Below are 46,573 nucleotides of genomic sequence, written 5' to 3' on the forward strand. Positions count from 1 at the left end.
TGGTGCCGGTGGTCGGCTCCAGGAATTTGGTAAGCAGGTTGAAGCAGGTCGTCTTGCCTGCGCCGTTGGGGCCGATCAATGCGTGGATCGAGCCGCGCCGCACCTGCAGGTTGACGTCGCTAACCGCCGTGAACCCCTTGAATTCCTTCGTGAGGTTCTTCGTTTCCAGGATGATTTCCTGATTCATAGTCTCCTGCCCGCCCTCTTGCTGCGATACCGGGTTGTGCCCGGCACTGACAATGGTTCGAACTCCGGCGCTTTGTCGCCATGTTTGCCGCGTTATAGGTGTCTGGAAGCGGCGCGGCTGCCGCAATATCCGGGTGGCTCAACCGCCCTGAAGTGCAGGCGGGAGCACCGTATATCGGCGACTATTGTGTGCGTCTGCTGCGTCGCAAAACATCGGGGTTTGCACTAAGCATAAGACATGCAGGAATCGTCACGTTTGGCCATGTCTGGCCCACGCTGACACGGGTTGGCGGCGGGTGGCGGCGGGTTGGAGGCAGGGGGGCGGCAGCTTGCCGCCCCCCCGCACATCACGCCACGGGAATACCCGAAGGTGTGTCCGCCAACGCCTGCACCACAGCGCCGCCGCTGGCGCGCAGCTTGCGATCCTCGCGGATCATGTCGCTGGCGCGCTCGGCGATCATGATCGTCGGCGAGTTGGTGTTGCCCGACGTGATCAGCGGCATGACGGACGCGTCCACCACGCGCAGCCCGGCGATGCCGCGCACGCGCAGGCGGTTGTCCACCACGGCGTCCGGATCGTCGGCGCTGCCCATGCGGCAGGTGCCCACCGGATGGAAGATGGTCGTGCCGATGGCGCCGGCGGCCTCGGCCAGCTGCTCGTCCGTCTCGAACGCGGCGCCGGGCAGCCATTCCTGGGGCTTGTACGGCGCCAGCGCCGGGGAGGCGACGATGCGCCGCGTCAGGCGCAGCGAGTCGGCGGCCACCTTGCGGTCCTCCTCGGTGGAGAGGTAGTTGGGGGCGATGGCCGGTGCGCGCCGGAAATCGGCGTCTTCTATATGTACGCTGCCGCGCGAGGTGGGCCGCAGGTTGCACACGCTGGCCGTGAAGGCGTTAAACGCGTGGAGCGGATCGCCGAACTTGTCGAGCGACAGCGGCTGCACGTGGTATTCAAGGTTCGGCCGCGTGTAGCTGGGGTCGCTGCGCGCGAACGCGCCGAGCTGCGACGGCGCCATGCTCATCGGCCCGCTCTGGTTGAACGCGTACTGGAGGCCGATGCCAACCTTGCCCCACCAGCGCGCCACGCGCGTGTTCAGCGTGCGCACGCCGTCCACCTTCATCACCGCGCGCAGTTGCAGGTGATCTTGCAGGTTCTCGCCCACGCCCGGCAGCGCCTGCCGCACGCGGATGCCGAGCGATTGCAGCCGCTCCGGCTGGCCGATGCCGGACAGCTCCAGCAGCTGGGGCGAATTGATCGCGCCCGAGGCCAGGATCACCTCCTCGGTGACGCGCGCCTCGCGGTTCTGCCCGCCGCCGACGAACTGCACGCCAGTGCAGCGGCGCCCGTCGGGGCCGTCGAAGGTCAGCGCGCTGACCTGCGCCCCGGTGACGATGGTCAGGTTGGGCCGGTCCGAGGCGCGCCGCAGGAAGGCCTTGGCCGTGTTCCAGCGAATGCCGCGCCGCTGGTTGACCTCGAAATAGCCCACGCCGAAGTTGTCGCCACGGTTGAAATCGTCGGTACGGGGGATGCCGGCCTGCTCGGCCGCGTCGATAAATCGTTCGAGGATGTCCCAGCGCAGCCGCTGGGCCTCCACCCGCCATTCGCCGCCGGCGCCGTGGAAGGCGTTGGCGCCGCGATAGTGGTCTTCGCTGCGCCGGAACAGCGGCAGCACGTTGTCCCAGCGCCAGCCGTCGTCCCCGGCAATGCGCGCCCAGTCGTCATAGTCCTCGCACTGGCCGCGCATATAGATCATGCCGTTGATGGACGAACTGCCGCCCAGCACGCGCCCACGCGGGTAGCCCAGCGAGCGGCCGTTGAGCCCCGGCTCCGCCACGGTGCGGTACATCCAGTCCGTGCGCGGGTTGCCGATGCAGTACAGGTAGCCCACCGGAATATGAATCCAGTGATAGTCGTCCTTGCCGCCCGCCTCCAGCAGCAGCACGTTGACGTCGGCGTCCTGCGTCAAGCGGTTGGCCAGCACGCAGCCGGCTGAACCGGCGCCCACGATGATGTAGTCGTACGTCTCCATAGTCCCTGGCTAGTCCTTCAATGCGCCCCGGCATATCGGTTTTATTATCGGAATGCCACGGATCATCGCACGACTCGGACCCTGCCGGCGTCAGGGCTTTGCCTGAGTCGCCGCGCCCGCCCCCGCCACGGCAGCTTCCTCCAGATGCCGCCGCAGCCAGCCGGACAGCCCCGCGAACACCTCGCTGCGCAACGGCTCGGCCTCGTTGAAGATCTCGTGATAGCCGTTGTCGAACCAGACCATTTCGCGCAGGTCCTCGGGCGCGTTGTCGTGAAAGGTGCGGCTGCCGGCGGGATCGACGATCCGGTCCGCGCCGCCCACCAGCATCAGCGTGGGCGCCTCCAGCCGGGGCGCGTCGGCCTGCGCCTGGGCAATGCCGTGGAGCATCGTCTCCAGCACGCCAGCGCTGATGGTGCCCTGCACCAATGGATCGGTGCGATAGGCACGCACCACCTCCGGGTCGTGCGACAGTAGCCGCGCGTCGATCGGATTCGGCACGCGCAGCCGGGGCGCCAGCGCCAGCAGCAGCCGGTGCGCGGTCATCATGCCGCTGGAGATGCGCAGCGCCAGCGCCGGCGAGGACAGGATCAGCGCGCGGATCGGCCGCACGCGCGCCGTGGCCAGCCGCGCCGCCACCAGCCCGCCCATGCTGTGGCCGAGCACGATCGGCAATTCGTTCCATTGGCGCACGGCGGCGTCGTGGATCTCGGCGAGGTCATCCACATAGATGTCGGCGTGCGGCACGACCATGCGCGGACCGCCGCTGGCGCCATGGCCGCGATGATCATAGGCGCGCACCCGCAGGCCGAGCCCGCACAGCAGCGCCACCACGTGCGGGTAGCGCCCGCTGTGCTCGGCCAGGCCGTGTACCAGCAGCAGCGTGCCGAGCGGCTCGGGGTAGCGGTTCGGGTCGGGCAGCCAGGTGCGCACCAGCAGCTCGGTGCCGTCGCGCATGCGCTGGCGGGTCTCGGCCGGGGCGATGCCGGGGCGCTGCGCAGCTTCGGTGCCGGGCCGCTCGTCCACGCCGTCCATATCGTCCGTGCTCATGAGAGGTTCGTCCATCGCTTGTCTCCTGATTGGTACGCCTGCTTCTTCTTGTGGGAATGCTTGCGGCGCGCGGTCAGCGGTGACAGCTCGCACAATCCTTGAAATCATCGCCGGCGGCGCTCGCCATGTCCGCCAGGATGGGGCAGTCGGGGCGATCATCGCCACTGCAGGATTCGGCCAGCGCACGCAGCGTGTCTCGCATGGCAGCCAGTTCGGCAATCCGCACTTCGAGATCCGCCACGTGCTTCAGGGTCAGCGCCTTGACGTCCGCGCTGGCCCGCGCGCGGTCGTGCCAGAGCGACAGCAGCCCGCGAATCTCGTCGAGCGAGAATCCCAGATTACGGGCCCGCCGCACGAAGCGCAAGGTGTGCACCGCGCGGTCGTCGTAGCGCCGGTAGCCGCCCTCGGAACGCGGCGGCGCCTCCACCAGGCCGATCGATTCATAGTGGCGGATCATCTTGGCCGTCACGCCAGAGGCCGCCGCCGCTTCTCCGATATTCATCGCGAACCCTCATCAGTGGATCGGCCAGCCGCCACACGCGCCACCCCTGCCCCCGCCGGATGCCAGCGGCGCAGCAGCAGCGCGTTGCCGACCACGCTTACGCTCGAGAACGCCATGGCGGCGCCCGCCACCACCGGGTTCAGCAACCCGGCGGCGGCCAGCGGAATGCCGATCACGTTGTAGATAAACGCCCAGAACAGATTCTGCCGAATCTTGCGCACGGTGCGATGCGACACGGCGAGCGCATCGGCCACCAGGGCGGGGTCGCCGCGCATCAGCGTGATGCCGGCGGCGTGCATCGCCACGTCGGTGCCGGTAGACATGGCAATGCCCACGTCGGCGGCGGCCAGCGCGGGGGCATCGTTGATGCCGTCGCCCACCATCGCCACCACGGCGGCGCCATCGCGCTTGAGCGCGGTCACGCGCGCGGCCTTGGCCTCGGGCAGCACCTCGGCCTGGAACGCGTCGAGACCGAGCGCGCGGGCGACCTGCGCGGCGGCGCCGGGGTTGTCGCCGGTCAGCATCACGGTGCGGATGCCCGCCGCGCGGAGCCGCGCGATGGCCTGCGCGGCACCCGGCTTCAGGGCATCGCCGAACGCGACGAGGCCGGCCACGCGCCCGTCCGCCATCAGCCAGGACACCGTGCGGCCCTCGCCACGCAGGCGCTCGGCTTCAGCCTGGAGCGGGCCGGCGTCGGCGTGCAGCTCTGCGCGCAACACGTCGCTGCCCAGTTGCAGCGGCTGGCCATCCACTACCCCGGCGATACCGCGCCCCGGCAGCGCACGGACCTCGCTCGCCGGCAGGGGCGCGATACCACGCGCGGCGGCTGCGGCCAGCACGGCGCGGGCCAGCGGATGCTCGCTGCCGGATTGCAGCGCCGCCAGACGCGCCAGCAGCGCGGCTTCGTCCCCATCGGCGGCGATCAGCGCCACCACATCGGGCTTGCCGACGGTGAGCGTGCCAGTCTTGTCGAAGGCAACCACCGACACGCGATGCGCCACCTCCAGCGCCTCCGCGTCCTTGATCAGGATGCCCGCGCGCGCGCCGGCGCCCGTGCCGGCCATGATCGCGGTGGGCGTGGCCAGCCCCAGCGCGCACGGGCAGGCGATGATGAGCACGGCCACCGCGTTGAGCATCGCGGCGGTCCAGTCGCCGCCCACCAGCCCCCAGCCAAGCAGCGTGGCCGCCGCCAGCGCCAGCACCACCGGCACGAACACCGCGCTGACCTGATCCACCAGCCGCTGGATCGGTGCCTTGGCGGCCTGCGCGTGCTCCACCATGCGGATGATGCGCGCCAGCACGGTCTCCGCGCCCACCGCCACGGTACGCGCCACCAGCAGCCCTTCGGCATTGATCGCCCCGCCGGTGAGGCGGTCTCCGGCGCGCTTCGGCACCGGCACGGATTCGCCGGTCAGCATCGATTCATCGACATGGCTGCTGCCTTCGATCACCTCGGCATCCACCGGGATGCGTTCGCCGGGACGCACGATGACCTCGTCGCCCACGCGCACGGCGGCCAGCGGCACGGTGGCTTCCACGCCGTGGCGACGCACCTGCGCGGTGTCCGGCCGCAGCGCGGCCAGCGCGCGGATGGCGGCGGTGGTCTGGCGCTTGGCGCGCGTCTCCAGCCACTTGCCGAGCCGCACCAGCGTGATGACCACGGCGGCGCTCTCGAAATAGAAGTGCGGCATGGCGTCGTGCCCCGTCGACATCGCCATCTGCCACGTCTGCCACATCTGCCACAGCGACAGCCCGTACGCCGCAGACGTGCCGAGCGCCACCAGCAGGTCCATATTGCCGGCCCCGGCGCGCACGGCCTTCCAGCCGGCCTTGTAGAAACGCCAGCCGAACACGAACTGCACCGGCGTGGCCAGCAGCCACTGCACCCAGCCGGGCAGCATCGTGTGGATGCCGAACCACCCGAGCACCATCGGCGCCACCAGCGGCACGGACAGCGCGGCGGAGATCGCCACGGGCCACGGGCCGGACCAGAAATCGGCACGCTCCTCCCCCGCCGGGGCCGCCGCCTCGTCCGCCGGGACCAGCGTGGCCGCATAGCCGGCGCGCGAAACGGCATCGGCCAGCGCGGCTGCATCCACGGCGCCACGCTGCACCGTCACGGCAGCGCGCTCGGTGGCGAGATTGACCTGGGCATCCTCGACGCCGGGCACCGCGCGCAGCGCACGCTCCACCCGGCCCACGCATGACGCGCAGGTCATGTCGGCGATGTTCAGGTCGATGGTGTCGCGCGGCCCTTCGGCGGCGATCAGGGCGGGTGTACTGGACATGACAGGAAAACTCCACGGGAGCCATCGATAGCGATGACTGCACTGTGAACCCTACCATCATTGGAAGGTCAAGGTCTTTGCGCGCCGTGAAAAGCGCTTGCGCTTCCCATGGTGGGAAGGTTCACACTCAAGCTATCCGTCATGGATGTCATTGATCCCGGAGTTCCAAAATGATCCAGTTCCAAGTCGAAGGCATGTCCTGCAACCATTGCGTCCGCGCCATCACCCAGGCCGTCCAGTCCGTAGACCCCGCCGCCCGCGTCACGGCCGATGTGCCGACGCAGGCGGTCCAGGTGGAATCGGGAGCGGATCGCCAGGCGCTGCGGCAGGCGATCGAAGGGGCGGGGTATCCGGTGAAGGCGGAGTGAATCGGGCGCCATTTTGTGTTGCGCCTAAATCATCGCAATTTCAGCGTATGGGCATAGCCGGATCGCAACCCGTCATATAGATTCCGTGGTCGGTGTCATGGACCGGCCGACGCGGCGCGAGATACTGCGGCCCAAGTGGAAGGCCGTCGAGATCATTCAGGCAAGGCACCCCAGCCCCGCCGTGGCGCCCCCTGTCCCGGCCTATCTGCTGGCAACGAAGGTGCGCATGCAGCTCTTCACCTTGTCCGGCGAGCCCGTCGATGTCCCGCCGTTTGACAGGATCGAGGTCCTGCACGACTTCTTCGTTTCCCTGCGCCCCGGTCTGATGCTGTGGAAAACAACGGATCTGCAGGCCAAAACCTGCATGCTCTACAGCATGGGTTTCCGGCCGCTGCTCCGCACTCCCATGCCGCTCGACGTTTTCGGCAAATGTCCGGCTGAGTATTTCAAGAAATACTCCAGCTTCGCATTCACCGACACGGCGGAAAAGAGTCGGATATACCGCAAGGACCTTGCCGGTCCCGAAGGTCTGCTGCTTCCGACCGCCGCGAATATCGACGGCACCATCGTTTTCCGTTATGAAGACGGCTCTCTGGTCTTGAGGCGGCGTCGCGGTGGACCGCTGGAATATCGCCTGGTCAATGCCGCCGCACAGGATGTCCAGGGCGCAAGTTTCAGTAGATTCCGACGGTTTGGCCGTCGCCCTCTGGTCCTGCATGAGGGGAGATGGCGGACCCTCAATCCTGACGGCACCCTCAGTTCACGGCTCTTGTTCAGGTTCAGTTCCTGACTGCATCGCGCGAACCCACCATGAAAAAAGGGCACCCTAGGGTGCCCTTCTTGTCACATCAAGTCCGGATCAAACCAATTAGAACCCATACCCCACATTCAGGAAGGTAACGATCGGGCGCCAAGTCTCAAGGGCGGCGAATCGCAGCCTTTGGACAGTCATCCGGCCCACTCATCATACGGGCTGAACTGAGGGCGTTGACGAGTGCGTTTCTCGCCCTCACGACTTCGCGGTGGTATTTGGTCCGATTCTTCTTTCCAATATTTTCACCAAGCAAAGTATTGATCGAGACAGTGTATTTTCCATTGGATGCAACAGCAACATAGCATTGTCCGCCGTATTGGGATTCTGCTCCCCTGCCGTCCATCCACAGATAGGAAAGCTCTCCAGTAGCGTGCGTCCTCGATATTTCGTCTTCGAGATTGTCTCGGTGAAGTGAGAAATCACGAGGTGCCCATCCGCATCGTGCCAGTAGGGAACGCCCTCCTCCTTCGTCGCGGCGCACCGATCGAGGTTGGCATTGCACACGGTGAATGTATCAACGATATGTGGAGCGCTACGGCGAGGAAGATGACGTGCTGCAAGAAGCGTCTTGATAGTGACCAGCATCGCTGGCGCGCGCCAAGGTAACGGCAGGGCTCATCGCCGAGGCTAGAACGATCACGGCGGCTGCCAACCTTGCATGGATGTTCCATCGATATGCCACCAAGCCTATTCTCTCCACAACATCAACGCTTTTCCTCTCGTCAAGGCTGCTTCTAACGCACTAAGTGTCGCAAGAAAACGCGTTTTTTCTTCGTAAGCAAAGCATTCGGCCACCGCGACATATGCGCCCTTTACCTTGTTGCGCAGCACACCTGTCGCGCAAAGCATCGGGTAGCCCACAGCCTGCTGTTGCGATTCGTATTGAATGGCCTCAAGATAGATTGCCCAGTCATCGCTATGGATGCGCGTGGGCAGAACGCTTCTGCTTGCAATTTGACTTGCCAACAGCGGCGCCCCCAGCGTCGTGCGCATCAGCACGAGCCGCTCGCCTACGACGCGGAGCCCAGCCTCGCTATTCAACGACTCCCTGCTACCAGAGAAACCGAGGAACAAATGACGTTCGTCGAACGCCGACGCATAAGGGCCGTCATGGCCCTTCCAGTAGGTCACTATGCCGACGCCTTCCCTTTGGTTGCACCCGATGATTTCTAGATCGGTGAGACGTGGCGCGTCTGCGCATTGAACGGTGTTTGCGTAAGCCGGATGCGAAAATAACACGAGCATCCCTACGATGCGTGCGAGTTTATTGATCATTTACACGGCCCCATATCACACGAAATTTTTGTAGCCTGTCCTCCAGATGCTTCGGCCTTTTGTGTGGCGCACCCCGATTCACTAGGCCACCAATGCGTTGAACCTGCTCGCGCCCTGCGCCTTTATCCGCCTCACGATTTGCGACTTCCCGTACCCAGAAATAGCCTGACGTGTCGCAAGCGGCGGAATCATCCAGCGCAATAATCGTAGGATTTGAATCAGACAAAAAATCCCGAGCCTTATACTTTCCGTAGGCCCTGTAGTTTCTTCTACCGGTAATTTGTAAAAACCCGCGGCCTTTGAATTTGGCTCCATCACCAGCTGTTCCTCCTGAAGCTCTATTTGCCGCGCCATTGTCCATCCCCTGTGCCTTCAGAAGAATCTCTGCCGGGCGGCGGCCGGCATATGAAAGCTCCGTGTCATCACGCCGAACCACCCCAAGCCTATGCGCCAGCCCGCTTCGAAAATCAGCCGCCGCTGCCTCAGAAGAGATGATTTCGTACATCGTTCTGAAGTAGCGTTCGTTACCAATTTCCTCTCGATGTTGCCACCATCCAGTTTCATGGCCAACTTGTGAAAGGAAATGCGCGAGTCGCAGTCTCGATGTGATCAGGTATTTGTTCGCCATTGAACCTAGTTGCCGTCGCAAGGTTATCGCCCGTCTTTGACCTGCCGACGGTGCGGAATGCAGAATTCCCGTCAAATCAGACTCACTGAGCCACCCACATTTCCTGAAATGCCGAATAAACGCCAGCGGATGGAAGAACCATAGCTTCTCCGTGGTGGTGGGCGGCAACCCAGTCTTGTCCCAGAACTGGGCCTTGCCGACGAACGCCATGAACCGGCCATATCCCGCCGGGTCGCCTCCGTAGAACTCTCCGGGCTCCTTCAGCTTCCGGTATCGCGCTTCATTGTTTGACCCATCCCACTCCGACGGCATCTCGCACACCAGCCCTCGCAGCCTTTCTCTGACCCCCTTCCCCATCTGCACGTAGTAGCGCAATGCCTTGTTCGCGGAGCTTCCAACATACGGGTTATGGCCGGGATTCCTGTCTTTCATCAGCGTCTTGAGTGCATCGATATCGCAAAGCCCCTCCTGCGTGAAAGGCCCGGTGCCTTCGCTCACCTTTTCCCTTTTCCCAGCCCATGAAGCTAGGGAAGTCCGCATCGGATAGTTTCTGGATGCCAGCGTTGTGAATATCGATGTACCCCTGCTTGTCCGAATCGAACGCCACGCGGAACCATGTCGCCCGATTTCCGGCCGGCAACGTTTCAGGCCGGCTAAGAATGCGGCCGAAGCGCAAAAGCTCATAGCCGTCGCTGGGACAGCCCGGGTACAGAGCACACGCGCGCGCGTACATGTCGTACTCGTAGCCTTTTTCGAGAATTGGTTGCACTGTCAGCAGCGTGCGTTGCCCCTCCGCTTCATCGCGCCATACACGTGTCAGTTTCTGCCCACCCCGGAACTTCACCTCGATATAGAGCTTCCGGTCGGTCGCTGCAGTACCCTGCAGGGGCGGAAACTCAATGCCATTCAGCTTGTTTTCAATCGTGCCGGGTGGCTGTGCCAGGACTGGCAGCCCAGCCGGAATCACGTAATAGCTATCGCCCCAATAATCCGTCGAGGCAGGGGTCGAAGGAGTGGCCCGCCCCAGTTGAGTCTCATTGAAGTACGCCTCGAAATCCGCCCGGGTCATGAATATCTCAAAGTGCAGGTGCATCCGCCCATTGCACTGCCCGATCCATCCCAGAATATCTTTACGGCAGACCTTCTTGCCTTCGCCGCTCGCTATGCCGGTCGGCATGCGTAGCCACTCCGGCAAGTCCTTCGGGTTGCAGTTGCCGCCGTAGCCCCCCAGATGGCGCAGGTGCATGTACAGCGAGTAGAACCGTAGTCTGCGGTTCACACCGGTCTCCGTCTCGTGCCCTAGAGCACGAAGCCGAGATCGCTGTCTTTGCCCGCCCCGTCGGGTCCATCCAGATGCTGGCAGACGCGATAGGCCACCACTTCACCATCGGCAACCGCGCGAACGGCCTCATTCTGGCTCCGGGACGCGATGTGGCATCCGCCGTGCCAGCGACGATCGACGCCGATGGGATAAGTAGGATCGAACTGCTCCCCCTCGTCCGCGAGATCCATGACGTCCGCGCGTGCGTCGGTCGGGTTAGGGCCAATGGGGCTAGGGAGAAACGGAGGACTGATGAGCATGAGCCGCAGAGCAGTAAGCCGATAGGAACCGGCATACTAGAAGCGGCGAGTCGGACACTACAATCGCAGAACTCCGAAATTTGCAGCGGAGTTTGCGGCCGCGAGGGTTGCGGCAACTGCGGGAGTGGGAAAGGTCTGAGCAGTGGCGCCGACCAGGGCGCCCCATGACGCAACCGCAGACACCCGAAGGTGCCCGCGTACTGCCTGATCAACCAGTCAGAACCGATACCCCACGTTCAGGAACGTGACGATCGGGTCGATCTTGATCTTGGTGTGCGACTGCACCTGCGCGCCGTTGGCCAGCGTGGTGGTGAAGTTGGCGGTGGTCGAGATCGGCACGTAGGACACCGACAGGCCGACGAACCAGTTGTCGGTCACGGCGTAGTTGGCGCCGACATTGAACACCGGGTTCCACGACGGCTTGGCCGAGGCGGTCATGGTCGAGCCCGGGCCGAATTCGCTCTGCACGAAGGTCTGGTTGGTGACCGTTTCGCCCGTGAACCACGTGTAGTTCACGCCAATGCCCACGTACGGGCGGAATTTCGTCTTGGCGTCGAAGAAGTGCCACTTGGCGACGATAGCCGGGCTCCACTGGCGCACCTTGCCAAGCTTGCCGTACTTTTCGTAGCCACGGTCACCGCTCACGTCGTGCTCCGGCGGAATGCCGGCCACGAATTCCGTGGAGATGTTGTCCGTGAAGAAGTGGCTGAACGCCAGGCCGACCGTGTCGGCCGAGTCGATCGTTGCGCCCGTGTTCTGGCGCTGCAGACCACCGGTGGGACGGCCCGCGACCGAGTCGATCGTCAGGAATTCCGAGTGGCCCTGCGGCATCACCCGGAACCAGCCCAGGCTGACGATATTGCTGCCCGCGGATTGTGCCTGTGCCACGCCAGCCAGCGTCATTGCGGCGGCGGCCACGAGCATCTTCTTATAGGTGTTCTTCATGATTCCTCTTACTCCTCATCCTCGTTCAGTCTCAACTCACTGCAGGCACGCATTATCCGTCTCACGGACGGCATGCTGTTTCAAACGTGATACCGGGAGGTAGAAGATTTGCCCTAAAGGCAGGGTTAACCCAAAAACCTTGCACAAATCGAGGTCGAATTCGCCCCAAAACGCGGCTTTCGCGCAACGGTTATGTACACAAAACGATAATCCATTCGAGCAGTATGGTTTTTCTGCTGAGGACGAAGGTCAGCCGGCGTCACCCCGGCTGGCCAGCACGCAGGCGGCGAGGTCCCAGAGCGCGTACCCCACGCTCTTGAAGACCAGCGGGCTGCCGGTACGGTCGCGCAGGGCGTCGGCGTCAAGAATGGCGGTCTGGAACGGCTGGACCGTGGCCCAGTCGATGCCGGCCTGGAGCAGGTCGCCCGCCTCATCCTCGATGCCGAACAGGGTGTCGGCCAGTAGCCGGCCCTGGGCGGAAGCGGTCCGGCAAAGCACGGGCGGCAGCTCGCACATATCGGGGCGGAACGCGCCGACGCCAGCGACAAAGTGTCGATCTGTCCACAAGCCACTGTCGAGGTCGGGCAGTACCGCCGTGCGGCTCGACGTCACCGTGACGACCATCGATACGTGCGGCAGCGCCTCGGCCACATCCTCGATCACCCTCGCCTCCACGCCGAGGGCGAGCGCCTGGGCGGCCAGCGCCTCGGCCTTGTCCCGCGTGCGCGATTGCAGCCAGACCCGCCGTACCGGCAGCCCGGCCACGAAGGCTTCGAGGTGGGTCTGCGCCTGCACGCCGGCGCCGACGATCAGCAGTTCACCATCCGGCTCGGGCGCAAACGACTGCGCGGCCAGCAGCGTGACCGCCGCCGTGCGCCGCCCGGTAACCGTCGGACCATCGAGCATGGCGATCCGCTCGCCCGTGTGCGCGTTGGCGACCAGCACTTCGCCGAGGATGGTCGGCAGGCCGCGCCGGGGATTGTCGGGATGGACGGTGATGTTCTTGGTCATCACCAGGTCGCGGTTGCGCGCGGGCATGACCAGCAGCGTCCCGGCCCCGTTCATGGCGTCGCCCACGGGCAGGGCGATGCGTGGCGGCGCCATCGCGCTGCCGTCTCGCAGTTCAGCGAGCATGGCGGCGATGGCCTGGGCCAGTTCGGGATACGGCAGGCGGGCCGCCGTGGCGGCGGCGTCGAGCGGGACGAAGGCGTTGGGCATCGGGCGACGGATGGGTGACAGGTAGGCCGGAGGAATCCGCCATTGTCCCCCATGCCGCGCCCCCGGGATCAGCGCGACAGCATGCCCATCACCGCCGCCGCATAGCGCGTACCCGCCGCTGCGCCGGCCGGGAACACGGCCTCGATGTCCGCAAGGTCCTGCGCACCAAGCTGCACATCGAGCGCGCCGAGGTTGTCATCGAGATTGGCGATCCGGCGCGTGCCCGGAATCGGCACCACATGCTCGCCGCGCGCCAGCACCCAGGCCAGCGCCAGTTGCGCCGGCGTGCAGCCCCGGGCATCGGCCAGCTCCCGCACCTTGTCCACCAGCGTCAGGTTCCGGGCGAAGTTCTCGCCGATAAAGCGCGGATTGGTCTTGCGATAGTCGTCCGCATCGAAATCATCCGGCGTGCGGATGGCCCCGGTCAGGAAGCCGCGCCCGAGTGGGCTGTACGGCACAAAGCCGATACCAAGCCGCTCGCACGTGGCGAAAATGCCGTTCTCGTCCACGTCGCGCGTCCACAGCGAGTACTCGGTCTGCAACGCGGTCAGCGGATGCACCGCGTGGGCACGTTCGATGGTGTCCACGCCTGCCTCCGACAGCCCGATCCAGCGCACCTTGCCCGCCTGGACCAGCCCGGCCATCGCGCCGACGGTCTCCTCGATCGGCACCGTCGGGTCCACGCGATGCAGGTAATAAAGGTCGATGACATCGAGGCCCAGCCGCTTCAGGCTGGCATCGCAGGCGGCACGCACGTACTCGGGCCGCCCGTTCACGCCACGCGCAGCCGGATTGGCCGGATCGCGCACCATGCCGAACTTGGTGGCCAGCACCACTTTGTCGCGCCGCCCGCCGGCCAGCCCACGGCCCAGCAGTTCCTCATTGGTGTGCGGGCCGTAGATGTCGGCCGTGTCGAGCAGGTTCACGCCGCGCTCGATGGCATGGTGGATCGTGCGGATCGACTCGGCGTCGTCGTGCGCGCCGTAGAAATCGCTCATGCCCATGCAGCCCAGGCCCAGCGGAAAGACGTCGGGGCCAATCCGGCCCAGTTTGCGCAGTGCGGTCATGTGAGACTCCTTGTGTGGGGGTTGGAAACTGGCACCCAGTATCGCCATCCCCCGCTATCGGAAACAGCGTGCTACGCTGCAAGCATCATGAAGCCTGACTTCACAATCGATCCTGATTCCCTGCCCTCGCTGGCCGCCTTCGCCTGCGTGGCGCGGCTTGGCAGCTTTACGGCTGCCGCCGGCGCGCTGGCCGTGAGCCCCTCGGCGGTCTCCCAGACCATTCGGCACCTGGAAGACCGACTGGGCGTGCGGCTGCTGCAACGGACCACGCGCCATGTCGGCCTGACCGAGGCCGGCGCGGGGCTGCTGGCGCGCGTGGCGCCGGCGCTCGCGGAGATCCAGGCGGCCACCGAGGACGCCCGCGCCCAGCGCGACACCCCGGTCGGCACGCTGCGGCTGACCAGTTCGCATTCGGCGGTGGTCATTGCGCTGCGGCCGATCCTGACCGACTTCATGCGCGCCTATCCGTCGATCTGCGTCGATCTGGTCACCGACGACCGCTTCGTCGACCTGATCGCCGAAGGTTTCGACGCCGGCCTGCGGCTTGGCGAGGCACTCCACCAGGACATGGTGGCGATTCCCGTGACCGGCCCGCTGCGGATGTTCGTGGCGGCCTCGCCCGATTACCTCGCCCGCCACGGCACGCCGCAGACGCCGCACGACCTGCATCAGCACGCCTGCCTGCAATACCGCTTCGGGCCGATGGGATCGGTGTACCGCTGGGAGTTCGCGCGCGGCGGGCGGCCGTTCACGGTCGATACCCGCGCCGCGCTGATCGCCAATGACAAGACCATGCTGCACCAGGCTGCGCTGGCCGGGCTCGGCCTGATCTACGAGTTCCCGCACCACATCCAGGCGCCGCTGGCGGCGGGCCAGCTCGTCACGGTGCTGGAAGACTGGACGCCGCCGTTCTCGGGTTTCTATCTCTACTACCCGAGCCGCGCACTGATGCCGCCCAAGCTGCGCGTGTTCGTGGATTTCCTCAAGGCGCGCGCCCTGCCGGCCACGGCCTAGCGTCGCATCGACGTGCGCTGCGGCCCGGCCTCGCGCACGCTGGCGCCGCGCACCTCGATGCCGATGTCATCGACGACCTTGCCCGCCGCATCGACCAGTTCCACGCGATGCCGGCCCGGCCACGGCAGCCACGCCACCTGCCCGCCCTTGCCAAGCGGTTTGCCATCGATGCGCCAGCTCACCGCGCGCGCCGTCTGCCCGGTCAGCCCGTCGGCATGGAACCAGACGCGTTGTGCATCGGGCGGGATGTCGGGATCGAGCGCGAAGATCGTGCCGTCCGCAGGGCTGGCGATGGCTGGCGCGCCATTCGATGACGACGCCGCGCCCACGCGGATGCGGGTCATGGCGGTACCCGTCAGGAACACTTCCTCGCGCGCCGGTTCGAGGTTGTCGGCGAAGGTCAGCGGCACGCGCTCCACGCCAGCCGGCATCGCGGGGGCGCGGCTGGACGTCTGGCGATGGAGTGCCGCCATCACGTCATGCCACACCGGCGCCGCGCCGGAAACCCCGGACACATCGTGCATGCTCGCGCCACTGGCATTGCCGATCCACACGCCCACCGTATAGCGCTGCGACCAGCCAATGCACCAGTTGTCGCGCATGTCCTTGCTGGTGCCGGTCTTCACGGCGGTCCAGAAGCGCGTGGTCAGCGGGCTGTCTAGGCCGAAGGTCCGCGCGCGGGCGTGACGGTCGGCCAGCACATCGCCAATCACATAGCTCGCCGCCGGGCTCATCACGGGCTGGCGGGTCACGGGTGCGCCGTCCACGGTCATCCGCACCGGGCCATAGGCGCCCTGGTTCGCAAAACTGCGATACGCATTGGTCAGCGAGAGCAGCGACACATCGGCGCTGCCCAGCGCGAGGCTGTAGCCGTAGTAGTCGCCCGATTCGGTCAGCGGCAGGCCCAGCGCCACCAGCCGCCGGTGAAAGCGGTGCGGCGTGACCATCACCAGCGTGCGCACGGCCGGCACGTTCAGTGACGAACCGAGCGCGGCGCGCAGGCTGACCCAGCCGGCGTAGCGATGATCGTAATTCTGCGGAATATAGAGCCCGCCGCCGGTGGGCAGGTTGACCGGACGGTCATCGAGCAGCGACGCGGCGGTCAGCCGCCGTTCCTCGATGGCCTGCGCGTACAGGAACGGCTTCAGCGTCGAGCCGGCCTGACGCGGCGCGCCGGCGTGATCGACCTGCGCCGCCGACGACAGCGCGCCCGAGGAGCCCACATAGGCCAGCACATCGCCGCTGGCATTGTCGATGACCACCACGGCGCCGTCTTCGGCATTGCGCCCGGCCAGCTCCCGCAGATGGCGCGACAGGCTGTCTACGGCCACGCGCTGCACCTCGGCATCGAGCGTGGAGGCGATGCGCGCTGGCACCGGCCGCCCCGCTGGCAGCGCCTCGCGCGTGCGGGCGATGACCGCGCGCGCGAGGTGCGGCGCCAGGTTGGCGCGGAAACTCGCGTCCGGCACGCTGGCCGACTTCGCCAGGGCCAGCGCCGTGAAGCCGTCCAGCCCGTCACATTCGCGCGGCTGCTTCATCTCGCGCAGGATGCGGCACGCCCGCGCCGACACCTGCACCGGCGCGGCGTTGGGGCTGCGCACCAGTGCCACGGCCAGCGCCGCCTCGCGCGCGTTCAGGCCGCTCGGCACCTTGCCGAACAGCGTCTGGGACATCGCCGAAAGCCCCACCAGCTCGCCCCGGAACGGCACGAGGTTCAGGTACGCCTCAAGGATCTGGTCCTTGCTCCAGCCATGTTCGAGCGAGGCGGCGCTGACCGCCTGCCCCACCTTCTGGCCGAAGCTGCGTCCGCGCGCGGCACGCAGGTCTTCATCGAGCAGGCCAGCCAGCTGCATGGTCAGCGTGGAGGCGCCGCGCGTGCGCGTGTTCCACATATTGGCCCACGCGGCAGCGGCCACGCCCTGCCAGTCCACGCCGCTGTGCGCGTAGAAGCGCCGGTCCTCGGACAGCACGATGGCCGTGCGCAGGGCCGGCGAGGTGTCGGCCAGCGTCACCCAGTCGCCACGCCGCGCGCGGAAGTCGTCGCGCACGCGCGCCACCGGATCGCCATGGCGATCCACCACGACGATGTCGGCGCTGCGCCAGTTGTCGCGCACGTCGCGGAAGGCGGGCACCGCCGCCGCCGAGGAGGTGGCTACGGCCAGCACGAGCAGGGCAAACAAGCGGCGCGGCATCGTCATCGCCCCCCAGCCTCGCCGCGCGCCGACACCACGCCCGCCACCAGCAGCACCTGCGCCAGCGCGTAGGTCCACCAGATGCCGAGCTGGTAGGTGTCGAACGGCGACAGGAACCTGGCCATGCCGATCATCGCGTCCGAGGCAACGAAACACAGCGCGCCCAGCGCGGCCAGCGGCGTTGGCAGCTGCGCCAGCAGCGCCGCGCAGGCCATGGCCGCGAGTGCGCCGATGTAGACCGTAACCGGGATCGCCATCTCGCCAAGATTGGGCCAGAAGCGGCCGAGCAGCGCGCCCGCTGCCCCGATCACGAGCCCGCAGCCCAGCAACCGCTGCGGGCGGAGATCGCTGGCCATGGGCACGAACAGGCGCAGGTAGGCCAGGTGCGCCAGCAGGAAGGCCCCTAGCCCGCCGAGGAACGAGATCTTCAAGCCCGGCAGCGCGAGCAGGAAATCGCCGATCGCCGAGAAGACGAGCGCCACCACCAGCCAGCGGCGCTCGCCAAGTGGACGATGGAACCATGCGCCGCGTGCCAGCATGATCGCCATCGCGGTCTTCCAGGCCGGCTGGTAGGCGATCTGGCCGGTCAGCGGCGTGCCGGCCGGCAACTCCATCGACGCCTGCATCAGCAGCACGCCATAGACCACGCCAGCCAGCGTGCCCGCGATCCACCACTCGCGCACACGCGGCGGCATGCGCATCGCGATCCAGCTCATGGGCGGGCTCCCACAGTCACCTTGGCGTTGGGCGCGGCGCCGAACACGTCGGGTGCGTAGAGCGCCTCCACGCGCGTGGGCGGCAGCGCGAACTCGCCAGCGTTGTTGAGGCGCACCGTGTACTCCACCGCCACGTTGCCCTTGGGCAGGTAGCCGAAGTACTCGCGGTACGACTCGGGCGTGCGCTCGGCGAAAGTGGCCCACGACTTCTTTTCACCGCTCGTGGCGATCTGCGAATCACGCCCCAGCCCGCTGCCGAGGATGGTGGCGCCAGTGGGCACCGGATCATTCACCACCACCCAGGTCATGTCCGCCTGCGCGTCGATCTCAAGCCGCACGCGATAGCTGTCGCCGCGCGACCACTTGCCCGCCACGGCCTGCTCCACCGGTGTGACGGTACGCTTGATGCGATAGCCCGCCGCCACCGGCTCGCGCAGCGGCACGGCGGCCATTGCGCGCACCGTGGCCCAGGGACGGCCCGCGCCCTGCTGCTCGACCTGCAGGGTGCCGGTCGTGCCGGCAGCGGGCCACGGCAGGTCCACCGCGCCGCTCGCCACGCCATCCTTCTTCGTCGCCCCAGACCAGTCGAACGTGCGCGAGGCATCGCCCAGCGTCACGCGCGCGCCGCCCGCTACCGGTGTCTTCTCGAACACCTGCGCGTAGCGCTGCACTGCCAGCACGCCCCAGGCGTTGGCCGTGGTCGTGCCCCACGCGCCGCGCGTCTGGCGGCCCAGCAGGCCGGTCACCAGTTGTGGCACGTCGTCCTTCCAGCCCGGCAGTTGCGTGGCCAATGCCAGCAGCTTCGCGGCGTTGACGTCGCCGTTGGCCATCAGCCACCACCAGTCATCGCTGCGCTCGGTCGAGAACACCAGCCGCGTGCCCTGCACCGTGAGGCGGCTGCGCAGCAGTTGCTGGGCTTCAGCGAGGCGCTTGTCGTGCTCGGGGATGTCAGTCACGCGCGAGAGCAGCGCCAGCCAGTCGATCAACGCCGAGGTGGGCCACTGCGCGGGCAGGATCTGGATGCTGCCGAGCATGCGCGCCTGGGCGTGGCCGGTACGGGAGAGTGCTTCGAGCGCGGCCAGCTTGCGTACGTCGAGGTCCATCGACGCGGATGACGGCGCCCAGCGCGGCGGCGTGATACGCCCTTCGACGAAAGAGGTCAGCCCACGCTCCATCTGCGCGCGCTGCGCCTCGGGGAGCCGCATCGGCAGGCCCGCCCGCGCGGCTTCATCGGCCACGGACAGCAGGTAGGCCGTCAGCACCTCGCTGCCCGCGCTCGCGTCGCTCTGCAAGGGGAAATAGGCCGCCAGGCCGTTGCTGTCGAGGTAGGACGGCAGCTGCGCCATCAGCGCATCCCACGCCGCCGTGTCGCCCAGGCCGAGCGACTTCGACGTGCGCTGCTCCAGGCAGCTATAGGGATAGTGGCGGAACCACTCGCGCACCCCGGGCATGCCACCCGCCAGCGACGACTGCATGGTCACCTGCATGCCGCCGCGCAGCTTGCCGGATGGATCGGTCAGCGCGCCAGCCGGGGCCTGTACCGGCACCGAGACCGTCGGCGCCATCTGCGCCAGCATCGCCTGCTGCGCGGTGACGGGCACGGCCGGCACGATCTGCTGTGAGAGCTTGAGGCGGTCGGCGGCCGCCTGGGCCGGATTCGTACCGCCCTTCTCGGTCGCCGCCACCTCCCACATCACCGTGCCGCTGCGGCTGTAGGCCAGCAGCGCCGGCGCAGTCACGTCCCAGCCAATCTCGCGCGAGGCGCCGGCCGGCAATTCCACGGTCTGCGCCGGCAGCGTCTGCGCATCGACCAGCGTGGCGCGCGCCGTGGTCTCCACGGTCATCGCCCGTTGCGTGGTGTTGCGCAGCGTGAACATGGCGCGATACTTGTCGTCCTCGCGCACCAGCAGCGGCAGGCCCGAGATCATCTGCAGGTCCTGCGTGGCGGCAACGGTGGCGCTGCCGGTGCCGAAGCGGCCCACGCCGAGGTCGGCCACGGCGACGATGCGGAAGCTCGTCAGCGAGTCATTGAGCGGCACGTCGAGCGTGGCCCGCCCTTCGGCGTCGAGCTGCACGCGCGGGTTCCACAGCAGCAGGGTGTCGAACAGTTCGCGCGTTGGGCTCTTGCCCCCGCCCCCGCCGGCCGGCACCGCCTTGCGGCCATAGTGGCGCCTGCCGATGATTTCCATCTGCGCGGTCGAGGTCTCCACGCCATAGCTGCGCCGTTGCAGCATCGCGTCGAGGAGGTTCCAGCTCGTGTTCGGCATCAGTTCAAGCAGCGCCTGGTCCACGGCGGCCAGCGCCACCTCGCCGTTGGCGGCCGGCTTGCCGTCCGGCAGCTTCACCTGCACCGTCACGCGCGCCTTGCCGCGCACCGGGTAGGTGGCTTTGTCCGGCGTCACGCTCACGTCGAGCCGGTGCGCTTCATTGCCGACGCGGATCTCGGCCAGTCCGAGCCGGAACGCCGGCTTGGACAGGTCCACCAGCGGCGACGGCGCCACGTAGTCACGCCCCTCGCTGCGGAAGGCGCGCCACCAGTCCACCGGCTGGCGCCAGCCCCAGGTGAAGAACGAGTACCAGGGCACGTCACGCAGCCGCCCGCGCACGCTCAGCACGGACACATAGACGTTCGGCCCCCACTCCGGCTTCACCTTGAGCCGCACCGTGGGATCGGTGCCGTTCAGCTCCACCACCTGCGTTTCGAGAATGCCTTCCCGTTCGATGGCGACCAGCGCCGTGGCATGGCGGAACGGCATGCGCACCTGAAACACGGCGGTATCGCCGGGCGCGTAGGCGCGCTTCTCCGGCAGCACGTCCATGCGGTCGTGGTTCTCGCCGCCGAACCAGAGTTCGCCCTGGCGCGTGACCCAGACCGTGGTGGAAGCCTGCGAGACGCGGCCGTCCGCATCGCGCGCATTGGCGATCAGCTCCACCTGCCCTGCCTGCGCCAGCGACACATCGCAGCGCATGCGGCCCTGCGCGTCGGTGCGCGACTCGCACACCACGCCCAGGTCCTTGCTCTCGGTACGGTTGTCATAGCGATAGAAGCCGCCCACCACGCGCTGGCGGGCGGACGTGGTGATGCGCGCACGCGCCTTCACCTGCACCGGCGTATCGGCCACCGGCTTGCCCTGGGTGTCGAGCACCACGCCCTGCACCGACAGCTTCTGGCTCACCGACACCCAGTTGGCCGCGCGGATGCCCGCCACCACGGCAGACGGCCACACCGGCACGGTCTGGCGCAGCGTCTGGATCTCGCCATTCGGGTCGGCAAAGCCGGCCTCCAGCACGAGGTCGCCCGGCGTGGTGATCTTCGGCATGTCCTTGACCGTGACCTTGCCGTTGCCGTCCTTGTCCAGCGTGACGGGCAGCTTGTCGGCGACGAGCTTCTCGCGGCTTTCGCCCGATGTGTCCTCGCTGTCTTCGTCATCGACGGTGGCACGCTCGTCCTGCGCGCGCGGCGGCTGGAACGAGAATTCGTCGAAGTCAGCGAAGTTGACCGGCTTCTCGCGCAGCAGCGCCGACAGGCGGACCGGCAGGCCGGCCGCGCCGCCACCGTTCAGGTAATGGATCTCCACGCCGACCGGCACCTCGGCCGGCGCGACCAGCGCGCTGCCCTTGGCCTTCGGGTCCTTGGCCGTGCTCAGCGTGCCGGCCAGCACCGGCAAGCGGAACGCCTCCACGCGGAAGGTGCCGCCGTCGAGCGTGCGGCCATCGGCATAGACCAGCCCCACGCTGTAGACGCCCAGCTTGGCCGCCTGCGGGATCTGGAAGGTGCTCTCGGCGCTGCGCCCGCCCGTGGCCGTGGTGCGCCAGGCCAGCGGCAGTTCGTAGGTCTGGCCGCTGCCGTCATGCGTGACGACGGCCTTCTCCGGCATCGACGCCGGCAGCGCAAAGCCCTGCGCGGTCTCGCTGCGCAGCAGGTGCTTCATCGACACCGTCTCGCCCAGGCGCAGCAGCGTGCGGTCGAAGATGGTGTGTGCGCGCACGGTCTGCTTCGGGCTCATGTCGGTGGGCACGTTGAAGCGCCACGTCTCGATGCCACGATTCCAGTTCGACATCACGAAGGCCATGTCGGCCTTGCCGCGCGCCTTCGGGTGGTCGGCGGCAATCCGGGCGGAGACGAAATAGCCGTCCATGCCGTTGCCGCAGTCCTGGTAGCGCTGGTCCGGCAGCTTGGCGAAGCGGGCGACGCCGGTGGCGTCGGTGGTGCCTTCGCCCAGCAAGGCGCCGTCGCAGCTGCGCACTGCGATGCGGGCGTTGGCAACGGGCTTGCCGTCGTCGAGGCCGGTGACCCAGGCCAGCCCGCTCATCTCGCGGTCGGCGGTGCCGCGCGCCAGCTTGAAATGGACGCCGAGGTTGGTCACCAGCGCCGCCGTGCGCACGTACATCGGCTCGGACTTGCCGAGCAGCGCGGCGCCCAGCATCGGCGAGGCGATTTCCACCACATGGAAGCCCGGCTCGGGCAGCGGAATGCCGACAACCTCGAAAGGCCGGGGGGAGGTGTCGGACGACTTCGGGATCGCCAGCGTCTGCGCGCCCGCCACGCCGCGCAACAACGGCACCGCGCGCGTCTCGATGGCCGGGGCGTTGCGCGGGCTGCGCACCGCATAGGGCGGCTTGCCGGCGCGGATCGCGTCGATCTGTTCCTTGGTCCAGGTGTTCTCGTGCATGCGCTTGACCATGCCGAACCAGCGCAGGATGGCCGTGTCGTCATCCACCTTGAGCCGCGCCACGGTGCCGGCTTCGGCGCGCACGGACGTGGCGGGCAGGTCGGCCTCCACGTTGCGCAGCGTCACGGGCAGCAGCGGCGGATAGTCGGCCGGCGACTTGCCGCGCGGCACATCGGCGAAACGCTCCACCACGCCAAACGGCGCGGCGGCGAACTTGGCCAGCGGCGGCAGCGCGCCGGTGGTCAGCTTGATCGGGAACAGGTCCGCATTGGTCAGCGGGCGGCCGCTGTCGTCCTTGATGTCATGCGGGGCCTCGATGGTCAGGCTGGCGCGCTCGGGGAACGGCGCGGTAAAACGGACCGACTCCACCGGGGCATCGGGCGGCTGGTCCGGGTCGAAGGTCGGCGCACGCGGGCCGGAGGGGGTCTTCAGGACGATGTGTTCGGCCACCTTGCGCGGAATCGGCGCGGTGAAGGTCACGGTCATCGGGCGCAGCGGCGTGCAGGGCGCCTCGGCCCGTTCGCGCTCGCAGGTGAAGCCGGCGGCGAAGGCTTCGCGCACGGTGTAGTCGAAGCGGCGCGGCGCCGTGGTGGCGATGCCGGAGGGCGTGGCGATGCCCGCATCGAGCACGAGCTGCATGCGCGCGCCGGCCGGCAGCTTCTGCTGGCAGGCCAGCAGGTGCACCGCCTCGCCTTCCCGTTTGGCGATCTCGTTCCAGCCGACCGCCGCGATCACGTCCGTGCGCTCCTTGCCGGCCAGCAGCCGCACCGGAATGCGCTCGCCCAGGCCCTCGGCCTGGCACCACGCGTGTTCGCGGATCGACCCGGCCGTGGCCGCGCCGTTGAAACGCAGCACGAAGACCTGGTCTTCCTCCACCTGTCCGCCGGATGGCCGGGCCGAGACCACTGTGGGCCCGCCGGTCTCGAACCGGTATTCCGGCTTGCCGGTGTAGGCCTTGCCGGCCACGCTCTTGAGCCCGCTGGAAATGCGCACCGTGCAGCGCATGCCGGGCGGCAGGTCACGTTCGAAGTCGAACACCCAGTTGGTGGCGTTGACCCAGCGCCCGCTGCCGGCGGCCGCGCCGCCGGTGCAGGACACCGCCGCGGGCGGCGCGGCGTTGAGGTCGCCCATCGGCACCATCGGCTCGTCGAACCGGATTGCCACCTGCCGCACCTGGGGCACCACCCCTTCGGGCGAGAAACGCGCGATCTGCGCGGCCTGCGCTTCCCCGGCGCCCAGGCCGACCAGCCCGCCCAGCCCCGCCAACGCGGCCAGTCCGGCCAGTCCCGCGCCCAGCGCGACCCGCCTGCCAAACGTGGTGGCGTACCCGCCGCTGCGACCCGAGGTGACAATCGTCCCCATCATCCTTTCCTTGTTGGATTTGGCTCGGGGCGAGGGTGACATGCGCGGATGGCAAGCGCAAGCCTCTGCACATTTTGGATTTTGGATAGGGCTGATTCAGCGCAAATGTGACAGCGGCAACGGTCCTTCGCGCTTCAGCGCGGTCAGCACGATGTTGGACCGCACGCTCTCCACGCCGGGCACGCGCATCAGGCGCTTCATGGTGAACTCGGCCAGCGTGGGCAGGTCCGGCACCACCACGCGGACGAGGTAATCGGCCTCGCCAGCCACCGAGTAGCACTCCTGCACTTCTTCGAGCAGCAGGATTTCCTCGCGGAAGCGTTCGATGATGGTATCGCCGTGGTGGGCCAGCTTCACACTAATAAAGACCAGCACGCCCAGCCCCAGCGCTTGTGGCGAAAGATTCACACGGTAGCCGGTGATCACGCCATCGGCTTCGAGCTTGGCCAGCCGGCGGCCGACCTGGCTGGGCGAAAGGTGCACCCGTTCCGCCAGTTGCTGGTGGGTGGAGCGTCCGTCCGCCTGCAAGGCAGTCAGGAGGGCAAGGTCGTAGGGGTCGAGGCTGGCAGTGTTCATGGTGCGCAGGAAATCCGCATTCTGGATCAGAAATATGCAGGTTACCTGCATGCGCTGACGAAACCAAGCCGTTTATGCGGCCTGAATGCACGCCCACACGCCTACACTGTGCATAAATTCCGCATCGCTGGAGACGCACAGATGAACGCCACCCCGGACACCACCGCCGATTTTGCCGGCACGATGACCGCCAAGCTCAGGGAACAATTCGAGGCCGGCCTGCTGTCCGGCGACGAACTGCGTCCCGACTTCACCATCGCCCAGCCAGTGCACCGCTACACCAGCACCGACCACGCCATCTGGCGCAAGCTCTACGACCGCCAGGCCTCGATGCTGCAGGGCCGGGTCTGCGACGAGTTTCTGCAAGGGCTGGCCACGCTGGGCATGGAGCGCGACCGCGTGCCCGAATTCGACCAGCTCAACGAGACGCTGATGCGCGCCACGGGCTGGCAGGTGGTGGCCGTGCCGGGCCTGGTGCCGGACGAGGTGTTCTTCGAGCACCTGGCCAACCGGCGCTTCCCGGCCAGCTGGTGGATGCGCAAGCCCGAGCAGCTGGACTACCTCCAGGAGCCGGACTGCTTCCACGATGTGTTCGGCCACGTGCCGCTGCTGATCAACCCGATCTTCGCCGACTATATGGAGGCGTACGGCAAGGGGGGCCTGAAGGCGGCCAAGCTTGGCGCGCTGGACATGCTCGCGCGCCTGTACTGGTACACCGTGGAATTCGGCCTGATCCAGACCCCGGGCGGGCTGCGCATCTTTGGCGCGGGCATCCTGTCCAGCCAGGGCGAATCGATCTACAGTCTGGATTCGGACAGCCCGAACCGGATCGGCTTCGACCTGCACCGCATCATGCGCACGCGGTACCGGATCGACACCTTCCAGAAGACCTACTTCGTGATCGACAGCTTCGAACAGCTGTTCGACGCCACGCGGCCGGACTTCACGGACCTGTACCCGCAACTGCGCGCGCTGCCGACGCTGGGCGCCGGCGATGTCGCCGAGGGCGACCGCGTGCTGAACATCGGCACCCGCGAGGGCTGGGCCGATAGTGACGACATCTGACGACCACATCCGCGCCGCAGAACATTCAAAACACGAGGCCATCATGACCCCTCTTTCGCAAGACGCCCGCGCCAGCCTGCTGGCCGGGCTGCCCGGCTGGACCCCGGTCCAGGACCGCGACGCCATTCACAAATCCTTCAAGTTCGCCGATTTCAACGCGGCGTTCGGCTTCATGACGCGCGTGGCGCTGCATGCCGACAAGGTCGATCACCATCCCGAATGGTTCAACGTCTACAACCGGGTGGACATCACCCTGTCCACCCACGACGCCAACGGCCTGACCCAGCGCGATATCGATCTGGCGCGCTTCATCGAGCAGGCCTTCAGCGCCCCGCCGGCGCGTTGAAGTCACGCTATAGATAACTGCTGCCCGCTGAAGGGCAACTGAAAGGCAGCGCGTGGGGCTGCCCTGTACAATCGGCGGCATTGCCCCACAACGCCGCCGAGCCCCCTGCCATGCGTATCCTGCTGATCGAGGACGACCGTCAAATCGCCAGTGGCGTGGAGGCGGGCCTGACCCGCGCCGGCCACCAGGTACGCGTGGTCCATGACGGCGTGTATGCCACGGATCACCTGCTGCGCGAGCAGCACGACCTCGTCATCCTCGACCTGGGCCTGCCCGGCATCGACGGCATGACGCTGCTGGCCCGCTACCGCGCCCGCAACCGCACCACGCCGGTCATCATCCTTACCGCCCGCGACGAACTCGAAGACAAGCTGTCCGGCCTCAACGCCGGCGCCGACGACTACCTCGTCAAGCCCTTCGCGCTGCCCGAGCTGGAAGCGCGCGTGCGCGTGCTGCTGCGCCGCAGCCAGCATGGCGAGGCCGCGCCCGAGCGCGACGTGCGCCTGGGCCGCCTGCGGCTGTCCGGCAACGACCGCCGCATGTTCGTCGATGGCAAGCCGCTGGAGCTGTCGCCGCGCGAGTTCGCGGTGCTGGAGTTGCTGCTCCAGCGCCAGGGCCGCGTGGTGAGCAAGGCGCAGATGCAGGACCACCTGGCCACCTTTGCCCACCCGGCTGGCGAGGGCGGCGATACCGTCGGCGACACCGCCATCGAGGTCTATGTGCACCGCGTGCGCAAGAAGCTCGAGGAAGCGGATGTCGAAATCGTCACCGTGCGGGGCTTCGGCTACCTGCTCCAGATTCGTGGCGGACACTGACTCTCCCTCCCCCGCGCGTTCGCGGCAGGTCCGCGCCTCGAACCCGAGCCTGCGTGTCCACCTGCTGCGCGCGCTGGCCACGCCGCTGTTCGCGCTGGTGCTGGTCAGTGGCTCGCTCTCCTACTGGCTCGCGGCGCACTACACCACCCAGGTCTTCGACCGCGCGCTCTACGGCGTGGCGAACAATATCGCCCAGCAGATCCGCATCGCCGGGCCGCGCCTGGATCAAGATATTCCGACGATCGCCCAGACGCTGGTCGAGGCCGAAGGCTCCGACCGCATCTACTGGCGCATCCACGGCCCGGACGGGCTGATCGGCGGCATGGACACCTGGCTCGGCTACGGCACGGGCCAGACCACGCTCCACGACGCGCGCCTGTTCTACGCGTGGTTCAGCGGCCGCCAGGTACGCGCCGTGCGGCTGCCGGTAACGCTGCCGAGCCCCGCCTCGGACGAGTTCGGCACAAGTAGCGAGGGCGCGCTGTCGCGCGGGCCCATCGTGGTGGAAGTCGCCGAATTGCTAGACCGCCGGGAGACGGCGGCGAACGAGATCCTGCTGTCGGTGTCGGTGCCGCTGATCCTGCTGCTGCTGGTAGGCAGCCTGATCCTGTCGCACGTGCTCAAGGAGGAACTGGTGCCGCTCCAGATCCTGACCGACAAGCTCAACCGCCAGACCGCGCGCTCGCTGGCCGCGCTGGACGAGACCCAGGTGCCGGCCGAGGTCGAACCGCTGATCCGCGGCCTGAATGCACTGCTGGCGCGCCTGCGCGATGCGCTGGACGCCCAGCGCAAGTTCATCGCCGATGCCGCGCACCAGCTGCGCACGCCGCTGACCGCCGTGAAGCTCCATGCGGACCGCGCGCTCGATGCCGATTCCCCCGACGTGGCCCGCCACGCGCTGCGCGAGGTGCAGACCGCCGCCGACCGCGCGGTGCGGCTGTCGAACCAGTTGCTGTCGCTGGCCCGGGCGGAGCCGGGGCTGTCGCTGGAGCGGCTGGGCCCGGTCGAACATTTCGATCTGGCCGAACTGGCCTTCGAGATTGGCGCGGAATGGGTGCCGCAGGCGCTGGCCCGGCGCGTGGACCTGGGCTTCGAGATCCTGCCCGGCCCCACCTTCACCGGCAGCGCGCCGGCCACGGTGCGCGGCAACCGGCTGCTGATGCGCGAGGCGCTCTCCAACCTGATCGACAATGCGGTGAAATACGTGCCGGCTGGCGGACGCATCACGGTGCGCGCGGGCGGCGAGACCATGGGCCATCGCGGCATGGCCGTGGTGATGGTGGAAGACAACGGCCCCGGCATTGCGCCGGCGCGGCGCGAGGAGGTCTTCAAGCGCTTCTTCCGGGGCGATCACACGCCTGGCGCCCAGGCGGTGCAGCAGGCTGTGCCGAGCGGCGCGGGCCTGGGGCTGGCCATCGTGCATGAGATTGTCTCGCTGCACCAGGGCACCATCCGCATCGAGGATGTGCCCGCGCCCTCCCCGACGCCGGCGCCGTCGTCCGCCCTGTCAGCCGTGGCGGCTGGCCACGGGGATCACGAGGAACGGCGCGACGCGCCGGGCGCCGAGCCGGCCCCCCGGCGCGCGTCGATGCGGTTTGTGATCCGCATCCCCTGCGAAGCGCCCGGCACGCCTGCCGGCTGATTTTCCCGACTGCTTACTTGCGTTCCTTGGGTGCCAGCATGGTGCCCCGGCACTTCGGGCTGCCGCAGCGGCACTCGTATTCCTTCTTCAGCTTCTTGGTATAGCGCGCGTCTATCACCAGACCATAGTCATAGAACAGTTCTTCGCCCTGGGCGATATCGCGCAGCGCGTGGATGAACACACGGCCCTTCTTCTCGCGCGCCTCGCAGTTCGGCTCGCAGGCGTGGTTGATCCAGCGCGCGCGGTTGCCGCCGAACTTGGCGTCGATCACGTCGCCATCGTCCAGGCTGAAGTAGAAGGTGTGATTCGGGTCGGCCGGATCGTGCGGATGGCGCTTGAGCGCCTCTTTCCACGAGATGTGCTCGCCCTTGTACTCGATCACGCGCTCGCCCTCGGCGATGTTGCCGATCGCGTATACGCCCTTGCCGTGCACGCCTGACTGGCGCACCTCGATGCGGTCACTGGCGCTCTTCTTCTTGCCCGCCTTCTTTGCCTTGCCTTGTTCCGACATGTCGCTGTTTCCCCGTCAAACCGATGACTGCCGGCCCACCCGGCGCGCCCCGGATGATACCTGCCAACCATGTCGGCGCGACACCCCTTTTCGCCCCCGGTATACCGCCGCCCATGTGGATAAACCGGCCAAAATCTGTGGATAAGCGCGCGGGTTTGGTGTGGGCGGCAAGGGGGTGACATGGGGATGGCGCAGGAACAAGTCGACGAGGTATACGTCCCGCCCTCCTCCGGATGGTTGAGTCATCCACGCCGGCCAACACCCGCTCCCTGTGCTTTCGGTATACGTAAACATCTGATCCGATTGATGTATACGCGGTTATCCACAGAAACGGGCGCCCTCTATTGACTACTACTATTCGTATACATAAAAGAAAGATGTAAACCGAAAGCACGAGAGCTGGCAGCGCAGCGAGGTATACGTCCGACACCCTCCGACTTTTGGAGGAAGGCCGTTTTGGACGTCGATGAAAATTTGAGCAGCGCTCATTTTTCCCCGTATACCGGCAGACAGCGCGGCAGGCAGCGGCACGCGGACGCCCTGGAAGCCCCTCAGGCGCTTTTGGCCGCGTATACATCCCCGGCCCCCTGCGCGACGCGTATACGCCTCTGAGGGGCTCTCAGCGCTTCCAGACCCCTACGGCGTGATGCGTATACCGCTTCCAGACCGCCCTGGCGCGCCCTCTTGCCAAGGCCTGGCATTGGCTGACGTAACAATCTGTTCCCGGTGCGCCTTCCCCGACACGGTATGATGTGGCCCGCGGCGTCTTTGCCGGTGCGGGTTCCAGCGGAGCCGGCGCGGCCAGGACGTCAGTGTTTTTTCAACTCGAGACGGAGTGAAGCATGACGAAAACCGAACTGATCGACGCGATTGCAGCTGGCGTGGACGGTCTGACCAAGGCCAAGGCGGAACAGGCACTCAACGTGACGCTCACCGCGATCATGGATGCCGTGGCCAAGGGCGATACCCTGAGCCTGATCGGCTTTGGCACCTTCAGCCAGGGCGAGCGTGGCGAGCGCATGGCGCGCAACCCGCGTACTGGCGAAGAAATCAAGGTGGAAGCTGCCAAGACCGTGAAGTTCAAGGCGGGCCAGAAGTTCAAGGACGCCGTCAACCAGTGATGCTTGCGGGCCGATGAATCAGCCCGGTTTGCAAGACCCCGCCGTGCCGCCACCGGACGCCGTCTCCGGCGCAGGTGCGCGCCAGGCGGGGGACGTTATCCACAACCGTATTCCCGCCTCCGTGCGCGGCAAACCGCACAGCCGCAACGCGCCGTCTGACGGCGGCCGCAATGCTCCTCGAAATGGCGTCCGGACGTGGCCAGCACTAGGATCCTCGGGCGCCGCCCTCCGTGGCCCCGCCATGCCGTCCAGCCCGCTCGCACCCAGATTTCCACAGCGTTATACACAGCGCTTTCCACACAAGGCTCCACAGCTTTCTCCACAGGCACTGACTCGGCGTTTTCTGCGTGCGGTGACACTTGCCGCGGTGGCCGTGCTATGGGGTTGCAGCGCCGCGCCGCCGCGCACGGCGCGTCCGCAGGCCGTGCCGTTGCCCGACCTCGAGCGCGTGATCACCACGCCCGGCGCCACGCCGCGCGAGCGCATTGTCGAGATCGCCATGCAGGAGTGGCGCAAGTGGGGCAGCCAGACCATGCGCATTGGCCGTGACGATGCCGCCTGCGTGACGCACAGTCCCCTGCCCGCACCGGTGGCCGCCCAGCCGTTTACGCCCATCGCCCCGGAAGGCGCCCAGTCGGCGGACGATGAAACGGACGAGAACGGGCATGCAACCGATTGCATACGCTTTCCCGATGGCACCGGCCTGGAAGCCACCGCGCAAGGCTGCCGGATGGCCCAACGCTACTGGGCCATCGTGGGCGAGGCGCCCGATTGCCGCCAGGTGACGCAAGGCGCGTGGGCGTGGTCGGCCGTGTTCATTTCCTGGGTGATGCGCAAGGCCGGGCTCAACAACGACCAGTTCCTGACCGGTCAGTCCCATGCGATGTATGTGGTGGATGCGCGGGACGGCAAGCTGCCGCGCCCAGCCTTCCATATCGAGCCGATGCCGGCGCTGCCGCGCCCCGGCGATGTCATCTGCGCGCCGCGCGGGCGTGACAAGTACCTCGAGAATCTGTCCGAGATCGGCTTCGGCACCACGCCGATGCATTGCGATATCGTCGTGGCCGTGGACCCCGCCGCGCGCGTGGTGCGGGCTATCGGCGGCAATGTGCAGCAGTCGGTGACCATGAGCGAGATCGACCTCAACGATGCCGGCCAGCTCGACGCCTTCACCAACTCCCACATGCCGTGGCTGCTGGTGATGCGGAACGATTTGCAGTGATGGGACGAATCACGCGGATAAAATTCCACGTAGATTCATCTGTCCTATGAATGATTAGGCCATCGGCCCCCATTCCAAACCCACGGTTCATTCACACCATCGCTGCCACGCGTTGATCGGCAGGCGCCGACGCGGAACACTGCGCGGTCCCTCTTTATCCCGCCTGCCGCGATGCGCCGCCTGCCTCCCAGCCCTCTGCCGTCCCTGCCCACCCTCGCCCGCCGGCTGGTGGCCGAAGGGATCGGCACGGCCTTGCTGGTCGCCATCGTGGTCGGCTCCGGCATCCGCGCGGAACGGCTGGCCGATGGCGATACCGCGTTGGCGCTGCTCTGCAACGCGCTGGCCACCGGCGCGGGTCTGCTGGCGCTGCTGGTTTCGTTTGGATCGATCTCTGGCGGGCACCTGAACCCGGTGGCCAGCCTGTCCGCCTGGCTGCAAGGCCGCCTGACGGCGCGCGAGGCGCTGCCCTATGGCATGGCGCAAAGCACCGGCGCCGTGGCCGGCGCGATGGCGGCCCATGCGATGTTCGGCTTGCCCGTGCTGGAGATGTCCACGCAGGTGCGTACCGGCGGAGGAATGTGGTGGAGCGAGTGCCTGGCCACTTTCGGCCTGGTCGGACTGGCAATGGCCACCGCGCGTACCCGGCCCGCCAGCGTGCCGTTTGTCGTGGCCGGCTATATCACGGCGGGATACTGGTTCACGTCCTCGACGTCATTCGCCAATCCGGCGCTGACGCTGGCGTGTGCGCTGACCGATACGTTCACAGGAATTCGTCCGGGCGATGTGCCGGCTTTCGTGCTGGCGCAAATCGGCGGCGCGCTGGTCGCCACCCGGCTGTTCCAGTGGCTGTGCCCGGCTGAGTATCCGGCAGAGTGTCCGGTCGAGGGCCTGTTACCAGCGGCGGTTGAGCTGCACGCCGAAGATCGAGCCGCTGGTCTGCGTGGCCCAGGCTTCGGCGGGCGTGGCGAACGTGATGCCATCGACGTCGCTGGCGCGGCTGTAGGTGTAGAACGCGCGTAGGTTGGCGTTGCCGGTGGACTTGCCGAGCGTGAAGGTCGGCGCCACGGTCAGCGCGGTGCGCTGGCCACCCACGCCAAACCCGGACGAGATCTGGTCGTGCGCGACCTCGAAGTTGAGCCGGAACTGGTCGTTGGCCACATAGGCCGGACGGAAGCGCGTGGCCGCCCATTGCAGCGTGCCAACCGGCGAGCGGTCCAGCTGCAGGCTCGATTCCACCGAGCCGCCGATGCCCGAGCGGCCCTTCCACTCCATCGATTCCGCCACGCGCACGCGCGAGAGCGATGCGCCCATGCCCGTGTAGCCGGTCATGGCCATCCGCGCCCCCTGTCCATACTGCACGCCCAGCCGGTTGGTGCCCATCAGCACGCCCTTCTGCTCGTGCATGGCCGAGGCCCACCAGGCGCTGCCGGTGTCCTCCATGGCCGAGAGCGGCTCCACGCGCGTGAAGCCCAACTGGATATTGCCCTTGTCATTGGTGTCGATCGGGGCGCTGCGCAGGCTGTGATAGCTGGGCAGATGGGCGCCGTTCAGATCGTTACGTGCGGTGTATTGATAACTGAGTCCGAAATCGCCCAGCTTGGCGTTATCCACCCCAAACCGCATCGAGGGCGAGTTGGGCGGCAGCAGGCCGGACGACATCAGGAACGGGTTGCTCTCGCGCCGGCCGGCCCAGACGCTGGCGCCATCGAGCACGGACACGCCCGAGAGGCCGGTGACGGCGGTATAGAACTGCGGCACCAGCGCGTAAGGGTCCACGGCGGCGGCGTTGCCGTTGACCGAGGTGGCGTTGGTGCCCTTGGCCTGCGCCACGAGCTGGACCTGGGTGCCGCCGCCGATGTCGGCCAGCGATTCGCGGATCTTCACCTCGCCGGTGCTGGTGCAGGCCAGCCCGCCCCCCAGCCCGACCGACGGCGTGCCGCCGCCGGGGCAGGCGCGCTGCGTACTGGCGCGGTCCTCGACCGCCGCGCGGCCGCTGTAGCCCATGCGCCATACCGTGTCGCCAGCGAGATCCTCGGCCGGCAACTGGGAGCGGAGCACCGGAGGCGCATCGGAAACCGTACCCGCTTCAGCGGTATCGACTTGATCGCCGGCGTTCGTCCCATCGGCGGCAGTCGCGCGTGCCGGCTGGACCGCCTGCGCCGGGAATTCACCCAGCCGATGCGGGAACAGGACCAGCGGCGGTGGCGGGGGCGGCGGGGCGGCGGCGGATTCGGGCGGGCCGACGAAGTCGGGGTCCACGGTGTTCTCTGCCGTGACGGTTGCCGGGGCGTCGGCGGGTGCCGAATTCGCCTCATTCGCCCCATTCGTCGGATCCGTCGCATTCGTCACATCGGCAGGCTTGCTCGCGCCCGGGGCGATGGTGGGCTGGATCAGGTCGTACAGCGGGTCAGTCGCCGGCGCGGCAGCAGCCACGGGCGCAGCGGTAGGACCGCTCGCCGGGGCCGAATTCGACGCCGTGGCCGTCGACGGCACCGTGCTGGCCGATATTTGTGGCGGTGCCGCCACTTGATTGCCGGTCTGCGCGCAGGCAACCATGCCCCAGGCTGCCATGACGGCAAACGTGAGACGGCGGGAACGCAGGCGAGCGAATCGGGGTACAGGCAGCAGCATGGAGGCGGTGACGGCGCGCGGAGCGCCCGATGGGGGCTCCGTTTTTTAACAGGCGAACTTTTTGACCGCAAGACGGGTTACAAAATCCATCAAACCGTGCGGCATCTCACATTGCGAAAAGATCACCTCGCGCCACCGCGAGGCAGCGCGCCAGTCTCTCCGTAAACCGTTGCAGAAGTGCGAATCCCTAGCGAAAACCCGCAGTCTGGAGTGTGGTCGTGCGCAAAACGCCACCGCTATAATCGACCGGCTGTTTTGGACTTGTCCTATGGGTGGGGCAGTCAACGCACATATATCTATAAGAGGAGATGTCATGGAACGTCGTTCCTTCCTGTTGAAAGCATCGGCTGTGGCCGCTACGGGGGCCCTGGCCGCGTGCGGCAAGGAAGACAAACCCGCCGCGCCCGCGGCGTCGGCCAGCGCACCGGCTGCGCCGGCCGTGGTCGGCAGCAACCCGGCGGTGGAATGGCGCCTGGCATCGAGCTTCCCGAAGTCGCTGGACACCATCTACGGCGCTGCCGAACTGCTGTCCCAGCGTGTGAAGGAGCTGACCGACGGCAAGTTCAACATCAAGGTGTTCGCCGCCGGTGAAATCGTGCCGGGCCTGCAGGTGCTGGACGCCGTGCAGAACCAGACCGTGCAGATCGGCCACACGGCCGGCTACTACTACTTCGGCAAGAACCCGACGCTGTGCTTCGACACCACCGTCCCGTTCGGCCTGACCGCGCGCCAGCAGACCGCCTGGATGATGCAGGGCAACGGCATGAAGCTGATGCGCGAGTTCTTCAAGGAATACAACGTCGTCAACTTCATGGGCGGCAACACCAATGCCCAGATGGGCGGCTGGTTCCGCAAGGAAATCAAGACCGTGGCGGATCTGCAGGGCCTGAAGTACCGCATCGCCGGGTTTGCCGGCGTGGTGCTGCAGCGCCTGGGCGTGGTGCCGCAGCAGATTGCCGGGGGCGACATCTACCCGGCACTGGAAAAGGGCACCATCGACGCGGCCGAGTGGGTGGGCCCGTATGACGACGAGAAGCTCGGCTTCTACAAGGTGGCGCCGTACTACTACTATCCGGGCTGGTGGGAAGGCAGCGCCCAGCTGTCGTTCTACGCCTCCGCACCGGAGTTCGAGAAGCTGCCGGCGCTGTACAAGCGCGCGTTGGAGACGGCCACCATCGAGGCTCACACCAACATGATGGCCAAGTACGACACCGTGAATCCGCAGGCGCTGGCCCGTCTGCTGGAGAACGGCGTGAAACTGCGCCCGTTCTCGAAGGAGATCATGGAGGCGTGCTTCAAGGCCACGCAGGACGCGTACGCCGAGGAAACCGCCAAGAACCCGTCGTTCAAGAAGATCTATGACGACTGGCGCGTGTTCCGCAACAACGAGGCCGCCTGGTTCAACGTGGCCGAGCAGGGCTTCGCGCAGTTCAGCTTCTCCCGCAAGCTGTAAGGCATTGCGGTGATCTGATGTGATGCCATCGCCTCTCCCACCCGGGGGAGGCGAGTCTCAACGCCAATTGCGGCGTCCCGGTAGAATCCGCGCACCTACCGGACACTCCCATGCAACTCGGCATCTTCTACGCGCTGCTCGCGTACGTCATCTGGGGCCTGCTGCCCCTCTATATCAAATCCCTCCACGGCGTGGCGCCGCTCGAGATCCTGCTGCACCGGATGGTGTGGTCGCTGGTCTTCCTGGGCGCAATCCTGCTCTGGCGGCGGCATTTTGGCTGGCTGCGCGAGGTCGCGGGCAATCCGCGCCTGATCCTCGGCTTCGCGGCGAGCGCCGCCCTGCTCTGCGCCAACTGGTTCCTCTATATCTGGGCGGTGTCGGCCGACCGCGTGGTCGATGCGAGCCTGGGCTACTTCATCAATCCGCTGTTCAGCGTGCTGCTGGGCGTGCTGTTCCTGCACGAGCGGCTGCGGCCGGGGCAGTGGCTGTCCATCGCCATCGCGGCGGGGGGCGTGGTGTGGCTGACCGTGAGCGCCGGGCAACTGCCGTGGATCGCGCTGGCGCTGGCGGCGTCGTTCGGCGGCTACGGGCTGCTGCGCAAGACCGGGGCGCTGGGCGCCCTGGAGGGCTTGTCGCTGGAGACGCTGCTGCTGTTCCCGATCGCGGCCACCGCGCTGGGCGTGATTGTCTTCACCGGCCAGGACACCTTCCGCAGCGCAGCACCGGGTACGCAGGTCCTGCTGCTGCTGGCCGGCCCGATCACGGCGGTGCCGCTGCTGTTCTTTGCCGCCGGCGCGCGCCGGATTCCGCTCTCGCTGCTCGGCCTGCTCCAGTACACCGGCCCGACGCTCCAGCTGCTGCTCGGCATCTGGCTGTGGCACGAGCCGTTCCCGGCCCAGAAGCAGCTCGGCTATGCGCTGATCTGGGTGTCGCTGCTGATCTACGCGCTCGAAGGGGTGTGGGTTTCCCGCCGCAATTCCCTCAAATCCATCAGGGCGACAAATGAAGCGTAGGTGTAAATCGATGGATCGATTCGTCTGGGGAATATCGGGCTAACCCCCTCTCGGCACGCGAGGGCCGACGCACTATACTGTACGTTTATACAGTATCGACGACACGCACGCCCCCATTCGCCATGTCCAGCCCCGTCCGGCGCATCGCCCACCTCGACATGGACGCCTTCTATGCGTCCGTCGAATTGCTCCGTTATCCCGACCTGCGCGGCCAGGCGGTGGTCATCGGCGGCGGCCGCAATGCCGTGCCGGAGACGCTGCCCGATGGCTCGCGCCGCTATGCCCGCCTGCGCGACTACGTGGGGCGTGGCGTCGTCACCACGTCCACCTACGAAGCCCGCGCGCTGGGCGTGTTCTCGGCCATGGGCATGATGAAGGCCGCCAAGCTGGCGCCAGACGCCATCCTGCTGCCGACCGATTTCGATGCCTACCGCCGCTACTCGGGCCTGTTCAAGGCCGCCGTGCGCACTTTCACCGAGCAGGTGGAAGACCGCGGCATCGACGAGATCTATATCGATCTGACCGAGGTGCCCGGCGAGCCGGCCGAGGTGGCCGCGCGCATCAAGGCGGCCGTCAGCGAGGCCACCGGCCTGACCTGCTCCATCTGCGTGGCACCCAACAAGCTGCTGGCGAAGATCGGGTCCGAACTCGACAAGCCGGACGGCCTGACCCTGCTCACCCCGGCCGACATCCCCCGCCGCATCTGGCCACTCGCGGCGCGCAAGGTCAACGGGATTGGGCCGAAGGCGGCCGAGAAGCTGGCCGGTATCGGCATCGAAACCGTGGGCGACCTGGCCGAGGCCGACCAGGGCGTGCTCCAGACCCACTTCGGCCGCAACTACGCGGGCTGGCTGATCGAGGTGGCCCATGGGCGCGACGACCGCCCGGTGGTGGTCAGTTCCGAGCCGAAGTCGATGAGCCGCGAAACCACCTTCGAGCGCGACCTGCACCCGCGCGTGGACCGTCCGCTGCTGTCCGAATCGTTCACCAGGCTCTGCATGCGCGTGGGCGAGGACCTGCGCCGCAAGGGCTATGTGGGCCGCACGGTGGGCATCAAGCTGCGCTTTGACGATTTCCGCACCGTCACGCGCGACCTGACCATGCCGGCCCATACCGCCGATGGCGCGGCGATCCGGCGCGGCGCCACGGAATGCCTGAAGCGGATTCCGCTCGAACGGCGCATCCGGCTGCTCGGCGTGCGCGTGAGCGCCCTGATCCCGGCGGACGAACAGGGCGATGACCCGGCGCCGGTGCAGGAGGAGTTCCGCTTCGAGGACGAGCGGCCGGATGCACGGGAATGACCCTTCCAGCGCATCTATCTATCTCCCCGTAGAATCGGCGGCTTCGAGCAAGAAGGCGTCCCCATGACCACCTCCGCCACCGAGCGCGCCGCCGCGCCCGCCACCTGGATCACGCCGCTGCTGGCCACGGCTTGCGGCATGATCGTCGCCAATCTCTACTACGCCCAGCCGCTGATCGGCCCGATCGCCCGGTCGCTCCACCTCTCGCCCGAGATTGCCGGGCTGATCGTCACGCTGACCCAGATGGGCTACTGCGTGGGACTGGTGCTACTGGTGCCGCTGGGGGACCTGGTCGAGAACCGCAAGCTGATCCTGTCGCTGATCGGCGGCTGTGCCGTGGCGCTGACGGCGGCGGCGCTGGCCACCCACGCCAGCGTGTTCCTGGTGGCAGGCTGCGCCATCGGCCTGTGCTCGGTGGCGGTGCAGGTGCTGGTGCCGTTTGCGGCGCACCTCGCTCCGGACCATATCCGGGGTCGCGTGGTCGGCAACGTCACCAGCGGGCTGCTGATGGGGATCATGTTGGCGCGGCCGGTGTCGAGCCTGATGGCCGGCCTGACGGGCGGCTGGCACACCATCTTCGCGGTCTCGGCGGTGGCCATGGTGCTGCTGGCACTGGTGCTCGCGCGCAAGCTGCCGCGCCGCCAGCCAGCGCGGGGCGTGAGTTACGGCCAGATGCTGGCGTCGATGGCGCACCTGCTCCGTACCCAGCCCGTGCTGCGCCGGCGCGCGCTGTACCAGGCCAGCATGTTCGGCGTCTTCAGCCTGTTCTGGACCACCGTCCCGCTGTACCTGGCCGGGCCCGCGTTCCGCATGTCGCAGACCGGCATCGCCGTGTTCGCGCTGGTTGGCGTGGCCGGCGCCATCGCCGCGCCGATGGCCGGCCGCTATGCAGACCGGGGCCACAGCCGCCAGATGACCGCCATCGCGCTGGCCATCGGCGCCGGGTCGTTCCTGCTGAGCCGGGTGGGCGCGGAGGGGTCGATGACCTCGCTGCTGGCGCTGACCGTGGCGGCCATCCTGCTCGACTTCGGCGTGTCGGCGAACCTGGTGGTCGGCCAGCGCGCCATCTTCACGCTCTCGGCCGAGCACCGCAGCCGGCTGAACGGCCTGTATATGGCGATTTTCTTCCTCGGCGGCGCCACGGGCTCGTGGCTGGGCGCCTGGGCCTTTGCGCGCGGCGGCTGGCCGCTGGCAAGCTGGATCGGCTTCGCGCTGCCGGCGCTCGCCCTGCTCTACTTCCGGACCGACCGGCACTGAATTCGACACCAAGCCCGGCACTGAGCCCGGCGCGCTGACCGCGCCACCCCCTCCCGAAGTCCCGTTTGCTGCACTACACTGGCCGAGCGTTGTCCTCGATCGTCACAGTTTCGTTGCAGTGCCCGCTAACGCGGGACTTGCCCGGAGGCCCCCGATGCCATGGCGCAAACTGGTGCCGCGACCGCGATGGCTACCGCGCGCGGCGGTCATGCGCCCGCAGCGGGTCGTGATCTGGTGTTTCAGCCTCGTGCTGGCGCTGACGCTCGCCGTTGGCCTGCGCGACCTCTACACGCTGCGTGAGCGCGTGATTGCCAGCCATCAGCACAATCTCGCGCTGCGCGCGATGGGGCTGGAGGCTGCGGTGTCGTCGGAGCGCTTCCGGCTGTCGTTTGTGCGCGACTACGCGCGGCAGTTGATGCGGATGGAGGCCGTGCCGGCAGTTGGTGTCTCGGACCCCGCCATCGAACGGGCTTTCGCCGCGCGCAACGCGCCGATCTGGCAGATGGAAGTCCCGCTCGGCGATGCCCCCGTGGTCGGCGTATCACCGCAGACCCTGGCCGGCCTGCCCGGCTTCGAGCGCCGCGTGGACGACCTGCGCGCCGACCTCTTCGCCGCACGCCAGCTGAGCCACGTGCTGGGGCTGACCATGGGCGTGGACGAGATTCGCAACTCGGTCACGTTCATTTCCAGCAACGGCTTCTTCGTGACCTACCCCGCGGTGCCGGCCGACAAGGCGCCCGCGTTGCTGCAACGCTTCGCGAGCATGCCCTACTACCGCGACCTCCTGCCCGACCGTAATCCGGGCCAGCAACTGCGCTGGGCGCCGCCTTATCGCCAGTTCGAAAGCACCGAGCTGCGCACCACGCTGAGCGTGCCGATCTATGTGGAGGCGCGCTTTCGCGGCGTGGTAGCGGTGGATGTCTCGCTGAAGCACATCCAGGCGCTGCTCGGCGCGCCGAGCGACGACTCCCCGGCCCTGAACCGCTACCTGATGGACAGCGCCGGCCGGCTGATCGCGGCAAACCATGACCACCCGAGCACGGACCTGCGCTGGCCTGACGTGCTGGGCGACGCGTGGCACGACGTGGGGCCGCAGACGCTGTTCGCCACCGACGGCCCCGGCATGCGCAAGGGCGAGGGCGGCTATCTGTTCTACCAGCGGCTGGGCACCGGCCAGTGGATGCTGCTGGAGGCAGTCTCGACCGCCCAGCTATACGGCGAAGTCTTCTCGCGCATCAGCAAGCCCCTGCTGTACGTATGGATCGCGCTGCCGCTGCTGATGTGGATCTCGGTGAGGCTGGTCTCGCTGCTCTTCAGCTACTACCTCGCGCTGGGCCACAAGCTCCAGCAACTGGCCGAGCGCGATCCGCTGACGGACCTCGCCAACCGGCGCCATTTCGGCGACCAGTTCGCACAGGCGGCGGCGCGGCGCGAGCGCGACGGCAGCGCGCTGTCGATGCTGATGCTCGACATCGACTATTTCAAGAAGGTGAACGACCGCTGGGGCCATGCCAGCGGCGACCATGTGCTTCAGCGCCTGGCCACGGCACTGCGCGAAAACATGCGCGCGATGGATGTGCCGGCTCGTCTGGGTGGCGAGGAATTCGCCGTGTTGATGCCCGGCGCCACCCTGGCCGAGGCCAGGGCCAGCGCCGAACGGCTGCGCGTGACCCTGGCCGCGATCCCGGTGGAGCCCGCCCCGGACGCGCCCACGTCAGCCACGCAGGGCGACCCCGGGGCGCGCATCCGCTTCACGGTGTCGATAGGCGTGGCCGAAGCCGGGAGCGACGGGGGCCAGACACTCGATGCCATGCTGGCGACGGCCGACCGCCGTCTTTATGCCGCCAAGGCAACGGGGCGAAACCGGGTTTGCGCGGAGGATGCGCGGGCCGGCAATGCAGAGGCACCGCCGGTTGCGGGGTGAGGTGCAGGCAGGTCATGGCGGTGTCCCCGGTCAGCGCAGCAGGAAGGCGATGTCCTCGACGGCAATCACCGAGACCGGGATGCCCTTGCGGCGCTGGAACAGGATGTGCTGCTGCACACGGCTGCGTTGCTCCGCGAACACGGCCGGGTCCACCGGCATGCCGCTGCGCGCGTAGTGCTGCACCAGCAGCTTGTAGGCGCGATGGCGGATCAGGAGGGTCTCGTTCTCGGCGCGCAGGCGCTGCCATTCGGCGGGGCTGAGGTCGAGGGTGTGATTGAGTTCGTCGAGCGTACGCGCGTGGAGGTCGCGGTAGAGATCGCGCTCGGCTTCGGCGCGATGCAGCTCGTCGCGCAGCGCCATGATCTTGTGCTGGAGCTTCAGTGTCTGCCCCACCGCCGCCTGCATGCCCTTGGCGGCCTCGAGCGCCTGGCTTGCTGCGGCCATGGTGCTCTTCCACAGTCCACGGTCGGTACCCGCGCCCGTATCCAGCTCCGGCGGCCACACGTCGGCAGCCTTGATCGTCGTATCCATTGTTGACCCCAGTTGACACCCATCAGGCCCGTCGCCTCGTTGTGCGCGGGTCCCTTTTTCATCGTTTGTCCGTTGCCCGTTCCGCACTGCAACGTGCGGCAGGCAACTGTGGTCAATCGTAGTGATATGTCTGACGTCAGCCAAGTCAAAGATGTTTAGATCAGACTTCCTCGCGCTTGTCTGTGGCGAAAACCATGCAGTGGGTAGTGCGCGGGCCGTCCGGCGCATGTCGGAGCGGCCAGACAAAGCAGACAACCCCCACGTAAACCCCATGCGAATTCCTGTCGGTTTGACAGGCTTTTGACAGTTACCGGCCTCTAGAATCCGGCCCACAGCTATCACTAGCTATCCATTCCAAAAAAAGACAGGAGACCGCGATGCCTCGCACGCTTGCCCGCTTTGCCCATGTCGTCCTCGCCGCCGCCACGCTGGCCGCGGCCCCGGCCTACGCCGTGGACAGCCTGAAGGTCATGATCGGCGCCAACCCCGGCGGTGGCTACGACCAGACCGGCCGCACGATCGGCGCGGCGATGATCGCGGCGGGCACCGCCAAGACCGCGTCCTATGACAACAAGGGCGGCGCCGGCGGCACCATCGGCCTGACCCAGTTCGTCAACACCGACAAGGGCAACCCCAACGCGCTGATCGTGACCGGCGCCGTGATGGTCGGGGCCATCGAGACCAACCATCCGCCGGTGACGCTGAAGAACGCCACGCCGATCGCCCGCCTGTACGCCGACACCATGGTCCTGACCGTGCCGGCCAGCTCGCCGCTGAAGTCCATCAAGGACCTGACCGCGCAGCTCAAGGCCAACCCGGGCAGCGTGAGCTGGGGCGGTGGCTCCAAGGGTTCGATCGACCACATCCTGGCCGGCCTGATCGCCAAGGACATTGGCGTGGATCCGAAGAAGATCAACTACGTGCCGTTCGCGGGCGGCGGCGAAGCCTCCGCGTCGATCATGGGCGGCCACGTGACGGTGGGCATCGCCGGCGTGTCCGAGTTCCTGCCCTTCATCAAGAGCGGCAAGATGCGCGCGCTGGCCGTGACCTCGAAGGACCGCACCGCCGACATCCCCACGCTCAAGGAGCAGGGCGTGAACGTGGAGATCTATAACTGGCGCGGCGTCTACGGCGCGCCCGGCATCACGCCCGAGCAGCGCAAGGCGATGATCGACGCCGTGGTCAAGGGCACCGAGAACAACGTCTGGAAGGACGCACTGAAGAAGAATGACTGGACGCCCTTCCTGCTGACCGGCGACGAGTTCGGCAAGTTCGTGGAGGCCGAGTCGGTCCGCCTGGGCGGCACGCTGCGCGAACTGGGCGTGGCCAAGTAAGTCCGGCTGATCCCCGGTCGCTGTTAGACGACCCGCTTCACCCGCCTCACCTGCCCCACCTGCGCGCCCCAACAATAATCACAATCCTGTCACGCCAGTCGTGACCGCGCGGGTGGTGGCCATCCCTCCGGGAGCCCACCATGAAACCATCGCATGTCTCCATCGGCATCGCCGTCCTGGCTTTGTCCGCCTTTTTCCTGGCCGGACTGTCCGGCATCTCGGGCGAGGAAGGCTATGCCGGCCTGTCGCCGCGCTTCGCGCCTACGCTGGTGGCCATCGGCCTGGCCGTGTGCGGCGCGCTGCTGACCTGGCAGGGCGTACGCGGCGGCTTCCGCAATATGCCGGAGGAAGATGCCGAGCTGCCCGCGGCACCGCACAACTTCAAGGGCTTCCTGTGGGTGGCGGCGGGCCTGGTGCTGAACATGGCGCTGATCGGCACGCTCGGCTTCGTGATCTCCTCCTCGCTGATGATGGTCTGCGTGGCGCGTGGCTACGGCAGCCGCCGGCTGGTGCGCGATGCGCTGATCGGCCTGGGCCTGACGCTGCCGATGTGGGCGTTGTTCGAATTCTTGCTCGGCATCAACCTGCCGCTGCTGCCGGTCGCCGGCTTTTGATTGGCGGGAGGAATTGCCATGGATACCCTGAACCAGTTGATGCACGGCTTCGCCGTCGCCATCACACCCATCAACCTGATGTGGGCCCTCGTGGGCTGCTTCCTCGGCACCGCCATCGGCGTGCTGCCGGGCATCGGCCCGGCGCTGACCGTGGCGATGCTGCTGCCGCTGACGGCCAAGGTGGAACCCACCGCCGCGCTGATCATGTTCGCCGGCATCTACTACGGCGCGATGTACGGCGGCTCGACCACGTCCATCCTGATGAACACGCCGGGCGAGTCGTCCACCATGGTCACGGCCATGGAAGGCAACCTGATGGCCAAGAACGGCCGTGCCGGCCCGGCGCTGGCCACGGCGGCGATCGGCTCCTTCGTGGCGGGCACCATCGCCACCGTGCTGCTGTCGATGTTCGCGCCGGTGGCGGCGGACGTGGCGCTGCAGTTCGGCCCCGGCGAGTATTTCATGATCATGCTGCTGGCCTTCACGACCGTCTCGGCCGTGCTCGGTTCGTCGCTGCTGCGCGGCATGACCAGCCTGTTCCTGGGGCTCGGCATCGGCCTGATCGGCATTGATTCGCTGTCCGGCCAGACCCGTTACTCGATGAACATCCAGGAGCTTTACGACGGCGTGGACATCGTCGTGGTGGCCGTGGGCCTGTTCGCCGTGGGCGAGGCGCTGTTCAACGCGTTCTTCCCGCAACCGGCCGGCTCGTTCAACAAGCTCAGCTCCGTCCACATGAACAAGTCGGACTGGAAGCGCTCGGTGCCGGCCTGGCTGCGCGGCACGCTGATCGGCTTCCCGTTCGGGTTGATTCCGGCTGGCGGCGCGGAGATCCCGACCTTCCTCTCGTACGCCACCGAGAAGAAACTCTCCAAGCACCAGGACGAGTTCGGCAAGGTGGGCGCCATCGAAGGCGTGGCCGGCCCCGAGGCGGCCAACAACGCCGCCGTGACGGCCACGCTGGCACCGCTGCTGACGCTGGGCATTCCCACCTCGAACACCACCGCCATCCTGCTGGCGGCGTTCCAGAACTACAACCTCCAGCCGGGGCCGATGTTGTTCCAGACCTCGGGCGATCTGGTCTGGGGCTTGCTGGCGTCGCTGTACATCGGCAACGTGATGCTGCTGGTGCTGAACCTGCCCGCCATCGGCCTCTGGGTGCGCATGCTGCGCGTGCCCACGCCGCTGCTGTACGGCGGCATCCTGATCTTTGCCGGGCTCGGCGCGTACGGCATCCGCCAGTCGTGGTTCGACCTGCTGCTGCTGTTCGTGATCGGCCTGCTGGGCATGGCCATGCGCCGCTTCGACTTCCCCACCGCGCCGGTCATCGTCGGCCTGATTCTGGGGCCGATGGCCGAGAAGCAGCTGCGCAATGCGCTGTCGATTGGCCAGGGGGACTGGAGCCTGTTCGTCAAGCAGCCGATCTCCGCCACGATCCTGGCGATGACGGTGGCCGTGGTGGTGGTGCCGCGCGTGCTGCGCTGGCACGCCAGCCGCAGCAGCGCCCGCGCCGCCGCCGACAACGCGGCGTAGCCTTAGTCGTAGCCGTAGCCGTAGCCGTTACCCGCCCTCGCCGGCGGGGTCTTGCAGTGCATTACACGGGGGGCTGCGGCCCCCTGTATCATTGGCGCAAACCCGCTCGACAGGATCGCCATGCCGGAACCGACCTCCGCACCGACCGCAGCGCCCGCCTTCACCCTGGCCGATGTCGATGCCACGCTGGAACGCGTGCTCGCCCCGTGGGTGCGCCAGCTTGGCCTGCGTGCCGAGGCGGTGGACGACCAGGGCGTGACGCTGCGCCTGCCGTTCAATGAGAGCTTTCGCCATGCCGGCGGCGTGGTGTGCGGCCAGGTGCTGATGTCGGCGGCCGATACGGCGATGATCGTCGCCATCTCCCGGGTGCTCGGGGAATTCCGCCCGATGACCACGGTCAGCCTGACCACCAACTTCATGCGGCCCGTGATCGACGGCGACGTGCGCGTGCGCGCCAACGTGCTGCGGCTCGGCAAGACCGTGGTGTTCGGCGAGATCGAGCTGACCGGCACCGACGGCAAGCTGGCGGTGCAGGCCACCACCACTTACGCGCTGCTCTGACATCCAAGACATCCGACGATGATGACTGGCGCCGCGCCGACGCTCTCCGCCCCTCCCCAGCCGCTCTCCCGGTCGCGCTCCCAGCCGTTCGACCAGATCGTGTTCGCCGGCGGCGGCAACCGATGCTGGTGGCAGGCCGGCTGGTGGGACACCGTGGCGCCCGAGCTGGCGCTGCGGCCGCGCGTGATTGCGGGCATCTCGGCCGGGGCGGCCACGGCGTGCATGGTCCATGCGCACGATTCGCACCAGACCATGGCCTATTACCGCGACATCCTGGCCAACAATACGCGCAACGCCTACTGGGGCAACCTGCTGCGGCGCGAGCGCGTGTTTCCGCACTACGGCATCTATCGCAACGCGCTGCTGTCGCTGTTCGGCGATAACCGGCTCGCGCGGCTCCAGGCCGCGCCCGAGATCCGCATCGGCGTGGCGCACATCCCGCCGTGGAGCGGCCCGCGCCTGGCCGTGGCTGCCGGGCTGCTCGCGTACAACATCGACAAGCACATCCTCAAGACGCTGCACCCGCGGCTGGGCCGCAAGCTGGGCTTCCGGCCCGAGTTCGTGCGCGCACAGGATTGTGCTTCGCCCGAGGATCTGGCCGATCTGCTGTTGCAGTCGGCCTCCACGCCGCCATTCACGCCGGTGCTGAAGCGCCAGGGGCGCGCGGTGCTCGACGGCGGGCTGGTGGACAACGTGCCCGTCGATGCGCTCGACCCGGCCCCTGGCAACGTGCTGGTGCTGGTGACGCGGCTGTATCCGCGCCCGCGCCGCTTCGTGCTGGCGGAGGGGGGCCAGCGGCGGCTGTACCTGCAGCCGTCGCAGCGCGTGCCCATCTCGAGCTGGGACTACACCCGGCCCGAGGCCATGACACATGCTTACGATCTGGGCCGGCGCGACGCGGAAGCGTTCCTGCGCGACTGGCCTGCGATCCGGGACGAGGAATTGTTGCCGGCGCCCTGAGTGGTTGCGCCCAGGGGCGCCGGTCGGTCGTGTTGAATGCGGCGCTGCGCCGCGTACAAGGAGACATGGATGACAAAGCGCCAGGCAACACCCGAGACCACCACCCCGGCACCGGCCAAGGAGCGCCGCCGCGCGCGCGAGATCAGCGCGGCGCCCGTGGTGGAGAATGTGCCGCGCCGCAAGCGCAATGGCCGGCCGGGCAAGGCGCGCGAGGCGGACCTCGTCGTCATCGGCGCGGGTTCCGGCGGCGTGGCGGCGGC

At 67.4% G+C, this 46,573-nt stretch carries 38 protein-coding genes and 2 pseudogenes; 21 read left to right on the plus strand and 19 right to left on the minus strand.

Annotated elements, in window-relative coordinates; translation table 11 throughout:
- From KHO18_RS20980 to KHO18_RS21000, 5 genes are all read right to left on the minus strand, one after another.
- Positions 1–187: ATP-binding cassette domain-containing protein (locus tag KHO18_RS20980; RefSeq protein ID WP_211943795.1), on the minus strand; the 187-nt coding region annotated here is incomplete at its 3' end.
- 346 nt (positions 188–533) lie between these two features.
- Positions 534–2,213 (minus strand): GMC family oxidoreductase, encoded by a 1,680-nt coding sequence (locus KHO18_RS20985; protein WP_211943796.1) that lies wholly within the window; start codon positions 2,211–2,213, stop codon positions 534–536.
- Positions 2,214–2,303: 90 nt separating this feature from the next.
- Positions 2,304–3,245 (minus strand): alpha/beta hydrolase, encoded by a 942-nt coding sequence (locus tag KHO18_RS20990; RefSeq protein WP_144202759.1) that lies wholly within the window; start codon positions 3,243–3,245, stop codon positions 2,304–2,306.
- A gap of 88 nt (positions 3,246–3,333) precedes the next feature.
- Entirely contained in the window at positions 3,334–3,762 is a 429-nt protein-coding gene (gene cueR, locus KHO18_RS20995; protein WP_144202744.1) for a Cu(I)-responsive transcriptional regulator, read from the minus strand.
- Positions 3,759–6,050, minus strand: a complete 2,292-nt coding sequence (locus KHO18_RS21000; RefSeq protein ID WP_244844963.1) for a heavy metal translocating P-type ATPase — start codon at positions 6,048–6,050, stop codon at positions 3,759–3,761. Before KHO18_RS21000 ends, cueR begins: the two co-directional genes overlap by 4 nt.
- Before the next feature lie 170 nt (positions 6,051–6,220).
- Between KHO18_RS21000 and KHO18_RS21005 the strand changes: the two genes are divergently transcribed.
- Positions 6,221–6,418: a heavy-metal-associated domain-containing protein gene (locus KHO18_RS21005; protein WP_211943797.1), complete on the plus strand. Its 198-nt coding sequence runs from the start codon at positions 6,221–6,223 to the stop codon at positions 6,416–6,418.
- Between the two features lie 97 nt (positions 6,419–6,515).
- Positions 6,516–7,208, plus strand: a complete 693-nt coding sequence (locus KHO18_RS21010; RefSeq protein ID WP_211943798.1) for a hypothetical protein — start codon at positions 6,516–6,518, stop codon at positions 7,206–7,208.
- A 711-nt stretch (positions 7,209–7,919) separates the two neighbouring features.
- On the opposite strand, the gene KHO18_RS21015 is transcribed toward KHO18_RS21010, so the two are convergent.
- The 7 genes from KHO18_RS21015 to KHO18_RS21045 all read right to left on the minus strand — a co-directional run bounded on the left by KHO18_RS21015 (position 7,920) and on the right by KHO18_RS21045 (position 13,946).
- A complete protein-coding gene (locus KHO18_RS21015; RefSeq protein ID WP_211943799.1) occupies positions 7,920–8,507 on the minus strand; it encodes a hypothetical protein in 588 nt (195 codons plus the stop codon).
- The gene (locus tag KHO18_RS21020) at positions 8,497–9,633 is read right to left on the minus strand and encodes a hypothetical protein (protein WP_211943800.1); all 1,137 of its coding nucleotides are present in this window, start codon (positions 9,631–9,633) and stop codon (positions 8,497–8,499) included. Before KHO18_RS21020 ends, KHO18_RS21015 begins: the two co-directional genes overlap by 11 nt.
- On the minus strand, positions 9,542–10,414 hold the full coding sequence (locus tag KHO18_RS21025) for a hypothetical protein (RefSeq protein ID WP_211943801.1): 873 nt from the start codon (positions 10,412–10,414) through the stop codon (positions 9,542–9,544). Before KHO18_RS21025 ends, KHO18_RS21020 begins: the two co-directional genes overlap by 92 nt.
- Positions 10,415–10,434: 20 nt before the next feature.
- A complete protein-coding gene (locus tag KHO18_RS21030) occupies positions 10,435–10,647 on the minus strand; it encodes a hypothetical protein (RefSeq protein ID WP_211943802.1) in 213 nt (70 codons plus the stop codon).
- A gap of 285 nt (positions 10,648–10,932) precedes the next feature.
- The gene (locus KHO18_RS21035) at positions 10,933–11,661 is read right to left on the minus strand and encodes an OmpW/AlkL family protein (RefSeq protein WP_092290929.1); all 729 of its coding nucleotides are present in this window, start codon (positions 11,659–11,661) and stop codon (positions 10,933–10,935) included.
- Between the two features lie 249 nt (positions 11,662–11,910).
- The gene (locus KHO18_RS21040; protein WP_211943803.1) at positions 11,911–12,879 is read right to left on the minus strand and encodes a delta(1)-pyrroline-2-carboxylate reductase family protein; all 969 of its coding nucleotides are present in this window, start codon (positions 12,877–12,879) and stop codon (positions 11,911–11,913) included.
- A gap of 68 nt (positions 12,880–12,947) precedes the next feature.
- A complete protein-coding gene (locus tag KHO18_RS21045) occupies positions 12,948–13,946 on the minus strand; it encodes an aldo/keto reductase (protein ID WP_211943804.1) in 999 nt (332 codons plus the stop codon).
- A gap of 87 nt (positions 13,947–14,033) precedes the next feature.
- Here KHO18_RS21045 and KHO18_RS21050 point away from each other — a divergent pair, with 87 nt between their 5' ends.
- On the plus strand, positions 14,034–14,960 hold the full coding sequence (locus KHO18_RS21050; RefSeq protein ID WP_211943805.1) for a LysR family transcriptional regulator: 927 nt from the start codon (positions 14,034–14,036) through the stop codon (positions 14,958–14,960).
- On the opposite strand, the gene pbpC is transcribed toward KHO18_RS21050, so the two are convergent.
- From pbpC to KHO18_RS21070, 4 genes are all read right to left on the minus strand, one after another.
- Positions 14,957–17,152, minus strand: coding sequence for a penicillin-binding protein 1C (gene pbpC / locus KHO18_RS21055; RefSeq protein WP_144202727.1), 2,196 nt, complete (start codon positions 17,150–17,152; stop codon positions 14,957–14,959). The two genes, KHO18_RS21050 and pbpC, sit on opposite strands and share 4 nt — an antisense overlap.
- A gap of 2 nt (positions 17,153–17,154) precedes the next feature.
- Complete coding sequence (locus tag KHO18_RS21060; protein WP_144202725.1) at positions 17,155–17,868, minus strand: lysoplasmalogenase; 714 nt, start codon at positions 17,866–17,868, stop codon at positions 17,155–17,157.
- Complete coding sequence (locus KHO18_RS21065; RefSeq protein WP_244844965.1) at positions 17,865–23,906, minus strand: alpha-2-macroglobulin family protein; 6,042 nt, start codon at positions 23,904–23,906, stop codon at positions 17,865–17,867. Before KHO18_RS21065 ends, KHO18_RS21060 begins: the two co-directional genes overlap by 4 nt.
- A 93-nt stretch (positions 23,907–23,999) precedes the next feature.
- Positions 24,000–24,479, minus strand: a complete 480-nt coding sequence (locus KHO18_RS21070) for an Lrp/AsnC family transcriptional regulator (RefSeq protein ID WP_092292059.1) — start codon at positions 24,477–24,479, stop codon at positions 24,000–24,002.
- A gap of 141 nt (positions 24,480–24,620) precedes the next feature.
- Between KHO18_RS21070 and phhA the strand changes: the two genes are divergently transcribed.
- The 4 genes from phhA to KHO18_RS21090 all read left to right on the plus strand — a co-directional run bounded on the left by phhA (position 24,621) and on the right by KHO18_RS21090 (position 28,347).
- Complete coding sequence (phhA, locus tag KHO18_RS21075; protein WP_211943806.1) at positions 24,621–25,544, plus strand: phenylalanine 4-monooxygenase; 924 nt, start codon at positions 24,621–24,623, stop codon at positions 25,542–25,544.
- Between the two features lie 7 nt (positions 25,545–25,551).
- Positions 25,552–25,890 carry a 4a-hydroxytetrahydrobiopterin dehydratase gene (locus KHO18_RS21080; RefSeq protein WP_280527767.1) on the plus strand — a complete coding sequence of 113 codons (339 nt, stop codon included), beginning with the start codon at positions 25,552–25,554 and terminating at the stop codon, positions 25,888–25,890.
- 110 nt (positions 25,891–26,000) lie between these two features.
- Positions 26,001–26,705 carry a response regulator transcription factor gene (locus tag KHO18_RS21085; protein ID WP_092290948.1) on the plus strand — a complete coding sequence of 235 codons (705 nt, stop codon included), beginning with the start codon at positions 26,001–26,003 and terminating at the stop codon, positions 26,703–26,705.
- A complete protein-coding gene (locus KHO18_RS21090) occupies positions 26,644–28,347 on the plus strand; it encodes a sensor histidine kinase (RefSeq protein WP_144202717.1) in 1,704 nt (567 codons plus the stop codon). The genes KHO18_RS21085 and KHO18_RS21090 overlap by 62 nt, the downstream gene beginning before the upstream one ends.
- 13 nt (positions 28,348–28,360) lie before the next feature.
- Here KHO18_RS21090 and KHO18_RS21095 read toward each other — a convergent pair whose 3' ends face one another.
- Complete coding sequence (locus KHO18_RS21095) at positions 28,361–28,858, minus strand: SET domain-containing protein (RefSeq protein WP_144202715.1); 498 nt, start codon at positions 28,856–28,858, stop codon at positions 28,361–28,363.
- An 842-nt stretch (positions 28,859–29,700) separates the two neighbouring features.
- Between KHO18_RS21095 and KHO18_RS21100 the strand changes: the two genes are divergently transcribed.
- From KHO18_RS21100 to KHO18_RS21110, 3 genes are all read left to right on the plus strand, one after another.
- Entirely contained in the window at positions 29,701–29,979 is a 279-nt protein-coding gene (locus tag KHO18_RS21100) for an HU family DNA-binding protein (protein ID WP_092290955.1), read from the plus strand.
- 241 nt (positions 29,980–30,220) lie between these two features.
- The gene (locus tag KHO18_RS21105; protein WP_144202713.1) at positions 30,221–31,201 is read left to right on the plus strand and encodes a DUF2272 domain-containing protein; all 981 of its coding nucleotides are present in this window, start codon (positions 30,221–30,223) and stop codon (positions 31,199–31,201) included.
- A 171-nt stretch (positions 31,202–31,372) separates the two neighbouring features.
- On the plus strand, positions 31,373–32,221 hold the full coding sequence (locus KHO18_RS21110; RefSeq protein ID WP_186296976.1) for an aquaporin: 849 nt from the start codon (positions 31,373–31,375) through the stop codon (positions 32,219–32,221).
- On the opposite strand, the pseudogene KHO18_RS21115 reads toward KHO18_RS21110, so the two are convergent.
- Positions 32,165–33,832, minus strand: a pseudogene (locus KHO18_RS21115) (carbohydrate porin); the annotation flags it as partial. The gene KHO18_RS21110 and the pseudogene KHO18_RS21115 overlap by 57 nt on opposite strands.
- A gap of 313 nt (positions 33,833–34,145) precedes the next feature.
- Between KHO18_RS21115 and KHO18_RS21120 the strand changes: the two are divergent.
- The 5 genes from KHO18_RS21120 to KHO18_RS21140 all read left to right on the plus strand — a co-directional run bounded on the left by KHO18_RS21120 (position 34,146) and on the right by KHO18_RS21140 (position 40,780).
- Positions 34,146–35,285: a TRAP transporter substrate-binding protein gene (locus KHO18_RS21120; RefSeq protein WP_144202708.1), complete on the plus strand. Its 1,140-nt coding sequence runs from the start codon at positions 34,146–34,148 to the stop codon at positions 35,283–35,285.
- Between the two features lie 110 nt (positions 35,286–35,395).
- A complete protein-coding gene (gene rarD / locus KHO18_RS21125) occupies positions 35,396–36,298 on the plus strand; it encodes an EamA family transporter RarD (RefSeq protein WP_211943808.1) in 903 nt (300 codons plus the stop codon).
- 122 nt (positions 36,299–36,420) lie between these two features.
- On the plus strand, positions 36,421–37,599 hold the full coding sequence (gene dinB, locus KHO18_RS21130) for a DNA polymerase IV (RefSeq protein WP_144202703.1): 1,179 nt from the start codon (positions 36,421–36,423) through the stop codon (positions 37,597–37,599).
- Positions 37,600–37,662: 63 nt separating this feature from the next.
- A complete protein-coding gene (locus KHO18_RS21135; protein ID WP_211943809.1) occupies positions 37,663–38,856 on the plus strand; it encodes an MFS transporter in 1,194 nt (397 codons plus the stop codon).
- A gap of 154 nt (positions 38,857–39,010) precedes the next feature.
- Positions 39,011–40,780, plus strand: a complete 1,770-nt coding sequence (locus KHO18_RS21140; protein WP_144202699.1) for a diguanylate cyclase — start codon at positions 39,011–39,013, stop codon at positions 40,778–40,780.
- A gap of 30 nt (positions 40,781–40,810) precedes the next feature.
- On the opposite strand, the gene KHO18_RS21145 is transcribed toward KHO18_RS21140, so the two are convergent.
- Positions 40,811–41,311 (minus strand): hypothetical protein, encoded by a 501-nt coding sequence (locus KHO18_RS21145; RefSeq protein ID WP_211943810.1) that lies wholly within the window; start codon positions 41,309–41,311, stop codon positions 40,811–40,813.
- 377 nt (positions 41,312–41,688) lie between these two features.
- Between KHO18_RS21145 and KHO18_RS21150 the strand changes: the two genes are divergently transcribed.
- The 6 genes and pseudogenes from KHO18_RS21150 to KHO18_RS21175 all read left to right on the plus strand — a co-directional run.
- Positions 41,689–42,645, plus strand: coding sequence for a tripartite tricarboxylate transporter substrate binding protein (locus tag KHO18_RS21150; RefSeq protein ID WP_144202695.1), 957 nt, complete (start codon positions 41,689–41,691; stop codon positions 42,643–42,645).
- Between the two features lie 140 nt (positions 42,646–42,785).
- A complete protein-coding gene (locus KHO18_RS21155; RefSeq protein ID WP_144202693.1) occupies positions 42,786–43,259 on the plus strand; it encodes a tripartite tricarboxylate transporter TctB family protein in 474 nt (157 codons plus the stop codon).
- Between the two features lie 18 nt (positions 43,260–43,277).
- Positions 43,278–44,792, plus strand: a complete 1,515-nt coding sequence (locus tag KHO18_RS21160) for a tripartite tricarboxylate transporter permease (protein ID WP_092290978.1) — start codon at positions 43,278–43,280, stop codon at positions 44,790–44,792.
- Positions 44,793–44,912: 120 nt separating this feature from the next.
- Complete coding sequence (locus KHO18_RS21165) at positions 44,913–45,353, plus strand: PaaI family thioesterase (RefSeq protein ID WP_144202690.1); 441 nt, start codon at positions 44,913–44,915, stop codon at positions 45,351–45,353.
- Between the two features lie 21 nt (positions 45,354–45,374).
- Positions 45,375–46,313 carry a patatin-like phospholipase family protein gene (locus KHO18_RS21170; RefSeq protein WP_244844973.1) on the plus strand — a complete coding sequence of 313 codons (939 nt, stop codon included), beginning with the start codon at positions 45,375–45,377 and terminating at the stop codon, positions 46,311–46,313.
- Positions 46,314–46,382: 69 nt separating this feature from the next.
- Positions 46,383–46,573: pseudogene (locus KHO18_RS21175) on the plus strand (pyridine nucleotide-disulfide oxidoreductase); the annotation flags it as partial.

Source organism: Cupriavidus campinensis, assembly GCF_905397395.1.
GTDB classification, from domain to species: Bacteria; Pseudomonadota; Gammaproteobacteria; order Burkholderiales; family Burkholderiaceae; genus Cupriavidus; species Cupriavidus campinensis.

Excerpts from the sequence above, each read along its gene's own strand:
- KHO18_RS20985 (WP_211943796.1), bottom strand. The coding sequence starts at position 2,213 with ATGGAGACGTACGACTACATCATCGTGGGCGCCGGTTCAGCCGGCTGC.
- KHO18_RS20990 (WP_144202759.1), bottom strand. The coding sequence starts at position 3,245 with ATGGACGGCGTGGACGAGCGGCCCGGCACCGAAGCTGCGCAGCGCCCC.
- cueR (WP_144202744.1), bottom strand. The coding sequence starts at position 3,762 with ATGAATATCGGAGAAGCGGCGGCGGCCTCTGGCGTGACGGCCAAGATG.
- KHO18_RS21000 (WP_244844963.1), bottom strand. The coding sequence starts at position 6,050 with ATGTCCAGTACACCCGCCCTGATCGCCGCCGAAGGGCCGCGCGACACC.
- KHO18_RS21005 (WP_211943797.1), top strand. The coding sequence starts at position 6,221 with ATGATCCAGTTCCAAGTCGAAGGCATGTCCTGCAACCATTGCGTCCGC.
- KHO18_RS21010 (WP_211943798.1), top strand. The coding sequence starts at position 6,516 with ATGGACCGGCCGACGCGGCGCGAGATACTGCGGCCCAAGTGGAAGGCC.
- KHO18_RS21015 (WP_211943799.1), bottom strand. The coding sequence starts at position 8,507 with ATGATCAATAAACTCGCACGCATCGTAGGGATGCTCGTGTTATTTTCG.
- KHO18_RS21030 (WP_211943802.1), bottom strand. The coding sequence starts at position 10,647 with ATGGATCTCGCGGACGAGGGGGAGCAGTTCGATCCTACTTATCCCATC.
- KHO18_RS21035 (WP_092290929.1), bottom strand. The coding sequence starts at position 11,661 with ATGAAGAACACCTATAAGAAGATGCTCGTGGCCGCCGCCGCAATGACG.
- KHO18_RS21040 (WP_211943803.1), bottom strand. The coding sequence starts at position 12,879 with ATGCCCAACGCCTTCGTCCCGCTCGACGCCGCCGCCACGGCGGCCCGC.
- KHO18_RS21045 (WP_211943804.1), bottom strand. The coding sequence starts at position 13,946 with ATGACCGCACTGCGCAAACTGGGCCGGATTGGCCCCGACGTCTTTCCG.
- KHO18_RS21050 (WP_211943805.1), top strand. The coding sequence starts at position 14,034 with ATGAAGCCTGACTTCACAATCGATCCTGATTCCCTGCCCTCGCTGGCC.
- pbpC (WP_144202727.1), bottom strand. The coding sequence starts at position 17,152 with ATGCCGCGCCGCTTGTTTGCCCTGCTCGTGCTGGCCGTAGCCACCTCC.
- KHO18_RS21060 (WP_144202725.1), bottom strand. The coding sequence starts at position 17,868 with ATGAGCTGGATCGCGATGCGCATGCCGCCGCGTGTGCGCGAGTGGTGG.
- KHO18_RS21065 (WP_244844965.1), bottom strand. The coding sequence starts at position 23,906 with ATGATGGGGACGATTGTCACCTCGGGTCGCAGCGGCGGGTACGCCACC.
- KHO18_RS21070 (WP_092292059.1), bottom strand. The coding sequence starts at position 24,479 with ATGAACACTGCCAGCCTCGACCCCTACGACCTTGCCCTCCTGACTGCC.
- phhA (WP_211943806.1), top strand. The coding sequence starts at position 24,621 with ATGAACGCCACCCCGGACACCACCGCCGATTTTGCCGGCACGATGACC.
- KHO18_RS21085 (WP_092290948.1), top strand. The coding sequence starts at position 26,001 with ATGCGTATCCTGCTGATCGAGGACGACCGTCAAATCGCCAGTGGCGTG.
- KHO18_RS21090 (WP_144202717.1), top strand. The coding sequence starts at position 26,644 with ATGTCGAAATCGTCACCGTGCGGGGCTTCGGCTACCTGCTCCAGATTC.
- KHO18_RS21095 (WP_144202715.1), bottom strand. The coding sequence starts at position 28,858 with ATGTCGGAACAAGGCAAGGCAAAGAAGGCGGGCAAGAAGAAGAGCGCC.
- KHO18_RS21100 (WP_092290955.1), top strand. The coding sequence starts at position 29,701 with ATGACGAAAACCGAACTGATCGACGCGATTGCAGCTGGCGTGGACGGT.
- KHO18_RS21105 (WP_144202713.1), top strand. The coding sequence starts at position 30,221 with ATGCCGTCCAGCCCGCTCGCACCCAGATTTCCACAGCGTTATACACAG.
- KHO18_RS21110 (WP_186296976.1), top strand. The coding sequence starts at position 31,373 with ATGCGCCGCCTGCCTCCCAGCCCTCTGCCGTCCCTGCCCACCCTCGCC.
- KHO18_RS21120 (WP_144202708.1), top strand. The coding sequence starts at position 34,146 with ATGGAACGTCGTTCCTTCCTGTTGAAAGCATCGGCTGTGGCCGCTACG.
- rarD (WP_211943808.1), top strand. The coding sequence starts at position 35,396 with ATGCAACTCGGCATCTTCTACGCGCTGCTCGCGTACGTCATCTGGGGC.
- dinB (WP_144202703.1), top strand. The coding sequence starts at position 36,421 with ATGTCCAGCCCCGTCCGGCGCATCGCCCACCTCGACATGGACGCCTTC.
- KHO18_RS21135 (WP_211943809.1), top strand. The coding sequence starts at position 37,663 with ATGACCACCTCCGCCACCGAGCGCGCCGCCGCGCCCGCCACCTGGATC.
- KHO18_RS21140 (WP_144202699.1), top strand. The coding sequence starts at position 39,011 with ATGCCATGGCGCAAACTGGTGCCGCGACCGCGATGGCTACCGCGCGCG.
- KHO18_RS21145 (WP_211943810.1), bottom strand. The coding sequence starts at position 41,311 with ATGGATACGACGATCAAGGCTGCCGACGTGTGGCCGCCGGAGCTGGAT.
- KHO18_RS21150 (WP_144202695.1), top strand. The coding sequence starts at position 41,689 with ATGCCTCGCACGCTTGCCCGCTTTGCCCATGTCGTCCTCGCCGCCGCC.
- KHO18_RS21155 (WP_144202693.1), top strand. The coding sequence starts at position 42,786 with ATGAAACCATCGCATGTCTCCATCGGCATCGCCGTCCTGGCTTTGTCC.
- KHO18_RS21160 (WP_092290978.1), top strand. The coding sequence starts at position 43,278 with ATGGATACCCTGAACCAGTTGATGCACGGCTTCGCCGTCGCCATCACA.
- KHO18_RS21165 (WP_144202690.1), top strand. The coding sequence starts at position 44,913 with ATGCCGGAACCGACCTCCGCACCGACCGCAGCGCCCGCCTTCACCCTG.
- KHO18_RS21170 (WP_244844973.1), top strand. The coding sequence starts at position 45,375 with ATGACTGGCGCCGCGCCGACGCTCTCCGCCCCTCCCCAGCCGCTCTCC.